A 55807-nucleotide genomic window follows, 5' to 3' on the forward strand; every position below is an offset into this window, starting at 1 on the left:
AGGAATAGGGCCAACAGCCGACTTCAAGGAAGGTAGCGCGGGCCACTGACAACGGCCCGCGCACACGACCACATGGCCCACAGCACCCCTACAAGGTGCGCTCCAGCCGGTCCGCCACCAGCTTCACGAACCGCGCGGGGTCCTTCGGCTGGCCGCCCTCGGCGAGCACCGCCAGCGTGTGCAGCAGTTCGGCGGACTCGGCGAGCTCCGCGCGGTCCTCGCCGGCCTCGTACGCCTGGTGCAGGCCCTTGACCAGCGGGTGGCCGGGGTTGAGCTCCAGGATCCGCTTGGTGCGCGGCACCTCCTGGCCCATGGCCCGGTACATGTTCTCCAGGGCCGGGGTCAGGTCGTGCGCGTCGGAGACGACACAGGCGGGCGAGACGGTGAGCCGGGCCGAGAGGCGGACCTCCTTGATGTCCTCGTCCAGGCGCTCCCGCATCCAGCCGAGCAGACCGGCGTACTCCTCCGCCTGCTTCTCCCGCTCCTCGTCGGCCTTCTCGTCGCCCTTGCCGTCCAGGTCGATCTCGCCCTTGGCGATGGAGCGCAGCTTCTTGCCCTCGTACTCGCCCACGGCGTCGACCCACACCTCGTCGACGCCGTCGGTGAGCAGCAGGACCTCGATGCCCTTGGCCCGGAACGCCTCCATGTGCGGGGAGTTCTCGATGCTCTGCCGGGACTCGCCGGTGATGTAGAAGATGTCGTCCTGGCCGTCCTTCATCCGCTCCACGTACTGCGCGAGAGTGGTCGGCTCGTCGTCGGCGTGCGTGGTCGCGAACGAGGCGACGGCGAGGATCGCGTCGCGGTTCTCGGTGTCGGTGAGCAGTCCCTCCTTCAGGACCGTGCCGAACTCCCGCCAGAAGGTGGCGTAGCGGTCGGCGTCCTTGGCCATGAAGTCCTTGACCGTGGACAGGACCTTCTTGGTCAGCCGGCGCTGCATCATCCGGATGTGCCGGTCCTGCTGGAGGATCTCGCGGGAGACGTTCAGCGAGAGGTCGGCCGCGTCGACGACGCCCTTGACGAAGCGGAGGTACGGCGGGAGCAGGGCCTCGCAGTCGTCCATGATGAAGACGCGCTTCACGTAGAGCTGGACGCCGCGCTTGAAGTCGCGCGTGAACAGGTCGTGCGGGGCGTGCGCGGGCACGAACAGCAGGGCCTGGTACTCGAAGGTGCCCTCGGCCTGGAGCCGGATCGTCTCCAGCGGCTCACGCCAGTCGTGGCTGATGTGCTTGTAGAGCTCGTGGTACTCGTCGTCGGACACCTCGTCGCGCGAGCGCGCCCACAGGGCCTTCATCGAGTTCAGCGTCTCGGGCTCGGGCGTGGTGTCCCCGTCGGCCGGCTCCGGGACCATCCGGATCGGCCAGGTGATGAAGTCCGAGTACCGCTTGACGATCTCCCTGATCTTCCACGGCGAGGTGTAGTCGTGGAGCTGGTTGTCGGGGTCGGCGGGCTTGAGGTGGAGTGTGACCGACGTGCCCTGCGGCGCGTCGGCCACGGTGTCCAGCGTGTACGTGGACTCGCCGCGCGAGGTCCAGCGGGTGCCCTGGCTCTCGCCGGCGCGCCGGGTCACCAGCGTCATCTCGTCCGCCGCCATGAAGCCGGAGTAGAAACCGACGCCGAACTGGCCGATGAGCCCTTCGGCACCGGCCTCGTCCTGGGCCTCGCGCAGCTCCTTCAGGAAGGTGGCCGTGCCCGAGTTGGCGATGGTGCCGATGAGCTGCCCGACCTCGTCGTACGACATCCCGATGCCGTTGTCCCGCACCGTGAGGGTACGGGCCTCCTTGTCGACGTCGATCTCGATGTGGAGGTCTGACACGTCGGCGGCGAGGGAGTCGTCCCGCAGCTTCTCCAGACGCAGCTTGTCGAGCGCGTCGGAGGCGTTGGAGACGAGTTCCCGCAGGAACACCTCCTTGTTCGAGTAGACCGAGTGGATCATCAGCTGGAGCAGCTGACGGGCCTCTACCTGGAACTCAAACGTCTCGGTCGGCATGGTTTGCGACTACCTCACATCAGTCACCGGAACTGGGTCGCAGTCACTGTAAGACACGAGGTCAGCGCGGTGTGCCGCGATATGGGAGAAGGATTCAGACAAGGTGGGCGAAGACCACCAGGTTCGCCGTGTAGTCCCTGACCTGACGGTCGTAGTTCCCCGCGCAGGTGATCAGACGGACCTGGGCCCGGGGCGTGTCGCGGTAGACGCGCTCGCTGGGGAAGTTGTCCTTGTCGAAGGTCTCGGCGCTGTCGACCACGAAGGAAGCCTTGCGGCCGTCGGCGCGGAGCACCTGGAAGCGGTCTCCCTTCTTCAGGTCGCGCAGGCTCGCGAAGACCGCGGCGGACGTCTTGGTGTCGACGTGCCCGGCGATGATCGAGGTGCCCGTCTCCCCGGGGGAGGCGCCCTTGGCGTACCAGCCGACGAGGTTGGTGTCGTCGGCCGGCGGGGGTTCGAGCTGGCCGGTGCTGCCGATGGCCAGGTCGGTGAAGGGGGCGTCGACGGAGATCTTCGGGATGAGCAGCCGGACCGGCCGGGACCGGGGCAGATGCTTGCCGACGGGTCGCGAGGCCTGCGAGGAGGGCTTGGCCGCACGGGGGACGTGCGACTCGACCGCCGGAGCGGCGTACGGTGCGCCGCGGCCATCGGGTGCCTCGTCGTGGCCGCCGGGCAGGGTCACCACCAGGAACACGGCGGCCACCGCGCTCCAGAGCAGCCCTCCCGCCACGCGTCTTATCCGCCTCGAGCGGGCGGACACGGTGTCGGCACGAGCCGGGTCGTGGTCGGGGGACGAGGGACGGCCGGCGGCCATCGGGCACCACCTCACTCGGGCACAGCAGCGAACACGGCAATGGGGGAAACAGGGAGGACCTGGAGAATCGAGGCAACGGGGTGGACGAACATGGCCGCCGCGACGCGCGGCGCACGTGCGGCGGCCACGGCCGCTATGAGGCAGGGCATGGGTCAGGCCACGGATCCGCCGGCCTTCTTGCGGCGCAGCGCGTACCAGCCGGCGCCCGCGACGCCCAGCATGGCGAGCCCACCGCCGGTGACGCCCGGCGTGGCGAGGCCACCGCCGCCGGTGTGCATACCGCCGCGCGGACCGTCGTGGTCACCGCCGCCGCCCCACGAGTCGTTGTCGTGGTCGCCCTTCCACGAGTCGTCGTCTTCCTTCCACGAGCCCCCGTCGTGCCCGTCGCCCTTGCTGCGGTAGCTGTCCGGGTCGTGCTTCGGGTCCTTGGAGCCGCCCCAGTCGCCGTCGTTGTTCACCAGGGCGAGCGCTCCGCCACCCGTGTGCACACCGCCGCGCGGCTTCTCGTGCTTGCCCTCTTCGTCGTACTTGCCCTCGTCCTTGCTCTCCTCGTCGTGCTTGCCTTCCTTGTCCTTGCCCCCCTTGTCGTGCTCCTCGTCCTTGGAACCGCCCCAGTCGTCGGCCACGAGGGCGAGCGCTCCGCCACCCGTGTGCATGCCACCGCGCGGCTTCTCGTGCTTGCCCTCTTCGTCGTACTTGCCCTCTTCCTTGCTCTCCTCGTCGTGCTTGCCTTCCTTGTCCTTGCCCCCCTTGTCGTGCTCCTCGTCCTTGGAGCCACCCCAGTCGTCGTCGGCCACGAGAGTGAGCGCTCCGCCACCCGTGTGCATGCCACCGCGCGGCTTCTCGTGCTTGCCCTCTTCGTCGTACTTGCCCTCGTCCTTGCTCTCCTCGTCGTGCTTGCCTTCCTTGTCCTTGCCCCCCTTGTCGTGCTCCTCGTCCTTGGAGCCGCCCCAGTCGTCGTCCGCCACGAGAGTGAGCGCTCCGCCACCCGTGTGCATGCCGCCACTGGGCTCGTCGTGCTTGCTCTCCTTGTCGTGATCCTTGCTGTAGGACTTGTCGTGGTCCTTGCTGTAGGAGGAGTCCTCCTTGTCCTTGCTGTGCGACGAGTCCTCGTGGTCCCAGTCGCCCGTCGTCAGGGCGTAGGCTGCGGGCGCGATCGCCAGTGCGGCCGTGGCCGTCGCGGTGGCGAGCAGCATGCGGACAGAGCGCATAGTGAGTCCTTCCGTCACGGCCTGGGCGGCTGACGCTTCATCACCACTGGGACCAGGCCTGACGTGATCCACCGTCAGCCATTCCTTGCGGTCGCACCATTCGGAGCGATCACACGGGTTACGTCCACACCCCTACGGCCCTACGGGCGACGCTTGTGCGCAGGTGAGAGGCCGTGTCCGGCGGGGAGGTTTGCCTCGTCCACGAGTGGTGAGACGCGTGGGATGCCGAAGCACAGCGTCACTGCCGTGGACACCGCTCCCACCGCCGCCACTCCGCCGCGACCTGCGTCTTCGAAGCAGCGGGACGCCTTCTTCGACAACGCCAAGTACGCGGCGATCGTCCTGGTGGCGGTCGGCCATGCGTGGGAACCGTTGCGCGACGGCAGCCGTACCGTGGAGGCGCTGTACATGCTCGTCTACGCCTTCCACATGCCGGCGTTCATCGTGATCTCCGGCTACTTCTCCCGTGGCTTCGACGGCCGCCCGGGGCAGCTCAAACGCCTGGTCACGGGCCTCGTGGTCCCGTATGTCGTCTTCGAGACGGCGTACACACTGTTCACCAGATGGACCGACCGGGCGCCGGAGCGCCCCGTCAGCCTGCTGGACCCGCTGTATCTGACGTGGTTCCTGGCGGCCCTGTTCCTGTGGCGGCTGACCACCCCGCTGTGGCGGCGGGTGCGCCTGCCGCTGCCCCTCGCGCTCGCCATGGCGATGCTGGCCACCCTGTCACCGTCCATCGGTAACGACCTCGATCTCCAGCGCGCCCTTCAGTTCCTGCCGTACTTCGTGCTGGGGCTGCTCCTGAAGCCGGAGCACTTCCGGATGGTCCGGCGCGGTGCGGTGCGGATCGCCGCGGTTCCCGTGTTCGCGGGCGCGTTCTTGATGGCCTACTGGGCGGTGCCGCGGATGACCGGCAGCTGGTTCTACCACCGGGACAGCGCCGAGGAGCTGGGGGCGCCCGCCTGGTACGGGGTCGTGATGACGCCGGTTCTGTTCGCCTGCTCGCTGGTCCTGGTGGCCGGTTTCCTCGCCTGGGTGCCCGGGCGGCGGCTGTGGTGCACGGTGCTGGGGACGGGCACGCTGTACGGCTATCTGTTGCACGGTTTCGTCGTGCGGGGCTCGAAGTACTTCGGCTGGTACGACGCCGCCTGGGTGCAGCGGCCGCTCGGCGCGGTCGTCGTCACCGCCGTGGCGGCCGTGGTCGTGACGCTGTTGTGCACGCCGCCCGTCCGGCGGGTGCTGCGCGGTGTGGTGGAGCCGGACCTGCGGTGGCTGTTCCGGCGGGAGGCGGCGGAGCCGGCGGGCGGGCAGGCCGCCGCTCGCGGGTGACCGCCCCCGATCAGGTCTCCTGCACCAGCCCGGCGATGTGCGCGGTGACCGTGTCGAGGACGGCGGTCCAGGCCTCGTCGTCGCCGAGTACGAGGTAGTTGAGGGTCAGGCCGTCGGTCATGGCGGCCAGGTAGCGGGCCAGGACGGGGACGGGGACGCGCAGCCGGAGGCCCATGGTCTGTCGCAGCTGGTCGATGAGCTCGGCGTACGTCTCGGCGTACAGCTCGTACTGGCGGCGTGCCAGGTGCTCGAAGCCGGGCTGGCGCAGCGCGTACTGCGTGAGCTCATAGGTCAGCATGTGCTCGTCGGGGTGGGCGCGGACGTGGTCCCAGTAGGCCCGGAAACCGGCCCGGACGGTCTCATCGAAGGTGGCTCTGGGCCGTATGGCGTCCTTCACGCGCGTCACGGAGTGCTCGGTGAGGGTGGTGATGACGGACTCGACCAGCTCCTGCTTGGAGTCGAAGCAGTAGTGGAAGACGCTCAGCGAAACGCCTGCCTCGGCGGCGATGGACCGGGTCGTCGTCCTGGGGACGCCGTCCCGGCTCATCGCTCTGATCGCCGCCTCGGTGAGCTGTCGCCGCCGCTCGGCGGACGGCAACCGTGCCATGGAACCCCTCTCGTGGGTGTCAGCTGCCGTGGACGCCGACCTCGTAGAGGGAGTAGCCCCAGTCAGTGCCGCGGTCCAGCCCCTGGATGCGTACATACCTGGCCGGTGTGCCGGGGAATCCGGCCGTGTCCAAGCCGCCGTCGCCGGACGTCGTGGACCAGACGGTCTGCCAGTTCACTCCGTCGGTGGAGAGATCGATGCGGTACGCCTTGCCGTAGGCGCGCTCCCAGTCGAGGGTGACCCGCTTGACCAGGTGCGTGGACCCGAGGTCGACCTTGTACCACTGGTCGTCGCTCCAGTCGCTGGCCCAGCGGGTTGAGCCGTCGCCGTCGACGGCCCGGTGGGGCTGGTAGTCGGTGAACAGGCTCCACTCCGACGAACTGGCCGATGTGCTGGAGCCGCTCGCGAGATTGACCCCGGCCTTGTGGTTCTCCGAGGCCCCCCAGGTGTCGAGGTAGGACTCGGCGCCCCGGAAGAGGTCGTCGACCACGTCCTGGCCGCCGACGCGGCGGATGTCCTCGATCCAGTCCGGGACGAGGCCGTAGTGGGCGGCGCCGTCGGTGTTGAGGTCCCAGGTGCGCTGCCCGGTGGCCTGCCGGTCGATGACGGAGCCGCCGTCGACGCTCTTGAACGGGTACGTCACCTTGTTGGGCGCGTCCGCTCCGCGCGGTCCCGGCCAGCCGCCGACGCCGTTCATGTCGGTGCCGTAGCCGTAGCCCACGCCGTACTTGTCGCGCAGGGCCTCGGTGCGCTTCGCCTCCGAGATGAAGCCCTCGGAGCCGTGCATGTACTGGGCGATGAAGCCGCCGAGGCCGTAGACCCGTTCGGTCCAGTCGAGGTCCATCCAGCTGTGCGAGGAGAGGACGCCGGGGTAGGAAGCGGACTCGAAGATGTCGAGCACCCGGCCGGTGGCCTTGACGCTCATGTGGTCGATCTCCAGCATCATCTTGCGTTTCATCATGCCGCGCACGGCGTATTCGCCGAGGTCGGTGAGGCCGCGGACGTTGCACTGGGCGTCAGCGCCGTACGTGGGGACCTCGACGCCCGCCGGGAGCTCGTCCTCGGCCTGGGCCGCCGTTGCGTTGCCGATGGGGTTGTCGTGCTGCGGGCCCTTGCAGGTCTCGGTCTTCCAGAAGGTGCCGGTCGACAGGAACTGGCCGACGTTGATGGCCGTTCCGAGCCCGCCCGAGTCGAAGCGGACGCCGCACAGGGCGTTGTCGAACTTGTGGCACAGGAACATGCTGCGCACGCCCAGCGAGTACAGCTCGTCCAGGCCCTTGTCGATGTCCTCCTTGCTGCACTGCGCGATGTCCAGGATCTGCTTGCAGCCGAAGGGCTCGGAGGTCTCGACGCCGAGGATGACCGCCAGCTTGCCCTGCTCGATGACCTTCCGGGCCTGGGCGCTGTCGGTGACGATCCGGAACCAGCCCTTCCCGGTGCCGCCGTACATCTTGTCGACGAAGGCCTGCATGTCGTACGTCAGCTTGGCCTGGAGCCGGATGGACGTCATCTCGTCGCAGGAGCGGTCCTTGAAGAAGTACACGGAGCAGATCACGCCGTTGGTGACGAGGTCGTTGACCAGGACGCGCTGGCCGCCGCGCCAGGCCCGTTCGATCCAGGCGTAGTAGTTCTGCTGGTGGGTCAGCGAGTCGTGAGCGGGCCAGTCCTTGAAGGTGGGCCAGCCGACGGGGTCGTGCTTGCCGTCGCCGCCGTGGGTGATGAAGTCGAAGATCGCGAGGGAGCCGTCCGGGTAGTGCTCGGGGCAGTCCTTGAGGGCGTCGGCGACACCCGCCTCGGAGAACGGCTTTCCGCAGATCAGACGGCCGCCGAAGGCCTCGTTGGAGAAGATGTGGTCGTGCGCGTCGACGAATCCGCGCACCTCTCCCTCGGCGTTGGTGCCGGTGAAGGGCTCTCCCCTGACGTTGACCTGGGAGTCCGGCGCGGGCCGTGCGGTCGGGTCCCACCAGTCGGTACCGGCCGCCGAGCTCGGGGTGGGCCCGAGCGTGAGGGACAGCACGAGCAGGAGGAGCGACACCACAGTGACGTGCCTGCGGCTGCGGTACGGGCGTCCGGCACTGGTCACAGCCCACGTCCCTCGGTCGGCGGAAGAGCGGGGTCGAGTTGTCATGACCTCGCACAAGGTGCGACGAGGATGGCCACTTCCGCGTGACGAGTCAAGGGTCCGGGACAGATGACCTACTTCGGGGCGGGCATCGACGGCTGACGGAGTGTCGGTTCACTCCGGGTTGGTGACGCGGATCTTGGACTGACCGTGCGGGAGCTTCTCCCAGTCCGTCATGAAGCGGGCCCGCAGGCCGTGTTTCCCGGCCAGGGCCACGAGGGTCTCGGTGCGGTAGTAGAAGTCCTCGTGCAGGACGTGGTGTTCCCGTCCCTCGGTGCGGTCGAAGGTGAAGTCGAACCAGCCGCCGGGGGCGAGTACCCGGCCCACGTTGGCCAGGCATTCGTCGATCACCGGGAGCGGCGAGTGCGAGAAGACGCTGTGGGCGTGCACGACGTCGAAGTGGGCGTCGGGCAGGAACCGCAGCGTCAGGTCGCGTACCGGGGTGAGCGTGGGGAGCCGCTTCTGCAGGCCCATCTCCACGACGGTGTCCTGGGCGGCGAACAGGATGTCGGGCGAGATGTCGACGCCGTGGTAGTGGCCGGGGTCGAGGTGGCGGATGAACCGCCAGCCGCCGCGCAGGTTCCCGCACCCGATCTCCAGCATCCGGTGCTCGGGGCGCAGACCGTGGCCGACGAGGTAGTCGAACTGCATCGCCCCGAGCGCCAGCCACCGCTCCCGGTTGTGACTGCCGACCGCCGCGTCCGGGTCGGCCCGGGTGTCGGAGCGCATCACGGCGCGGTAGTAGGAGACGTGGTCGGGGTGGCGGCGGCGCAGCCACATGTCGCGGGCGGTGCGGGCCAGATGGCGGGGCACGCGGTCGGGGTGGCGCAGGGCGTAGGCGACGCGATGGCCCAGGGCAGCGCGGTTGGCGGTGAGGTTCTTGGCCGGCATGGGTGGGGCCTCCCTGAAGACGCGGTACCACCGAGGATGCGCAAACCGGCGTCATGGCGCCACAGGGGCGGGCAGGCGGATGCGCGGCCGATGACTTCTCGCCGCCCCGGGAGTCGTACCCGCGACGATCACCTCGGCGGGAAGGCCACCGATGAACTCATGGCGAGAGACCTTGCACCGGTATGTCGACGACGGGAGTGTGCCCGGTGCCGTCGGCCTCGTGGCCCGGGGTGACGACGTCGACGTGGTGACCGTCGGCTCGATGGACGTCGACGGCACCGCCCCGATGGCGAGGGACTCGCTGTTCCGGATCGCCTCCATCACCAAACCCGTCACCGCGGCCGCGGTGCTGATGCTGGTGGAGGATGGGCGGCTCCGTCTCGACGCGCCGGTCGAGGAATGGCTGCCGGAGCTGGCGAAGCCGAGCGTGGTGCGCACCCCGGACGCCCCGGTCGACGACGTCGTCCCGGCGGCCCGGCCGGTCACGGTCGAGGACCTGCTCAGCTCCCGCACCGGCTGGGGCTTTCCGTCCGACTTCTCCCTTCCGGCCGTGCAGTCCCTGCTCACGGTGCAGAAGGACGGTCGGGCTCTGCGGGACTGGCCGGACCCGGCCACCTGGCTGGGCCGCCTCGCCCGGGTACCGATGCTGTACCAGCCGGGCCGGGCCTGGCTGTACGGCACCTCCTCCGACCTCCAGGGCATCCTGGTCGCCCGCGCCTCGGGCCGTACCCTCCCCGAGTTCCTCGCGGAACGCGTCTTCGAGCCACTGGGCATGCCGGACACGGCCTTCGAGGTACCCGAGCCGAAACGGCACCGCTTCACCTCGGCGTACGCGCCGGCTCCAGGAGGAACCCTGGAACTGACGGACGCCCCCGACGGTCAGTGGAGCATCCTCCCCCGCTTCCACTCGGGCGGTGGCGGCCTCGTGTCCACCGCCGACGACTGGCTGGCCTTCGCCCGCATGCTGCTGAACGGTGGCGAGTCGAACGGCCGCCGGGTCCTCACACCCGCCTCGGTCAGCCGTATGACCACCGATCACCTCACGGCCGGGCAGCGCGCCGACGGCACGCTTTTCCTGGAGGGCCAGGGCTGGGGCTACGGCGGCGGGGTCGACGTCACCCGCGCCGACCCGTGGAACGTCCCCGGCCGCTACGGCTGGGTGGGTGGCACGGGTACCACCGCGCACGTCGTCCCGGCGACGGGGACGGTCGCGATCCTGCTGACGCAGGTGGCGATGGAGAACCCCACGCCGACGCCGCTGATGCGGGACTTCTGGCGGAGCGTGGCGGGCGGCTGATACCCGTCCGGCGGGTCGACGGCCTGCCGAGGGCCGTCGACGGAGCCGGGACAGGGGATCCTGGAAGCCGGATGCGGATCGTATGCGCTGTCGCCGTGCTCGCCGTCGCGAACCTGCTGAACAACTGGCTCGCGCGGGGCCCCGCCCTGTACGTGGTCGTCTGCGTGACCTCGACGGCGGCTCTGCTGCTGATCGCGCGCTGGGACGGGCTCAGCCTGGCCGGTCTGGGCCTCGACGCGGCGGCCGTGCGCAGGGGCTTGCGGTGGGCGCCCGTCCTGGTCGGGGTCGTTCTGCTGGTGCTGGTGCTGCTCCTCGCCGCTCCTGCCGGGCGCGAGGCCTTCCGGGACGCCCGGGCCGCCGACCTGTCCGTGGCGCGGCTGCTGTGGGTGACGCTGGTGCGGGTGCCGTTCGGGACCGTGCTGCTGGAGGAGACGGCCTTCCGTGGCGTCCTGTGGGCCATGATCCGACGGCGGCACGGCACGGTGTGGGCCACGGCCGGGTCGTCGCTGCTGTTCGGGCTGTGGCATCTGATGCCGGCCCGGGGCATCAACCGCTCCAACGCCGCCGTCGGCTCCGTCTTCGGAGACGGCGCGGCCGGGGTGGCACCGGCGGTGGCCGCGGCGATCGTCGCCACGGCCGCCGCCGGGGTCGTGCTGTGCGAGCTGCGCCGCCGCTCCGACAGTCTGCTGCCGCCCATGGCCCTGCACTGGGCGGTCAACAGCCTTGGTTACGCGTTCGCCTGGGCGGCGGCCCGCTGGTGGCTGGACGGCTGAGCGGCCGAACGGTCAGAAGTTGATCATGTGACCCGCGAGCCCGTGCACCGCCTCCTTGACCGCCTCCCCGAGGGTCGGGTGGGCGTGGACGTTGCGGGCGACCTCGTGCACGGTCAGGTCCCACTGCTGGGCCAGGGTCAGCTCGGGCAGCAGTTCGGTGACGTCCGGGCCGATGAGGTGGGCACCGATGAGTTCGCCGTGGGTGTCGTCGCTGATCAGCTTCACGAAGCCGGTCGCGTCGCCGAGGCCGTGCGACTTGCCGTTCGCCGTGAAGGGGAACTTGGCGACCTTGACGTCGTAGCCGAGTTCGCGGGCCTGGGCCTCGGTGTAGCCGAAGCTGGCCACCTGCGGCTGGCAGTAGGTGGCCCGCGGGATCATCACATAGTCCAGCTCCATCGTCTCGGCGTCCGCGATGGTCTCGGCGGCGATGATGCCCATGGCCTCGGCGGCGTGCGCCAGCATCAGCTTCGCGGTGACGTCGCCGATGGCGAAGATGTGCGGGACCGAGGTGCGGCAGCGGCCGTCGACGTCGATCGCGCCCCGTTCGGTCACGGCCACGCCGGTCTTGTCCAGGCCGTAGCCGTCGATGTTCGGCTGGAAGCCGATCGCCTGGAGCACCTTGTCGGCCTCCAGGACCTGCTGCGAGCCGTCCTTGGCGGTGACGGTGACGCGCACCTGCGGGCCGGACTCGTCGATGGCGTCGACGCGAGTGGAAGTCAGTACGTCGATGCCCAACCGGCGGTACTGCTTGGCGAGTTCGGCGGACACCTCGGCGTCCTCCAGCGGGGCCATCCGGTCCAGGAACTCGACGATGGTGACCTGCACGCCGTAGTTGTGCAGTACGTAGGCGAACTCGACGCCGATCGCGCCGGCGCCCGCGATGACGATCGACTCCGGCAGCTCCTCGGCCAGGATCTGCTCCTCGAACGTCACCACGCGCGCGCTGCGCCGGGTGCCGGGCAGCAGCTTGGGCGTGGCGCCGGTGGCGATGATGCAGTGCTCGAATCCGATGGTGCGGGTCTCGCCGTCGTAGCCGGCCACCTGGAGGGTGTGCGGGTCGAGGAAGGTGCCGCGGCCGTCGATCTCGGTGATCTTGTTCTTCTTCATCAGGTAGTGGACGCCCTTGACCCGGCCGTCCGCGACCTTGCGGCTACGGCGGAACGCCTCACCGAAGTCGAAGGTGACCTGCCCGTCCACCTTGATGCCGAAGGTCTTCGCCTCGCGCGTGAAGATGTGCGCGAGTTCGGCGTTGCGCAGCAGCGCCTTGCTGGGAATGCAGCCCACGTTCAGACAGACGCCGCCCCAGTACTTCTCCTCCACGACCGCCACCCGCTTGCCCAGCTGGGCGGCGCGGATGGCGGCGACATAGCCGCCGGGGCCCGCGCCGAGGACCACGACATCGAAGCGCTCGTCCTGCTCGACCATGGAGAGTTCCTTCCTGAGTACGACGTCCTGCTGCTGGTGCCGGTGCGTCAGCGGTGACGTCCGGCTTCTTCCAGCATGACCGCATCCACGAGGTTGTGTGGCGATGCGGGAGGGTGACGACGATCTCAGGTGGCGGGCGCTCCGATGAGATTGGCGGGGTGGCGGTCAGGCGGCTCGGTCAGCCGAGGCACACGAGGTTGAGCACGCAGAGCTGCGCCGGCGAGGTCGCTTCCGGGGCGGGGCTGGACGGTGACGTGGCGGTGCCGGAGTCGGAGCTGTCGGTCGCCGACGGGGCCGGCGTCTGCTGCTCGGCCGACGTGCCACCGCTGTCGCCGGAGGCGGATTCGGAGCCGCCCGAGTTCGCGGTGCCGTAGTTCGCGCCGCCGGCGGCGGACGAGACGCTCTGCGACTGCGGAGCCGTGGTCGCCGCGGGGCTCGGGGTGGCGGCGACGTCCGGTCGGGTGAACTCCCGGGTGGCGCGCGGTGTCGTGATGGCCTCGCGCGCCGCGTCGGTGGGTGACGTCTTCGAGGGAGTCGTGTGGGCGCGCGGGGCTTCGCGGGTGTCCGCCGGAGTGGACGCCGGGCGGGTGAGCTCGGTCTCCTGCTGCTCGGCCGCCGCGTTCGGACGTTCCGGCGCGGTGGCCGCCTGGGCCTTGTCGCCGCCCTGCCGGTCCAGCGCGGACACGGTCAGTCCGCCGCCGACCAGGGCGACCGCGGTCGCGACCACGGCGCGGCGCTGGTTCTTCTTCCACCGGGCCCGCTGCCGACGGCGCGCCGCACGGCCCAGAGGGGCGGCGGCAGGTGCGCCTTCCGCGCCGCCGAAGCCTTCCACGTTCCCGTCGCCATCCACGTCCACGTCCTCGGACGCGGCAAGGGGCGCGGTTCCGTCCGAGTCGACGGAAGGCGTCGAAGGCGCCGCCGTCTCGTCCCGGAAGTAGCCGTCGTACCAGGTGTCGGCGGCGGGGGGTTCCCACGCGGCCGTGCCGGGCGCCACCGCGGCGGGCGCGGCCGACACCGTCGGGCCCCCGATCGCGGAGGGAGCGATGTCCGGGGCGTAGGCGCCGCACCCGGGGCACACGAGGGCCCCGTTGAGATGCCGTCGGCACGAGGAGCAGTAGTCCATCTGCGGTCTTCCTGGGGTCGCACGGGAGAATCGAACGGCTCGCAACGCTAACGAGGCTTTGGACGGGCTGTGTGCAGTCCGAGTGATACTCCTGCGCAGATACCCCAGGAAGTGTGTGGGGACCATGACCACTCAGAGCTCACAGCACCCCTCACGGCGCATCCGGCGGCTCACCTCCAGCCATTCCCCGGTCGCGCGCCGTGTTGTCGTGGCGTCGAGGGCGTCGACCAGGTCCGACTGCTCGAACAGCACGCCCCCGCGCAGCACCGCCGCCGTACGGACCAGCGCGGCGAAGTCGGTGAACGGGTCGCCGTCCACGACCGTGAGGTCGGCGAGCTTGCCCTCCTGAAGCGTGCCCAGGTCGGCGTCGGCACCGAAGACCCGCGCGGGCAACAGGGTCGCGGTGCGCAGTGCCTCCGCCGGTGACAGGCCGGCGCGGTGCAGGGCACGCAGGGCCAGGTGCAGATGCAGGCCGACCGGGACGAGCGGTTGGTCGGTGCCGAGCGCGACAAGTCCGCCGCCCGCGAGGATCCGCCGGTAGACGTTCATCTCCCTTGCCAGTGTGGCCAGTTGGGCTTCGGTGGGCGGCTGCCCGGCCTGCTGACGGACGAGCGCGGTGTCCCAGGGCGGCATGAGCCTGGTGACGCGCGGGTCGTCTGCGAGAGCGGGGTCGGCGCCTAGCAGGGCCAGCGCGGTGAAGGGTGTGGCGACGAGATGGAAGTCGGTGGCGGTGTAGATCTCCTCGACGTCCTGGTACGCCCGCCCCGTCGCCGATGTCGCGTGCCCGAACTCCAGCCGTTGGGTCGCCTGGAGGTGGGTCGTCAGGTCCTGCCCCAGCTGTACGCCGGGGCTGCACAGATGGCTGCCGCTGCGCACCCCGAGCCGCTCGTGCGCGAAGTCGGCGGCCTCCTTCATCACCCACCCGGGGGCGCGCACGTACGTCTTCACGAAGTCCCAGTCGAGCGCGGCCCCGCGCGCCAGCGAGCGGTGCAGGCCCTCGCGGGTGCGGTGGGCGCGGCCCATGCTGTAGGCGACCCGTGCCCCGTCGAGGAGTTCACCGGTGGCCAGCAGCCGGGGTCCGGCGAGGTCACCGGCGGCGACAGCCTCCCGGATGCGGGCCTGTTCGTAGGCGAAGCCGCCCAGCGAGACGGCCGTCGTGATGCCGTACGCGAGTTGCAGTGCGGTCTGTCGGCCGCCGTACGTGGTCTGCCAGGGGTGGGTGTGCGCGTCCCACAGGCCCGGGAGCACGGTGCGGTCGCTCGCGTCGACGCGGCGTGCGGCGGGGCGACCGGTGCGGTGCGGGGAGACCTCCGCGATCCGGCCGGCCCGGATCACGACGTCGACGTCCTCGCGGACGTCCTCGCCGGTTCCGTCCCAGAGTCGGCCCGCGTGCACGACGGTGTCCGCGGGCCGGGGTCTGCGGTAGTCCAACGGAACGCGGACGGTACGGGTCCCGCCCCCGCGGAGGTCGACGAGGCGCAGGGCGCCCGCGGAGAGGTAGAGCAGGGTGCGGGCGTCGGCGGACCAGGAGGGGTGGTCGGCGGGTTCGGTGGTGAGTCGGCGCGGCTCGCCGTGCGGGGTGCCGTCGGCCCGGACGGGCAGCAGCCACAGTGCGGACTCCGCGACCACGGCCATCCAACGACCGTCCGGGGACCAGACGGGACCGGAGTCGTAGCGGTCGGAGAGGGAGGTGTGCGGGGCGAGGGCGTGCAGGGCTGCTGCCCCGGTGGTCGTGTCGACGACGCGGATGAGGTTGTAGCCCTCGCGGAAACGCTGGTTGAGGCGGTTGCGGTCGCACAGCGCCAGGTGGCGGCCGTCGGGTGACCAGCTGGGGCGGCCGGGCAGCCCGCCCGCGCCGAGCGGTGCGGCGAGGACGCGTTCGGTGCCGTCGGAGAGGTCGCGGACCACGAGGTTGCCGGACATGTCCAGGCAGGCCAGCCGGTTCCCGTCGGGCGAGAGGGCGGGGAAGACGCGGCCGCCCCCGGCGAGTACGGCCTCCTCCCCCGAGTCGAGGATCCGGCGCCGTACGGCGAACAGTCCGTCGCGGTCGTCGGTGTACACGAGCGCCGTGCCGTCGGGCGTCCAGGTCGGCGCCGAGACATAGCGGGTGGCGGGGACTTGGAGCACCTTGCGGGGTGCTCGGCCGCCCGTCGTCCCGGCGGTCCACAGCGCGTTGAGCGCGGCGAAGGCGACGCTGCGGCCGTCCGGTGACAGGGCGGGCAGGTGCAGCGCGCGGACGGGACGGGCGCCGGTGCCCTCGAAGTCGTACGGCTTGGTGCGGTGGCGGGGCCGGTGCACGGGCAGCGTGGCCGTGAACGGGATCTCCTCGCCGTCGTCCGGCGCGTCCGGGTCGACCAGGCGGAAGTGTCCGTCGACCGTGAGGAGGAGCCGCTCGGCGTCCGTCCAGCGGGGCGGCGCGGGGAGGAGGTCGCCCTGCACGGCAACCGGCGTACCGTCCACGACGAGCGTGCATGAGGCGGCGGGGGCGGCCGTGGTGCGCAGGTGGGCCACGCGTCCGGCGGACGATACGGCGGGGGTCATGAGCTGGGCGCCGGAGTCGTCGGTGTACTCGGCGGTGACGGCGCCCGAACCGTCGGCGGCCACGGACGCGACGGTGTCCGCTCTGAGGGTGCCCGTCGCGGTGACGCGGGCCCGCACGAACAGCACCCGCTCACCGTCGGGCGACCATGCCGGATCGAAGTCCTCCCAACCGCCGTTCTGTCCCGGGCCCTGCTGCCCGGGCCGCCCGGTGAGCCGGGTCGTCGCGCCGGTGCGTACGTCCACGACCCAGATGCGGTACGGGGCGCCGGCCACGGTGTCGCCGCCGCGCTCGGAGGCGAACGCGATCCGGGTGCCGTCCGGTGACCAGGCCGGACCTCGGTCGTCCCACGGACCGTCGGTGAGCTGCCGCAGCCCGGTGCCGTCGGGCCGCAGCGTCCAGAGGTGGAAGCCTCCGCCGCGGTAGGCGCAGACGACGAGGCGGCTGCCGTCGGGCGAGAACTGCGGGCGGGTGGGTTCGAGGCCGGGCGCGGTGATCCGGGCCGCGGTGCCGCCGTCCCTCGGAATGGACCAGAGCACGTTCTGGACCTCGGCGATCAGCCGGTCACCGGACGGGGCGAGGGTGGCGGAACCGCCTGTGGCGGCGGTGAAGGAGAGGGAGGTCCCGGTGGCGGCGGCCGTGGCGCGTGTACCGACGCTGGCGGCCGCCGTTGCCGTGGCGGCCGCTGTCGCGGTGGCGGTGACCTGGAGGAATCTGCGGCGGGAGAGCGGGCCGGGACATAGGGCGTCCGAGGCGGCTGACGTGTCGTCGATGTCCAAGAGAGCTCCCAGGGCGCGGAGTTGACGAGCCGGACAGGAGAGACCCCCGAAGCCTGCCCGGTCACCGGCTGTCGATCGCCTCCGAGCGAAAATTTCGCGCAATCCGGCGACTCTTTCCTGGGGGCGGGCGCCTGGCGCATAGTGAGGGCGCTGTTCTTCGACCCCCGAAGGGACGATTCGTCCCGACGAAAGGACGAGATGACGCGGAAGAAGGCCCTGGTGGTCCGCGGCGGATGGGAGGGGCATCAGCCGGTTCGGGCCACCGAGCTGTTCCTGCCCTTCCTGCGGAGCAACGGATACACCGTCCGGATCGAGGAGTCCACCGACGTCTACGCCGACACAGCCGAGATGGCCGCCACCGATCTCGTCGTCCAGTGCGTGACGATGTCGCAGATCGGTGCCGAGCAACTGGCGGGACTGAGCGCGGCCGTCGTGGCCGGCACCGGCTTCACCGGCTGGCACGGCGGCATCGCCGACTCGTTCCGCGCCTCTTCCGACTATCTCCATCTGGTGGGCGGGCAGTTCGCGACCCATCCGGGCAAGGAGCCCTGCGAACGCGTGGGGGGTCAGGAGGACAACTACCTGTCCCACACCGTCAACATCACGGAGCTGGGCCGCGAGCACCCCGTCACGGCGGGCATCGAGGACTTCGAGCTGCACACCGAGCAGTACTGGGTGCTCCACGACGACCTGATCGACGTTCTGGCCACCACCACCCACCCCGCCCGGCCGTGGCAGCCTTGGCACCGGCCGGTCACCTCGCCGGCGATCTGGACCCGGCGGTGGGGTGCCGGACGCGTCGTGGTGACGACACCGGGGCACAGTCTCGACGTCCTGGAGAACCCGACCGTCCGCACCGTCATCGAGAGGGGCATGCTGTGGGCGACGCGCACCGCATCGGCGTCGTAGGGCTCGGCGTCATCTCCCGCGCGTACCTGGACACGCTCGTCGGCCACCCCCGCCTTCGGGTCACCGCGGTCGCCGATCTGGACGCCGCCCGGTCGGCCGCGGTCGCCGCCGAGGTGCCCGGTGTTCGGGCGCTGACCGTCGCGGAGTTGCTGAGCAGCCCGGACGTGGACACGGTGCTGAACCTCACCGTCCCCGCGGCCCACGCCGAGATCGCCCTCGGCGCCGTCGGGCACGGCAAGCACGTCTACGGGGAGAAGCCGCTGGCCGCGAACCTCGCCGACGCGCACGCCGTGGTCGACGCCGCCGCGAAGGCCGGGGTCGGTGTGGGGTGCGCGCCGGACACCGTCCTCGGCACCGGTGTCCAGACGGCACGGGCGGCCGTGGCGGCGGGGCGCATCGGGCGTCCGCAGTTCGCCACGGCCGTGATGGTCACGCCGGGCCACGAACGCTGGCATCCGCACCCCGACTTCTACTACACGGCGGGTGGGGGCCCGCTGCTGGACATGGGGCCGTACTACCTCGCCTCCCTGGTCCACCTGCTCGGCCCGGTGCGGGCCGTGACGGGCGCGGCCGGCCGGTTGCGCGCCGAGCGCGTGATCGGGTCCGGCCCGCGCGCGGGTGAACGGATCCCGGTGGAGGTGGACAGCCATGTCACCGGTGTCCTGGAGCACGTGGACGGCACCCTGACGACGATCACGACGAGCTTCGACGGCGTGGCGACGACCGCCGCGCCGATCGAGGTGCACGGCGAGACGGGAACCCTCGCGGTCCCGGACCCGAACCGCTTCGACGGCGATGTGCGACTCTTCGAACTCGGTGCCGGCGAGTGGCGTACGCTCCCGCCCTCGGCGGGCTACGTCGACGGCGCCCGGGGGGTCGGACTCCTCGACTTCGTCACCGCCGACGAGCGGCGCGCGCCCCGCGCGAACGGCGAACTCGCCCTGCACGTGCTGGAGACGATGAGCGCGTTGCTGCGGTCGTCGTCCGAAGGGCGCCGTATCGAGCTGACGACCTCGGCGCAAGTGCCCGCGCCAGTGCCGTTGACGGCGGCGGAAACCTGGAAGGGACTCAGCGGCGGCTGATCCAGGGCACCGTGAAAGAACCCGGTCCCAAGCCGGTCCACGGGCCAGGCTGGTCCACGACCTCGATCAGTCCACCGGCCACGTGTGCGCGGCCGCGTTGAGGTGCATGTAGTCCATGTACGTCGTGGTCATCCGCCGCAGCGCCTCGTCCCGGTCAAGGACGCCGGCCTTCTCCAGCTGGTGCACGGTCTCCGCCTGCCACAGGGCCCCGTTACGGGCGACGACGCAGCGCTGCTCGACGATGCCCAGCAGGGGTTCGCGCCACGCCGCGTCCAGGCCGGCCAGCTCCAGGCCGCGATGGGCGAGGGGCAGCAGGCGGCGCAACACCAGTTCCGGGACCGGCACTTCGCCCATGCCGGGCCAGTAAAGGCGGGCGTCGATGCCGTCGCGGGCGGCGGTGTGGAGGTTCTCCTCGGCGACCGAGAACGACATCCGCGTCCAGATCGGCCGGTCCTCGTCGACGAGGGCACGGGTGAGGCCGTAGTAGAAGGCGCCGTTGGCGATGATGTCGGCCACGGTGGGCCCGGCGGGCAGGACGCGGTTCTCGATGCGCAGGTGCGGGCCGCTGTCGGTGACGGCGTAAATGGGCCGGTTCCAGCGGTAGATCGTGCCGTTGTGCAGTGTCAGTTCGCCCAGTTGCGGGGCGCCGCCGTCGTCGAGCGCCCGCTGCGGGTCCTCCTCGTCGCACAGGGGCAGCAGGGCCGGGAAGTAGCGCACGTTCTCCTCGAACAGGTCGAAGACGCTGGTGATCCACCGTTCGCCGAACCACACCCGAGGCCGTACGCCCTGGGCCTTGATCTCCTGCGGGCGGGTGTCGGTGGCCTGCTCGAAGAGGGGGATGCGGGTCTCGCGCCACAGCTCCTTGCCGAAGAGGAAGGGCGAGTTCGCCGCGAGGGCGATCTGCACGCCCGCGACGGCCTGGGCCGCGTTCCAGTAGTCGGCGAAGTCCTTCGGTGCGACCTGGAGGTGGAACTGGGTGCTGGTGCAGGCGGCCTCGGGGGTGATGGTGTCGGCGTACGTCGACAGTCGCTCGACGCCGTCCACCATGATCCGCAGGTCCTCGCCGCGGGCCGCGAAGATCTGCTCGTTGAGCAGCCGGTAGCGCGGATCGCCGGACAGGGCCCGCTCGCCGACGTCCGTCTCCCCCAGGGTCGGCAGGATGCCGATCATGATCAGGTGGGCGCCGACGGCCGCGGCGCGGTCCTCGGCGTGGTTGAGCGCGTCCCGGATCGCCTGCTCCCAGGCGCCGGGGCCACCGGTCGTCAGCTCCCGGGGCGGGATGTTGATCTCCAGGTTGAAGCGGCCCAGCTCGCTCGACCAGGAGGGGTCGGCGATGGCCTGGAGGACCTCGGTGTTGCGCATCGCCGGGCGTCCGGCGTCGTCCACCAGGTTGAGCTCGATCTCCAGGCCGACCCGGGGGCGCTCGCTCTCGAAGGTCGACTCGCGCAGCATCTGCGCCAGCACGTCGAGACAGCTGTGCATCTTCTCCCGGTACCGACGGCGGTCCTCCCGTGTGAACACCAGGGCCGGCACATCACGTCCCATCAGTGCCCTCCCGAGTTCCCTCGGCTGACAGCTCTCGTCCCAGCGTCGCACTTCGGGCGGCACCCGGACAGTCGGCCGACGCGGGCGCGGCCCTTGTCGTCTCCCCCGCGCACGCCTAGCCTGACTTTGTGCCGCTAATAAACAAAACCCGATCGCACAGCGCCGTGCCGGGTATCCCTCCCGACCTGACCCACCTCCGCATCGCCCTGACCACCTTCTTCGCCCTCGACGGCTTCGTCTTCGCCGGCTGGGTCGTCCGTATCCCCGCCATCAAGCAGCAGACCGGTGCCTCCGCCGGCGCCCTGGGTCTGGCTCTCCTCGGCGTCTCCGCCGGGGCCGTCGTGACGATGGTGCTCACCGGCCGCCTGTGCCGCCGCTACGGCAGCCACCTCGTCACCGCCGTCTGCGGCGTCCTGCTCTCCCTCAGCGTGGCCCTGCCCCCACTCACCCACTCCGCGGCGGCCCTCGGCGCCGTCCTGCTGGTCTTCGGTGCCGCGTACGGCGGGATCAACGTCGCGTTCAACAGCGCGGCGGTCGACCTGGGCCGGGCCCTGCGGCGGCCCATCATGCCCAGCTTCCACGCCGCCTTCAGCCTCGGCGGCATGGTCGGCGCCGGGCTCGGCGGACTGGTCGCCGGGGCGATGTCGCCCACGCGGCATCTGCTCGGCCTCACCGTGATCGGGCTGGTGGTCACGGCCCTCGCGGGCCGCGTCCTGCTGCGCGTCCCACCGCCGCGGTCCCCCGAGAGCACGCCGAAAGACGAGTCCGCCCCCCGCCGCCTGGACGCCCGGACCCGTCGTCTGGTCATCACCTTCGGCCTGATCGCCCTGTGCACGGCCTACGGCGAGGGAGCCCTGGCCGACTGGAGCGCCCTGCACCTGGAGCAGGACCTGCACGCCTCACCGGGCGCGGCCGCCATCGGCTACTCCTGTTTCGCGCTCGCCATGACCGTCGGCCGGCTCACCGGCGCCTGGCTGCTGGAGCGCCTGGGACAGACCCGTACCCTCGTCCTCGGCGGCGCCACCGCCGCGGCCGGGATGCTGCTCGGCGCGCTCGCCCCCACCCTCTGGGCGGCACTCCTCGGCTTCGTGATCACCGGGCTGGGCCTCGCCAACCTCTTCCCCGTGGCCGTCGAACGCGCCGGCACGCTGGCCGGTCCCGACGGGGTCGCCATCGCGTCCACCCTCGGCTACGGCGGCATGCTGCTGGGCCCACCCGCCATCGGCTTCATGGCGGACTGGCTCTCCCTCCCGCTCGCCCTCACGAGCGTGGCCGCCCTCGCCGCCACGGCGGCGGTCATCGGCTTCGGCACGCGGCGTGCGACGGCACGCTGAACGGCCAACAGGTGTGGCTGTAAAGGCGAGTTGAGGTCCCATGATTCACATGAGGCGCACGGTGGGGAATAACGTGGGTGTCCACGACCGGCGTTGGCCGGTTTCGTGGTCCTGACCACACATATGCGGGAGTGTCCATGACTGAAGAGCCAGAGAACACCGAGCACGCGGCGCTCGCCAAGATCGACACCTCGGTGCCGCAGTCGGCCCGGATCTGGAACTACTGGCTGGGCGGCAAGGACAACTACGAGGTCGACCGGGTGGCGGGTGACGCGTTCCGCGCGATCTTCCCCGGAATCGAGACCGGCGCCCGCGCCGCGCGCTACTTCCTCGCCCGCGCCGTTCGTCATCTGGCCGCCGAGGAGGGCATCCGGCAGTTCCTGGACATCGGCACCGGGCTGCCCAGTGTGGACAACACCCATGAGATCGCCCAGCGGGTGGTCCCCGAGTGCCGGATCGTCTACGTCGACAACGACCCGTTGGTCCTGGCCCACGCCCGCGCGCTGCTCACCAGCACGCCGGAGGGGGTCACCAACTATGTCGACGCCGACCTGCGCGACCCGAGCACCATCGTGCGGGAGGCCGGGAAGACCCTGAACTTCGACCAGCCGGTCGCCCTGATGCTGATGGGCATCCTGGGCCACATCGAGGACTACGACGAGGCGCGCTCGATCGTGCGGCAACTGGTGGACGCGCTGCCCTCCGGCAGCTACCTGGTGCAGTACGACAGCACCGACACCAGCGAGGCCTACGTCCGGGCCATCCAGCAGTACAACGACGGCGGCTCGATCCCGTACATCCTGCGCAGCCCCGAGCAGATCGCGGGCTTCTTCGACGGGCTGGAGCTGCTGGAACCGGGCGTGGCCTCGTGCTCGCGCTGGCGTCCGGACGCGGGCGCCTGGGGTCTGCCGGCGGAGGTGCACCAGTACGGAGGGGTGGCCCTCAAGCGCTGACCGCGCAGGGCTTTCGGCCTGCCGCCCGCCGACCGCCGGTCCACGCCGCGGATCAGGTTTCCTGGAGGATGCGATGGAGAATCGTCGGCGTCTCGTCCGGCGATTCCGCCTCGACCACCAGGCGGTTCATGACATCCCAGTAGCGCTCGATCTCGTCCGGCCTGTCGGGGTAGAGGGCGGTGGCGAGTTGTTCGAGATAGACCATGTCGGGCAGCAGGCCGCCGGGCAGCCGCAGGATGGTCACGGGTCCGCTCTCCGCGGCGTGGCCGCCGGCGAGGAGCGGCAGGATCTGCACGGTGACCTGCGGGAGTCGGCAGAGCTCGATGAGATGCCTGAGCTGGGCGCGCATCACGTCGAGGCCGCCCACCGGGCGGCGCAGCGCCGCCTCGTCGATCACGGCCCAGAACTGCGCCGTCGGCCGGCGGTGCAGGATCCGCTGCCGTGTCGCCCGCAGCATGCACCGCCGGTCGATCTCCCGCGCACCGGCGCCGGGGTGGGCGAGCCGGATGGCGGCACGGGCGTAGTCGGGGGTCTGCAACAGGTGGGGCACACGCTGGACCTCGAAGCAGCGGATGAGGCTCGCCGCCTGTTCGGCGCCGAGGTAGAGCTGCGCCCAGGCGGGCACGACGTCGCTGTAGTACTGCCACCAGGCGGGGGTGTTGGCCTGTTCGGCCAGGGTCAGCAAGGTGGCACGCTCGGCCTCGTCCGTGACGCCGTAGAGGGTGAGCAGATCCTCCACGTCCCGCGGTTTGACCCCGTGGCGGCCGCCCTCCAGCCGACTGATCTTGGACCGTGAGGCCCGGATGACGTGCCCAGCGGCAACGCGCGAGATCCCCCGCTCCTCCCGCAGTCCGCACAGCCGCGCGCCCAGCACCAGCCGCGCCACCACGGGCCCGGCCGACTCCCCGTCCAGGCCCCTGCCGCCGACCGGGGTACGTGCTGCCTCATCAGGGCGCATGGGCGATCTCCCTGCGACGGACGCGACTTGCGCGCGAACAAGCGGTGCGGCCGCCATCCTAGGGGCTGTCGGGTACATGATCTTCAAGTCCCGGGTACGGCCACCCGGAAGTGCGGTGGCGCGCCGGCGCCGCGGTCCGCATCATGACCGGATGGCGCGACTCCACGACATCGTCATCGACTGTGCGCGACCGGCCGCCACGGCCCGCTTCTGGGCCGCCGCCCTCGACGGTTACGCCGTCGCCCCCTACGACGACGCTGAGCTCGCGCGGCTGCGCGCGCAGGGCATCGCCGATCCGGAGGACGACCCGACCGTGCTCGTCGAACCCTCCGGCGGCGGCCCACGCCTGTGGTGTCAACTGGTGCCGGAGGGCAAGCTCGTGAAGAACCGCCTGCATCTGGACCTGGTCTGCGGCGCCCCAGAGGACGAGCTCGGCCGGCTCACCGCCCTCGGCGCGACGGTCCTTGTCCGGTTCGACGACCACTGGGTCCTCGCCGACCCCGAGGGCAACGAGTTCTGCCTCTTCCCCACCGCGCCCTGAACAGCACTTCCCTTCGACCGCACTCCATCCGGCACACTCACCCCCATGGAGACATCCGACTTCGTCCGCACCCTCGACCACGAGGGCCGGCTGCTGGCGGCGGCCGCCGAGTCGGCAGGGACCGACGCGAAGGTGCCGACCTGTCCGGAGTGGCAGGTGCGGGATCTGGTGAGGCACACGGGGATGGTGCACCGCTGGGCGGCGGCGTTCGTGGCCGAGGGACACATGTCCCCCCGCCCCGACGGGGGCCTGCCCGACCTGGACGGCGCCGAGTTGCTCACCTGGTTCCGCGAAGGGCACCGCCACCTGGTCGACACGCTCTCGGCGGCCCCCGCCGACGTGCGGTGCTGGCACTTTCTGCCCGCTCCGTCGCCCCTCGCGTTCTGGGCCCGCAGACAGGCGCACGAGACGACCGTGCACCGCTTCGACGCGGAGGCGGCACGCGGGGGTACGCCGAGCGGGATCGACGCCGGTTTCGCGGCGGACGGCATCGACGAGTTGCTGTGCGCCTTCCACGCCCGGCCGAAAAGCCGGGTCCGCAGCGCCGAGCCGCGGGTGCTGCGGGTGAGGACGACGGACACCGACGGCGCCGTGTGGACCGTACGGCTGTCGCAGGAGCCGCCGGCGGCCGAGCGGGGCGACACCGCTCGGGCCGACTGCGAGATCACCGGACCGGCCGAGCGGGTGTATCTGTCGCTGTGGAACCGGCAGCCCTTCCCGCATGTGACGGGCGACGAGGCCGTCGCCACGCTGTGGCGGGAGAACTCCGCCGTCACCTGGAGCTGAACCCGGGCCCCGAGCAGGTCAGTTGGCCAGCATCCTCGTCAGCACCGCACGCTGCAGGGGCAGTACCGTGCCGTGCAGCGTGCGCCCCTTCGCCGTCAGGCACACCTTGACGCCCCGCCGGTCCTCCGGGCACATACCGCGCTCGACGAGCCCGTCCTTCTCCAGCCGGGCGATCAGCCGCGACAGGGCGCTCTGGCTCAGATGGACGCGCTCGGAGATCTCCTGCACCCGGTACGACGGGCGCTTGGCGTCCGCCAGCACGTCCAGGACCTCGAAGTCGCTTGCGCACAGGCCGTGTCGACCGAGGGCGCGGTCGAGTTCGCACTGGGTGCGCGCGTGCAGCGCCAGGATGTCGTGCCACTGGTCCACGAGTGCCTGCTCGGGCTTCTTCGCCGCCATGGGCGCACCGTAGCAGAGTTCCGCAATTATTGCATCGGAATTAAATGCGCTTGCATCCCATGCATGCGCATGTAATGTCTCCGTCATGACCTCTCCGCTCACCACACCCGCGTCCGTCGGACGCTGGACCCCCCGGCTGTGGGGCACCCTCCTGGTGCTGTGCGCCGCGATGTTCCTGGACGCGCTGGACGTGTCGATGGTCGGCGTCGCCCTGCCGTCCATCGGCGCCGACCTGGGCCTGTCCACCTCGACCCTGCAATGGATCGTCAGCGGCTACATCCTGGGCTACGGCGGCCTGCTGCTCCTCGGCGGACGCACCGCCGACCTGCTGGGCCGACGCCAGGTGTTCCTCGTGGCCCTGGCCGTCTTCGCGCTCGCCTCGCTGCTCGGCGGGCTCGTCGACTCGGGCCCGCTGCTGATCGCCAGCCGGTTCGTCAAGGGCCTCGCCGCCGCGTTCACCGCGCCCGCGGGCCTGTCCATCATCACCACGACGTTCGCCGAGGGCCCGATACGCAACCGCGCGCTGGCGATCTACACGACCTGCGGCGCCACCGGCTACTCGATGGGGCTCGTCTTCTCCGGCCTGCTCACCGAGGCCAGTTGGCGCCTGACCATGCTGCTTCCCGCACCCGTCGCGCTGATCGCCCTGATCGCCGGCCTGAAGCTGCTCCCGCGCACCGAGCGCGAACGGACGAGCGGCGGCTACGACATCCCCGGCGCCATCCTCGGCACCGCCTCGATGCTGCTGCTCGTGTTCACCGTCGTCGAGGCACCGGAGGCCGGCTGGGGCTCGGCCCGCACGATCCTGTCGTTCGTCGCCGTCGTCGTCCTGCTCACGGCCTTCGTCCGCGTCGAGCGACGCAGCCCGAGCCCGCTGATCAGGCTGGGTGTGCTGCGCTCCGGGGCCCAGGTGCGGGCGCAGCTCGGCGCGTTGACGTTCGTCGGCAGCTACATCGGCTTCCAGTTCCTGGTCACGCTGTACATGCAGCAACTGCTCGGCTGGTCGGCGCTGCACACGGCGCTGGCCTTCCTGCCGGCGGGCGCGCTCGTGGCGCTGTCGGCGACGAAGGTCGGTGCGATCATCGACCGGTTCGGCACGGCACGGCTGATCGCCATCGGGTTCGCCGCGCTGGTCGTCGGCTACCTCCTGTTCCTGCGGATCGACCTCGACCCGGTCTACGCCGCGGTCATCCTGCCCACCATGCTGCTGGTGGGCGCGGGCTTCGCGCTGACCTTCCCCTCACTCAACGTCCAGGCCACCAACGGCGTCGACGAGCACGAGCAGGGCATGGTCTCGGGCCTGCTCAACACCTCGGTCCAGGTGGGCGGCGCGCTGTTCCTCGCCGTCGTGACCGCGGTCCTGACCGCGAACAGCCCCGAGGAACCCGCGTCCCCCCAAGCGGTCCTCGACAGCTACCTGCCCGCCCTGGTCGTGACCACGGTGATCGCGGTCGCGGGCCTCCTGATCGCCCTCACCGGACTGCGTACGCGCCGCGAGCAGCGGACCGTCGTGGTCACCAGGTCCACCGCGAAGGAGGCGGAAGCGGAGCCCGTTGCGGTCCGCGACTAGGGGGACCGCCTCCCGGGGGCGCCCGGCGGAGCCGCTTGCTCCGCCGGGCGCCCCCTGTTTGACTCCAGGTATGGAGAACTACGGGGGACGGCGCCGTCAGGCCGAGCGGGACGCGATGACCGTCGAGATCGGATACGCGCTGTTCAGTGCCGCGTTCGCGGCGGCGGTGCTGTTCGGGGCGATCGTCGGGCCGGCGTTCGTCTTCGACGTGTCGGACGCTGCGCGCGACGCCCTCGCCGGCGTGGGCGCCGCGGTCGCGGTCGTGCTGTTCCTCGCCCGGGTCGTCAGCGTGCTGACCCGGTTCCGGCAGGAGTCTCAGCCCAGCCAGCCCGGCCGTACCAACCCCGACTCGTAGGCCAACACCACGAGTTGGGCCCGGTCCCGGGCGCCGAGCTTCACCATGGTGCGGCTGACGTGGGTCTTCGCGGTGAGCGGGCTGACCACCAGGCGCCGGGCGATCTCCTCGTTGGACAGGCCGATGCCGACCAGCGCCATCACCTCCCGTTCCCGCTCGGTGAGTTCGGCCAGGGCGCCCGCGGCGGCCGGCTCCTTGGAGCGGGCGGCGAACTCGGCGATGAGCCGCCGGGTCACGCCCGGCGACAGCAGTGCGTCGCCCTCGACCACCGCCCGTACGGCACGCAGCAGTTCCTCCGGCTCGGTGTCCTTGACCAGGAAGCCGGAGGCACCCGCGCGGATGGCCTCGAAGACGTACTCGTCGAGTTCGAAGGTGGTCAGCATGACCACCCTGACGTCCTTCAGTTCCACGTCCTCGGTGATCCGGCGGGTCGCGGCGAGACCGTCCATGACCGGCATGCGGATGTCCATCAGGACGACGTCGGGCCGCAGTTCGCGCACCTTGCGCAGCGCCTCCTCGCCGTCGGAGGCCTCCGCGGCCACCTCGATGTCGGGCTGAGCGTCCAGCAGCGCCCGGAAGCCGGCCCGCACCAGTGACTGGTCGTCGGCGAGCAGTACGCGGATCACCGGTCCTCCTTGTCATGAGCGTTCTTCAACGGCAGTACGGCGAGCACCCGGAACCCTCCGTCGGCACGCGGGCCCGCCTCGATCGTGCCACCGAGCGCGGCCGCCCGCTCCCGCATTCCGGCGAGTCCGTTGCCGCTGCCGCCCGCGTCGGCGCCGGTCGCGGGACCGTCGTCGTCGATACGCAGCCGCAGCGTCGTCCGGTCGTCGTGTTCGAGGCGCACGCGCGCGTGCCGCGATCCCGAGTGGCGTACGACGTTGGTGAGGGCCTCCTGGACGATCCGGAAGGCGGCGAGGTCGGTGCCGGGCGCCAGGCGGGGCGGCTCGCCCTCGACCTCGACGGTGAGGCCGGCGCTCGCGGCCTGCTCCACCAGTTCTGGCAGCCGGTCCAGGCCGGGCGCCGGGGTGCGCGGGGCGTCGCCGGGGGTGCGCAGGGTGTCGAGGACCTGGCGGACCTCGCCGAGCGCCTCCTTGCTCTTGGCCTTGATGGTGGTGAGTGCGGTGCGGGCCTGTTCGGGGTCGGTGTCGAGGAGGGCGAGGCCCACGCCCGCCTGCACATTGATCACGCTGATGCTGTGCGCGAGGACGTCGTGCAGCTCGCGGGCGATCCGCAGCCGCTCCTCGTCGGCCCTGCGCCGCGCCGCCTGCGCCCGCTCGGCCCGCTCCTTCGCCCACTGCTCGCGCCGGGTCCTGGCCAGTTCCGACACCGCCACGATCGCCGCCACCCACGCGGCGATCACGCCCTCCTGCCCCCAGGGCGCGGCCGAGTCACCGGACGGCGGCAGCCACTGGTAGAGCCAGTGCGCCACCAGGGCATGCCCCACCCAGAACACCCCGACCGCCGCCCAGGCGGCCTTGCGGTGCCCCAGGACGATGGCGTTGAAGCAGGCCAGCGCGACGGCCACGAAGACCGGCCCGTACGGGTATCCGGCGCCCAGGTAGACCGTGGCGGCCGTCGCCGTGCCGAACGCGACGGCCACCGGGTACCGCTTGCGCCACAGCAGCAGGGCCGACGCCACGAACAGCAGCGCTCGGGCGAAGGGGTCGAGCGGCGCCCGGTCGTCGAGCTGGCCCTGGGCCGCGAAGTTCGAGCCGGCCATCACGAAGAAGGTGACCAGCAAGGTGGAGCGCCAGGGCCAGCGAGGAGCGCGCCCCTCGTCGGCCCACCGGTTCCACCCCGGCGGCCCGTGCCGCCACCACGTCCGCGGACCGCCGCCCCGGCGCGCCTGCTGCTCGTCCATGTCCGCCACGCTAGACGCGATGACGGCCGGGCGGCGTCACCCGCGCGTGGTGATCACACGTACTCCCCGCGAAGTACGTCCGCCGCCTCGGGCCCTCTGATCCACAGCCGCGCAGCCACCGCGGCACCCACCGGTTCGCGCGCCCGGCGAGCGGCATCGTGATCAGGAGACCGGCACTGTTGGCGGCAGCAGTGCCGGGTCCTGGCGCACGACTCGCGCGGGTCTACCCCTGTCCGTCCACCAGGCCGACCCCGTGCGCGAGCCGGATCACCGCATGCCGGAAGAACCCCTCCCGGTCCTCCACGACCCGGTTGAACTGCCCGAACAGCTCGAACCCGACGAGCCCGAAGAGCTCGGCCCAGGAGGCGACGAGGGCCGCGACGTTGACCGACGGGAGGTCGGGGGCCAGGTCGGCGGTCATGCGCTCGGCCTCGGGGCGGAGTTCGGCGGGCAGGGGTGCCGGTTCGGTGAGGCCGGAGGTCACGTGGGCCTCGCGCAGGATGCCGATGAAGACGAGGCCGACGCGGGAGGCGGGCGGGACCGTGGTGTCGGGCGCGGTGTACCCGGGCACGGGCGAGCCGTAGATCAGCGCGTACTCGTGCGGATGGCGCAGCGCCCAGTCCCGTACGGCCTGGGCCACCGCGGTCCACCGCTGGACGGGTCCGGCGTCGACGGCCTTGGCGTGCGCGGCCTCGGCGCTCTCGCCGAGGGAGTCGTAGGCGTCGATGATGAGGGCGGTCAGCAGGTCGTCGCGGCTGGGGAAGTAGCGGTAGAGCGCGGAGGAGACCATGCCGAGCTCGCGGGCCACGGCACGCAGGGAGAGCTTGGCGGCGCCCTCGGCCGCGAGCTGTCTGCGGGCCTCGTCCTTGATGGCCGCGGTGACTTCCATCCTGGCGCGGGCGCGTACGCCCTTTGCGGTGCTGCTCATGTGGGCCAGTCTTCCAGAAGAACAGAGCGGTGCACACATTCGAGAGCACTGCTCTTGCTTTGGATCACCGTTCGCGTGCACACTGCTCTCAAGCGAGAGCAGCGCTCTCTGAACACAAGGAGTCTCCATGTCGTCGCCGTACTACCTCAAGGGCAGCCCGCTCAACGTCCGCCTCAACAGCGTGATCGGCTGGCTGGCCCGGCACGGGCTCAGCATCGCGGGCACGGCGGAGATGTCCGTGCGCGGACGCAAGAGCGGCAGGATGCAGCGCATCCCGGTCAACCCGCACAGCCACAACGGCGCGCAGTACCTCGTCTCGGCCCGCGGCCACTCCCAGTGGGTGCGCAACATGCGCGCCGCCGGCGGTGGGGAACTTCGCGTGGGACGCAAGGTCCGCGAGTTCTCCGCGGTGGAGCTTCCCGACGAGGAGAAGCTCCCGATCCTGCGGACCTATCTGGAGAAGTGGGGCTGGGAGGTCAACCAGTACTTCAACGGGGTCACCGCGAAGTCCTCCGACGAGGAGATCGTCGCGGCGGCCGAGGACCACCCGGTCTTCCAGATCACCGTCAAGAAGTGACGTCGTCGGCCACGGGCTCCGCACGGCGGTCCATCGCGGTGAGCGCGCGGTGGGCCATCGGGTGGGTACGGACGATCTCGGCCAGTGACGTCGAGCCGCGGGTGATGTCCACGAACGCCTTCCAGGCCGGCCGGAAACCGGTCAGCGTGGCGTGGAAGAGGCCGGGACGGCGCTCGAACACGGTCAGCAGCCGCTTGCCGACGCTCATCTCGACGCCGAGTCCCGCCTTGATCGCGAAGGCGTAGTTCAGGGCCTGGCGCCGGGTGTCCACCGCGTCGTGCGCCTCGGCGATCCTGACCGCCCACTCCCCCGCGAGCCGTCCCGACCGCAGCGCGAACGAGATGCCCTCGCGGGTCCACGGCTCCAGCAGTCCCGCCGCGTCCCCGCACACCAGCACGCGCCCGCGTGACAGCGGCGAGTCGTCGGCACGGCAGCGGGTCAGGTGCCCAGAGGAGATGCTCGGTTCGAACCCGGCGAGGCCGAGCCGCCCGATGAACTCCTCCAAGTACCGCTTGGTGGCGGCCCCTTCACCGCGCGCCGAGATCACGCCCACCGTCAGGGTGTCCCCCTTGGGGAACACCCAGCCGTAACTGCCGGGAATCGGCCCCCAGTCGATGAGCACCCGCCCCTTCCAGTCCTCGGCGACCGTCTCCGGCACCGGGATCTCCGCCTCCAGGCCCAGATCCACCTGGTCGAGCTTGACCCCGACATGGGCTCCTATCCGGCTGGCGCTGCCGTCCGCGCCGACGACGGCCCGCGCGAGCAACGTCTCCCCGCCCTGGAGGACCACGGCGACGCTGCGCCGGTCCGGCACCGCCGAGCCGTGCTGCTCGACGCGCTGCACGGTGACACCCGTGCGCAGCTCGGCGCCCGCCTTCTGTGCGTGCTCGACGAGCTGATGGTCGAACTCGGGCCGGTTGATCAGCCCGAAGAGCATCTGCTTGGAGCGCCGGGTCCGGGTGAAGCGGCCGTTGTTGGAGAAGGTGACCGCGTGCACGCGGTCGCGGAAGGGCAGCTCGAAGCCGGGCGGGAGCGAGTCGCGCGAGGGGCCGATGATGCCGCCGCCGCATGTCTTGTAGCGCGGCAGTTCCGCTTTCTCCAGCAACAGCACGCGCCGCCCGGCGACGGCCGCCGCGTACGCGGCCGAGGCCCCCGCGGGTCCCGCGCCCACCACGACGACGTCCCACACCTGCCGCACGTCGTCCGCCGAAGAGTTCTCGCTGCTCACGATGGTCTACTGCTCCCGATCAAGCCGCCGCCTGCTGCTGTCCCCCGCATCCTACGGCGGGCATCGTCGCAGGCCGCTGTGGGAGGATCACAGCACTCACAGGTACAACGTCGCACCCACAAGGAGCGTGCCCATGTCGTCGAATCCGCTCGCCGAGACCGTCGCCTCGCTGATGCCCAGGGCGAAGGCGGAGCTCACCGAACTGGTGGCGTTCAGGTCGGTGGCGGACTTCGACCAGTTCCCTAGGAGCGAGAGCGAGGGCGCCGCCCGCTGGGTCGCCGACGCACTCGGCGCCGAGGGCTTCCAGGACGTGGCCCTGCTCGACACCCCGGACGGCACGCAGTCGGTGTACGGCTACCTGCCGGGGCCCGAGGGCGCGAAGACGGTCCTGCTGTACGCCCACTACGACGTGCAGCCCCCGCTGGACGAGGCCGCCTGGAGCACGCCGCCCTTCGAGCTGACCGAGCGCGACGGCCGCTGGTACGGGCGCGGGTCCGCCGACTGCAAGGGCGGCGTGATCATGCATCTGCTCGCCCTGCGCGCGCTGAAGGCGAACGGCGGCATACCGGTCCACGTCAAGGTGATCGCCGAGGGCTCGGAGGAGATGGGCACGGGCGGTCTGGAGCGGTACGCCGAGCAGCACCCGGACCTGCTGGAGGCCGACACCATCGTGATCGGCGACGCGGGCAACTTCCGCGTCGGCCTGCCGACGGTCACCTCCACCCTGCGCGGCATGACCCTGCTCCGCGTGCAGATCGACACCCTCCAAGGCAACCTGCACTCCGGCCAGTTCGGCGGGGCCGCGCCCGACGCGCTCGGCGCGCTGATCCGCGTGCTGGACTCACTGCGCGCCGAGGACGGTTCCACGACGGTGGACGGGCTGACCGGCGAGACGTCGTGGGAGGGGCTCCAGTACGCGGACGAACAGTTCCGCCAGGACGCCAAGGTCCTCGACGGCGTCGAGCTGATCGGCTCCGGCACGGTCGCCGACCGTATCTGGGCGCGCCCCGCCGTCACGGTCCTCGGCATCGACTGCCCGCCGGTCGTGGGCGCCACCCCGTCCGTGCAGGCGAGCGCGCGTGCGCTGATCAGCCTGCGGGTGCCGCCGGGCGTGGACGCGGCCGAGGCGACCAAGCTGCTCCAGGCGCACGTCGAGGCGCACACGCCGTGGGGCGCCCGGGTGCGCACCGAGCAGATCGGCCAGGGCCAGGCGTTCCGCGCCGACACCGGCAGCCCGGCGTACCAGGCCATGGCGGACGCGATGGCGGTCGCCTACCCGGGCCAGGAGATGCAGTACGCCGGCCAGGGCGGCTCGATCCCGCTGTGCAACACCCTCGCCGCGCTCTACCCGCGCGCGGAGATCCTCCTCATCGGCCTGAGCGAGCCGGAGGCCCAGATCCACGCCGTGAACGAGAGCGTGTCCCCGCAGGAGCTGGAGCGGCTGTCGGTGGCCGAGGCGCTGTTCCTGCGTAATTACGCGGCGAGTTGAGGAGCCGCGCGCTGGAATCGGGTCCATGACCCACACCGCGCGGCACGCCGCCCACACCGATGTCGCCATGTCCCTCGCGCTCCTCTCCGACCACGATCTCGCGGCTCTCGTGGCGGAGGGGAGGCCGATGGGGACCGGGATCGGCGGACGGGCGACGCTGGTCGAGGTCGACGGCGTCCAGGTCTTCGTGAAACGCGTACCGCTCACGGACGCCGAGCGGCTTCCCGAGCACGTCCGCTCCACCGCGAACCTCTTCGGGATGCCGCCCCACTGCCACTACGGCATCGGCAGGATCCCCAGCCCCGGCTTCGGCGCCTGGCGGGAACTCGCCGTGCACACGATGACCACGAAGTGGGTGCTGTCGGACGCGTTCCCCGGCTTTCCGCTGATGTACCACTGGCGGGTCCTGCCCGAGCCCGTGCGACCGCTCCCGGGCGAACTGGCCGACGTGGAGGCGGTCGTGCGCTACTGGGGCGGCGCCCCGGGGCTGCGTGAGCATGTCGAGGCCCGGCGGGCCGCATCCGCGTGCGTGGCCCTGTTCCTGGAGTACGTCCCGCACACCGTGCACGACTGGCTCCGCGCCCGGCTCGCGGTGGGCGACGCGCAGGCCGCCTGCCGGCTGGTGGAGCGGGGCCTCGATGCCACCACCTCCTTCCTTCGCTCACGGCAACTCCTGCACATGGACGCCCACTTCGGGAACTTCCTCACCGACGGCCACCGGCTCTACCTGGCCGACTACGGCCTGGCCCTCTCCCCGCGCTTCCGCCTGGCACCGGACGAGCGCGACTTCCTGGACCGGCACCGTGACTACGACCGCGCCTACACCTCCCTGTACCTGGTGCTCTGGCTCGTCACCGAGTTGTACGGGCACCGAGGGGAGGAACGGTCCGCGTTCATCCGCGCATGCGCCGACGGCGCCCGACCGGAGGGCATCCCGGAGGCCGCCGCCGCGGTGATCTCCCGGCACGCGCGGACGGCGGCCGCGATGGACGACTTCAGCCGACGGTTTCAGGAACGGGTCACGACGTGGGAACACCCGCCTCCAGATACAACGCCGCCCCGCGTTCCCGGGCCCTGAGCGCCCACCGCAGCCGCTCATAACGCACCGGCGGCAGCAGATCGGCTGCCTCCTGCTCGGTGACGAACCGGCAATCGCGCAGTTCGGGGCCGGGCAGCAGGAGGCGTTCGGCCTCCGTGGAGTCCAGGCGCCCGCCGTCGAAGAGGAGGCGCAGACCTCCGTATCCCGGGGGCGAGGGCCGCTCCCAGTCGACCACGAGGAGCCGCGGTACGTCGTCGAGCCGTATCCCCGTCTCCTCCGCGACCTCCCGGATGCCCGCCCGCGCGGGCGCCTCACCCCGTTCGACGACCCCGCCGGGGAACTCCCAGCCCGCCTTGTAGGTGGGGTCGACGAGCAGCACCCGGTCCTCCTCGTCGAAGAGCAGGACGCCCGAGGCGACCGTCTCGGCGGTGGGCTCGGGCGTCTGCACGATGTCGCAGACCGGGACCGCACCGCTGCCGACCGCCTCGGCGATGCGGACCGCGGTTTGGTACGGGGTCAGCAGGCCGTTGTCGACGGGATACGCGTCGGCGGTGAGCCAGGCGGCGAGTGCGGTGCGATACGGCTCTATGTGGTCGTACGACCACTGCCGGACCCGTATCTCGCCGTCGGGCAGCTCGGGCGGGATCTCCCGTCCGGCTATCCGCTCGCGCAGGATCGTTTCCGCCGGGGCGAGGAGCACATGCCTCACGGTGATGCGGCGGGCTGCAAGGCCGCCGAAGATCTCGTCCCGGTACTCCTGGCGCAGCAATGTCATCGGGACCACGAGGGTCCCGCCGAGCTCGGCGAGCAGCGCGGCCGCCGTGTCGATCACGAGACGCCGCCAGATCGGCAGGTCCTGGAAGTCACCGACCTCGGTGAGGTGTTTGGGCGGGAGCAGGTGGGTGAGTGCTCCGCCGATGACCTCGGGGTCGAAGAGCGTGCTGTTCGGGATCAGCTCGATCAGTTCGCGTGCGGTGGTGGTCTTCCCCGCACCGAACGCGCCGTTGATCCAGACGATCACGTTTCCCCCTCTTCTGTTGGCCCCCTGTGGCTTGCCCGCTCCACCCTGCCACGGAAACCAGCTCCCGTAGAGAGCGCATGACAGCGGCGCCGGGCCCCCTCGGATGCGGGGGTACGGCGCCGAGGTCGAGTCGGGGGGCTCGTCAGCCCTTCTTTGCCTTCTTCCCGTGCGGGGCGTCGTTCACAGCCCGCTCCGTCTCACGGTTGATGGCCCGGCCGACGGTGTCCAGGGCCTTGTCGACGCTCACACCGCCGAGCTTGGTCTCGGCGCCGGCCGGCAGCCCGGCGTCAGGGGTCCCGGTGGCGGGGGAGCCGGTGACCGGGAGCTCGATGGCGTGGGACGGGGTGACCGCCGCGACGACGAATCCGGTGGCCAGGGAGGCGATGGCGAGCATGCTGCGCTTCTTCATGACCGTTTCAACTGTGAAACGGAGGCGGGAGTCACGCTCCACCCCGGGGCGATCGGGACGGCGACGCGATTTCGGCCCCCGGCCGCGCCTTCTTGAGCCGACGCCGCACGCGCCGTACGAGATCGTCCGCCGCCTCCGGCCACCGGGCGTACTCGAAGTCGAACCCCTCGTCGAGCAGCCGGCCGGGCGTGACACGGCGGCTCTTCAGCAGGAGTTCGGTGTCCGAGCGCAGCGCGAACGCGCCGATCTCGGCCATCCACTTCGTCGCGGGCAGGCCCACGGGGACGCCCCACGCGGAGCGCAGTGCCCGCATGAAGGCACGGTGCGGCAGGGGTTCGGGAGCGGCGAGGTTCACCGGACCGGTGAGATCCGGCCGATCCACCAGGAACTCGACCGCGCGGACGAAGTCCCGGTCATGGATCCAGGAGACGTACTGTCCGCCGCCCGCCACGGGCCCTCCGAGTCCCAGCCGCGCCAGTCGCAGCAGGACGTCGAACACGCCACCGCGATCGGGGCTCATCACCATGGCGGAACGCAGGGCGACCTTCCGGGTGTGCGGTGTGTCGGCCTCCTCCTGCGCCCGCTCCCAGGCCTTGGCGATCTCGACGCTGTACGCCCAGTAGTCCGGCACATCCGGTTCGCCGCCGCCGATGACGCCTGTCGCCTCGTCGTGAGGCGCGTCGAACCGGTGGGCGTAGATGGTGGCCGTGCTCATCTGGAGCCAGACCCGCGGCGGCCGGGCGGCGCGGTTGATCGCCTCTCCCACGGCCCGGGTGGAGTGCACGCGCGAATCCATCATCGCCCGCAGATTGGGCGCGGTGTAGCGGCAGCTGACACTGCGCCCGGCCAGGTTGATCACGATGTCGCTGCCGTCGATCGCGGCGGCCCAGGGACCCAGCGTCTCCCCGTCCCAGTGCAGTTCACCCTTGTGCGAGGGCCGCCTCGTCAGGACGACGACCTCGTGTCCCGCGCCGCCCAGCGCGCGGTTCAGCACCGTCCCCACCTGCCCGGTTCCCCCAGGGATCACTATCTTCATCGACTCCCCCTCGTGTGTGGGAACGAGCTTAGCGCAGATTCTTGAACATGTTCAAAACCATGACTCAAAACCATACACAGGACCCCGCACACCGCCCGACGACTTCCAACACGCTTCCAACACACTCCGACAGGTTCTACCGTGAGCTCCACCATGACGCGTACATGACGTCATCCCGATCTCGCAGGTACGGAGGAACGTAACGATGCGTCACCTTCACACCCGCACAACCCGTCGCAGAGCGGTCGGAGCACTCGCCGCGGGCCTGCTCTGCGCGGCGGGACTCGCCACCCCCGCCGCCGCGGCCCCGTCCCCGGCGGCTCCTGTCGCGCCCGCCGTGGACGACGGTCTGGCCCTCACCCCGCCCATGGGCTTCAACAACTGGAACTCCACCCACTGCCGCGCCGAGTTCAACGAGTCCATGGTCAAGGGGATCGCGGACATCTTCGTCGAGAAGGGCCTGAAGGACGCCGGATACCAGTACGTCAACCTCGACGACTGCTGGGCCCTGCCGTCCAGGGACGCGAACGGGAAGCTGGTACCCGACCCGGTCCGCTTCCCAGGCGGGATCAAAGCGGTCGCCGACTACGTCCACGCCAGGGGGCTGAAGCTCGGCATCTACACCAGCGCGGGCACCAAGACCTGCAACACGGCGGGCTTTCCGGGCGCCCTCGGTCATGAGTACAGCGACGCCCGGCAGTTCGCGGACTGGGGCGTGGACTACCTGAAGTACGACAACTGCAACAACCAGGGCGTGGACGCCAAGCAGCGCTACACGACCATGCGCGACGCCCTGAAGGCCACCGGCCGGCCCATCGTCTACAGCATCTGCGAGTGGGGCGAGAACAAGCCGTGGGAGTGGGCGGCCGACGTCGGTCATCTCTGGCGCACGACCGGTGACATCAGCGACAACTGGGGCTCGATGCTGTCGATCCTCAAGCGCAACCTGCCGCTCGCGCCGTACGCGGGCCCCGGCCGCTGGAACGACCCCGACATGCTGGAGGTCGGCAACGGCGGTATGACGGACACCGAGTACCGCTCGCACTTCTCGATGTGGGCGATGATGGCCGCGCCCCTGCTCATCGGCTCCGATCTGCGGTCGGTCTCCGAGGAGACCTTCGAGATCCTCGGCAACCGCGAGGTCATCGCCGTCGACCAGGACCCGCTGGGCGAGCAGGGCGCGGTGATCTCGTCCGAAGGCGGGCGCTGGGTCGTCGCCAAGGAGATGCGGGACGGCAGCCGCGCGGTGGCCCTCTTCAACGAGTCCAGCTCGGCCCAGCGCATCGCCACGACCGCCGACGCGGTCGGCCTGGCCGACGCCGAGGCGTACACGCTGCGCGACCTGTGGCAGCACCGCAGCTACAACACGGCGGGCACGATCTCCGCGACCGTCCCCGCCCACGGCACGGTCCTCCTCCGGGTCGCCGCCGACCCCAGGTGGGCCCAGCACCCGCCCGCCGTCGAACTCGGCCTGGACGGCGACTCACTGGTCGAGGCGGGCGGAACGACCACGTGGACGTCGACGGTCACCGACCTCGGGCGTACGGCGGCCAGGCGCGTGTCCGTCGCCCTGACCGGGCCGGACGGGTGGACCGTGAAGGCGACGTCACCGGCCGCCTCGCCCGCACTGCCGCCGGGCCGTACCCTGCGCACCACATGGACCGTCACCGCGCCCGAGGGCACGCCGACCGGGTCGTACGACCTCACCCTCAGGACCAGTTACCGGTCACCGTCCGGCGTCCGCGTCGACAACGCGCTCCCCTTGACCGCGACCGTGGTGACGCCGCCGCCCTCGGGGACCTCCGGGCTCGGTGACCTCGCGTGGCTGTCGGCCGCCAACGGCTGGGGACCGGTGGAGCGCAACACCAGCAACGGCGAGAGCGCCGCGGGCGACGGGAATCCGATCACCGTCGGGGGTGTCGTGTACGGCACGGGGCTCGGTGTCCACGCCGAGAGTGCCGTCGAGTACTACGCCGGCGGCGCATGCGAGACGGTGACCGCCGACGTCGGTGTCGACGACGAGAAGGGCGCGAACGGCACGGTCGCCTTCGAGATCTGGGCCGACGACACCAGGGCCGCCGCCACCGACGTGCTCACCAACGCGACGCCGGCCCAGCCGCTCACGGCCGACGTGACCGGCGCCCGGGTGGTCCGGCTGGTCGTCACCGACGGCGGTGACGGCATCGATTCGGATCACGCGGACTGGGCGGCGGCGCGGATGAGTTGTTGACATTTGTCACTGCCCTCGGCCCGCCGACTCACCCGAACCTGGGGGGAGTTGATGCCGGAGCGAGGGAACAGGAGCAAGGGTGACGGCGACAGAGCGGGTACCGGGGTCCGTGACCGCCGGGCCGACCAGGTTCGGTGTCGTAGGCGTCTGGGCCAGGTCCCTGACGGCGGTGCTGGTGCGGCGTGGGCCGGTGCCCGGGCTGCGGCACTCGGCCGGGGTGCGGCAGCTGGTGCTGCCCCTGGTGGCGATGGAGATCGTGGTGGCCTTCTTGCTGTCGTCGATGCTGCCGCCCGCGGCCCGGCCGGTACACGCGGCGTTCGAGGCGCTGCTGGTGCTGGCCGGGCTCGGGCTGGTGGCGGTGGTGCTCCGGCATCCGCACGAGGTGGACGCCGAGCGGGTGGTCCTGCGGACCGGCTTCCTCGGAGAGGTGACGTTGCCGCGCTCGGCGGTCCGCTCCGTTTCGTCGGTGGTCCGCACGGTTCCGGGCCGGGGGCCACGGCCCGTGCCGGGCGAACCGGGCGCGGTGGCCTGCTCCGTGGGCAGCTCACTGAACGCGGCCCTGCGCCTGGACCCGCCCGTCCGCCTCGACCTGGGCACGACAGGACTGGTGGACGCGGCGACGGTGTACTTGTCGGCGGACTCCCTGCCGGACCTGTCGGCCGCGCTCGGAACGACCTCGCCGCGCCAGCGACGCCGGCATGCTCCAGACGACAAGGCCTAGGAACCGGCCGCACGGTCCGGGCCCGTCACGTCCCGGCCAGTTCCGTCACTCCCGTCCAGTTCCGCTCCGTTCCGTTCCGTTCCGTTCCGGCGAGTGAACGTTCCTGCCTCGCCGCGCCCCGACACCCGGCAGGCCCTCACACCCCCGCCGTGGTCGCCCCGGCCCTCCCCGCGAGCGCGGCCGCCGCGGCCCCCACCAGCCCGGCGTCCGTGCCCATCTGGGCCGCTGTGACGGTCAGGCGCTGGACGAAGGACAGGGTGGCGTAGTCGCTCAGCGCCTTGCGGAGGGGCGTGAAGAGGACATCACCCGCCTTGCCCACTCCCCCGCCGATCACGGCGATGTCGATCTCGACGAGGGTCGCGGTGGCCGCGATCCCGGCGGCAAGGGCCTGCGCGGCGCGCTCGAAGGAGGCCACGGCGACCGGGTCGCCCTCCCGGGCGGCGGCGGCCACCGCGGCGGCGGAGGTGTCGCCGTCCGGGCCGGGCTGCCAGCCGTTCTCGATCGCCCGTCGCGCGATGTTGGGGCCGCTCGCGATGCGCTCCACGCAGCCGCGCGAACCGCAGGGGCACGGGTCGCCGTCCAGTTCGACGCTGATGTGGCCGATGTGCCCGGCGTTGCCGGTGGGGCCGGGGTGCAGTCGGCCGTTCAGCACCAGACCGCCGCCGACGCCCGTGGAGACAACCATGCAGAGCGCGTTGTCGTGCCCCCGTGCGGCCCCCTGCCAGTGCTCGGCCGCCGTGATGGCCACACCGTCGCCGATCAGCTCGACGGGGAGGCCGCCGGCCGCCTCCCGGGCCCGCCGGACCAGCGGATAGTCGCGCCAGCCGGGCACGTTCACCGGGCTCACGGTGCCCGCGGAGGCGTCCACCGGTCCCGCGCTGCCGATGCCGAGGGCCGTGGCGCGGTCCCACAGGGGCGACGCGGTGAGCTCGCCGACGACCTCCTCGACGGCCCGCATCACCGTCTCGCCGTCCTCCCGCGCCGGCGTCGCGCGCTGAGCCCGGGCAACGATCGTGCCGTGGCCGTCCACCAGCGCTCCGGCAATCTTGGTGCCGCCGATGTCGAGCGCAGCCACGAGGTCGGTGTGCATCAGTGTCAGTTCTCCCCGTCAACCATTCGGATCTCCCCGTCAACCACGGGAACTGGGCGAGCCGGTCTCGCGGTGGGGGCGCAGGCCGGAGATTGCGGTGGACAGTGTCCCCTGGATCTGACAACGTTGTCCAGGCTCTATGCTCGACGCCACATCCTCATACAAACCCATGGACCGACGCATCCCCGTGGACCGACGCTTCCCGTGGACGACAGGACAGGACGCCGCATCGTGCCCGAGACCATCCGCCGATCCGACCGCGCACCCGAGCACCGCTACGGCAACCGTCCGACCATGAAGGACGTCGCGGCGCGGGCCGGAGTCGGTCTGAAGACCGTCTCGCGCGTGGTCAACGGCGAGCCCGGGGTCACCCCGGAGACGGAGCGGCGCGTCCAGGAGGCCATCGACGCCCTGGGTTTTCGCCGCAACGACAGCGCCCGGGTGCTGCGCAAGGGCCGTACGGCGAGCATCGGCCTGGTCCTGGAGGATCTCGCGGACCCCTTCTACGGGCCGCTGAGCCGTGCGGTCGAGGAGGTCGCCCGAGCGCACGGCGCCCTGCTCATCAACGGCTCCAGCGCCGAGGACCCGGACCGCGAGCAGGAGCTGGCGCTGGCACTGTGCGCGCGGCGCGTGGACGGGCTGGTGATCATTCCGGCCGGTGACGACCACCGGTACATGGAACCCGAGCTCAAGGCGGGCGTCGCCACGGTGTTCGTGGACCGGCCGGCCGGGAGGATCGACGCCGACTGCGTGCTGTCCGACAACTTCGGCGGTGCCCGCGACGGCGTCGCCCACCTCATCGCGCACGGGCACCGCAGGATCGGCTTCGTCGGCGACATGCCCCGCATCCACACGGCGGCCGAGCGGCTGCGCGGCTATCGGGCCGCCATGGAGGACGCGGGGATACCGGTGGAGGACTCCTGGATGTCCCTGGGTGTCACCGACCCCGAGCGGGTGCGCCGGGCGGCCGAGGAGATGCTCTCCGGTCCCTCCCCCGTCACCGCGATCTTCGCGGGCAACAACCGGGTGACGGTCACCGTGATCCGGGTCCTCGCCGATCAGAGCCGCCCCGTCGCCCTGGTCGGCTTCGACGACATCGAGCTCGCCGACCTGCTCCAGCCGGGCGTCACGGTCGTCGCCCAGGACGCCGCGGCCCTCGGCCGTACCGCTGCCGAACGCCTCTTCCGCCAGCTCGACGGCACACTGGTCACCCCCGAACGCATCGAGCTGCCGACACGGCTGATCACCCGTGGCTCGGGTGAACTGCCGCCGGCGGACTGAGCGGCCCATGGAGGACCTCACGACCGGCACGTCGCGCCACTCGACCCCGCACAGCCGCACGCTGGAGGCGCTCGGCCTGGCCGACGCACCACGTGACCAACCGCTCCTCTACCCGGGCGCCTGGCCCGCGGACTCCGGGCTGCTCGACGGGGACCAGTTGCTGCCCCTGGACCGGCTGGTGCACGACGACCGCGTGCCCGTCCTCGCGGTCGGCTCCAACGCCTGTCCCGGCCAACTGCGGCACAAGATGGACGCGTTCGGGATCACCTCCCCCATCCCGATGGTGAAGGTCCAGGTCACCGGCATCGACGTCGGCGTCTCCGCACACGTGAGCCGCCTCGGATACGTCTCCGCGTCGCCCTTCGAAGCCCCCGGCCACGTACAGGAGTTGTTCATCACCTGGCTCGACGCCGAGCAGCTGGAGGTGATCGACGCGAGCGAGGGCGTGCCGGTGCCGCACGGCAATTACGACCGGGTCTGGCTGCCGGCGCCCGACGTGCGGATCGACCTGGCCGACGGTGGCACCCTCCCGGGCACCTTCGTGTACGTCAACCGCCACGGCGTCCTGCACGGCGGCACCGGCGCGCCGCGCACCCACCCCGGTCAGCGGGCGCTGATCACCGAACTCCTCACGGGCTCGGCCCGGTTGCGGGAGCTGTTCGGTGACACCCCTGAGGAGTTCTGCGCGCGAGCGCGGGCCGACGCCCGGCTGTGCGAGCGCGGGACCCGGCTGTTCGCGCAGGAGCGGATGGTGACGGCCTCCGGGCTGGAGAAGTACGTCGAGGTGCGGCGGAGCTGAGGGTCAGCAGACGGGGAGTCCGGGCACCGGCTCGTCGTTGTTGCCGCCCTGGATGTACACGTCGCTGATGAAGACGCCGGTGTTGCCGCGGTCGTCGTCCGTCTTGGCCCACCAGACGTTGGTCCACTGCCCGGACGTCTCGCGTCGGCCCAGGTTCTGCTGGCAGTAGAAATAGTTGGTGCCGGCGTTGAGGACGCCCACCTCGGTGCCGGAGGCGGTGTACGACTTGGCCTGCGTCCAGACCTGGCAGTTGTACTTGCCGCCGCCGATCGACTGGCAGGCGTCGGGCTGGGTGGTGCTGCCACCCCCGCCCGTGGTTCCGCCGCCGCCTGTGGTTCCTCCCCCACCGGTGCCGCCGCCGCTGCCGGAACCGCCGCCCGTGGTGCCTCCGTCGGTGCCGCCACCGCCCGAGGTCTTGGTCGGGGACGCGGCGGTGGGCTCGTCGGTGGCGTCGGCCTTCGCCGTGCCGCTGGGGGACTTGGTCGCGTCAGGGGACTTCTTGTCGTCGTCCGTGTCGGTCAGGCCGGCCTCGCCCGAGGGGCGGGAGTCGGGGCTGCCGGTCGCCTGGGCAAGGGCGCCGGTGGAGGTGGTGGCCGAGGTGTTCTGCGCCTCGGTCTTGGACTCGCCCTCGTTGTTGACCAGGGCGGCCGTGACGCCGGCCGCCGCGAGGACGACGGTGACGGCCACGGCGGCGAGCAGGGCGCGGCCCTTGCGGCGGGCCGGGGTGGCGGAGGACGTGACCATCGGGCCCGTGGCGTCCGGGTCGTGCGGCTGCGGGGGCGGGCCGCCGTACGGAGACACGGCCGGGTGCGCCGGGGCGCCGTATCCGTGTCCCTGGCCCGTCTGTCCCGCCGAGCCGGGACCGGCGACGCCGAAGCCCTGGACGGGCGGTGTTCGGTGTCCGGGGGTCCCGGGTTGCTGGGCCGCCGACGCGCCCTGTGCCGCGCCCCCGAAACGCGGAGCACCTGGCAGGTCGGAGGCGGGTACGCCTTGCTGCCCGACGGGGTTCGCACCCGCCGTGGGCCCGAAGCCCGGCGGTGGCGAGGGGACGCTGCGCTCCGTCTCATCAGGGACGGGCCCGGCGCCGACCGGCCCCCGCAGCGCGGCGGTCGCCGTGTCCGTGCCGCCCGACTCCGCCACGGTCCGGAGGAGTTCGCATGCCTGGTCGGCCTCGGGACGGGACTCGGGCCGCTTGTCCATCAGCCGTTGCAGAACGGGGCCGAGGGCTCCGGCGTTGCGGGGCTCCGGCAGGGGCTCGCTGACGATCGCGGTGAGCGTGGAGAAGGTCGACGTGCGGCGGAAAGGTGCGGAGCCCTCCACCGCCGCGTAGAGCGTGGCGCCCAGCGCCCAGACGTCCGAGGAGGGGCCCGGGTCGGCGCCCTGGGCGCGCTCGGGGGCCATGTAGTCCAGGGAGCCGACGAGGTGGCCGGTGCGGGTCAGATGGGTGGCCGAGCCGTCGGCCGGGTCTTCCATGGTGGCGATGCCGAAGTCGGTCAGGACGACGCGGCCGGAGCGTTCGAGCAGGATGTTGCCCGGCTTGACGTCGCGATGCAGGACGCCGGCCCGGTGGGCGGCCGCCAGCGCGTCCATGACCTTGGCGCCGATGCCGGCGGCCTCCCGCGGGTCGAGGGTGCCGCGCTCGCGCAGCAGCGCCTCCAGGGAGGGGCCGTCGACGAGCTCCATGACGATCAGCGGGCGGCCGTCGACCTCGGCGACGTCGTGCACGGCCACCACGCCGGGATGCTTGACCCGGGCCGCCGCGCGGGCCTCGCGCTGCATCCGCAGCCGCAAATCGGCGAGTTCGGGACCGTCGGCGTCCGAGTAGGTCCGCAGCTCCTTGACGGCGACCTCGCGGCCCAGCACCTCGTCGACGGCCCGCCAGACCACGCCCATGCCGCCGCGTCCGAGCTGCGCCAGTACGCGATAACGCCCGGCCAGCAGCCGACCGGTCTCGTCCGCCTGTCCGTTCTCCCCCGATGACACCGCTGCCCCGTTCCTGTGACACCACTGACACGTCGATGCGTGGCGTACAGACTACGGGGCGGCGGTGACAACACCAGCCGGTGGTTGCGAAAGTGACAGGTCCGCTACTTCGCGGAAGCCGTCAAATCGCCCCTCCTGGGCGCCGCGAAGCCCTCCAGATCGGCGCGGGTCAGACCCGTGAGCCGGGCGACCTCGCCGATGTCGAGAGCGCCGCAGTCCAAGCCGCGCAGCAGGTAGCCGCTGAGGGCCTTGGCGGTGGCGGGCTCGTCCATGACGTCACCGCCGGCCCGGTTGGCGTATCGGGCGAGACGGGCCGCGGCCTGCTCGAAACCTTCACGGTAGAAGGCGAAGACGGCCGCGTACCGGGTGGGGATGTGGCCGGGGTGCATGTCCCAGCCCTGGTAGTAGGCGCGGGCCAGGGCGCGGCGGGTGAGGCCGTAGTGCAGTCGCCAGGCGTCGTGGACCTTGGCGGTCGTACCGACCGGCAGGACGTTCGTCGAGCCGTCCGACACGCGTACGCCGGTGCCGGCCGCCGCGACCTGCATGATCGCCTTGGCGTGGTCGGCGGCGGGGTGGTCGCTCGCCTGGTAGGCGGCGGAGACGCCGAGGCAGGCGCTGTAGTCGAAGGTGCCGTAGTGCAGGCCGGTGGCGCGGCCCTCGGCGGCCTGGATCATCCGGGCGACGGTGGCGGTGCCGTCGGTGGCGAGGATGGACTGGCTGGTCTCGATCTGGATCTCGAAACCGATCCGGCCGGGCTCCAGCCCGCGCGCCTTCTCGAACTCCTCCAGGAGCCGCACCATGGCGGTGACCTGCTCGGGGTACGTCACCTTGGGCAGGGTGAGGACGAGGCCGTCGGGCAGGCCGCCGGCCTCCATCAGGCCGGTGAGGAAGATGTCCAGGGTGCGGATGCCCCGGTCGCGTACGGGCGCCTCCATGCACTTCATGCGGATGCCCATGTACGGGGCCGACGTGCCGTTGTCGTAGGCCTCGGCGATCAGCCGTGCCGCGCGGGCGGCCGACTCGTCCTCCTCGGCGTCGGGGCGCGGGCCGTAGCCGTCCTCGAAGTCGACGCGCAGGTCCTCGATGGGCTCGCGCTCCAGCTTGGCGCGCACGCGCGCGTGGACGGGCTCGGCGAGTTCGTCGGAGAGGCCGAGGACAGCGGCGAAGGAGGCGGCGTCCGGGGCGTGTTCGTCGAGCAAGGCGAGGGCCTGGTCGCCCCAGGAGCGGATGGTGTCGGCGGCGAAGACGTCGCCGGGCACGTAGACGGTGTGGACGGGCTGGCGGCCACCCGGGTCCCCGGGGTAGCGGCGCTCCAGCTCGGCGTCGACCGGCGCGAGGGAGGCGCTGATCTCCTCGCTGACGGCGCCCGCGAGGCTCGTCGCCACCTTCTCCTGCTGGCCCTGACCCATCCCACACCCTCCTATTTTCCGCTATACGGAATCAACAATCCGTAGAATGAAGTTATCTGGGGACCTTCCGACTGGTCAACACCATGTCCACGGGGAGCCACTCCACCATCTCGCCATGTTCACGCTCATCTCAGGACGCGGTATCACACTTCCATACGCACGCCCCCGCACGACTCGTCCGGCCGTTCCCACCGAAGGAGCCCCCGTGCCGAACCACAGCCGAGTCACGCGCCGTCTGGGCCTGAAGGCCGTGCTGGCCGCCGCCGTCACCGCACCCCTCTCCAGTACAGCACTGCCCACGTCGTCCGCCTCGGCGGGCGAGCCCGCCCCCCGTGGCCATCTCCGGACCATGTCCTTCAACCTGCGCTTCGCCAGCACCGCCGAGCCCAACAGCTGGGCCGCCCGCAGACCGGTCATGCGCGAGCTGCTGCGCCGCGAGGCCCCCCATGTCATCGGCACCCAGGAAGGCGTCTTCGCGCAGCTGCTGGACATCGACTCCGACCTCGGCCCGCACTACGACTGGCTGGGCACCGGCAGGCTGCACGGCAGCCGCGACGAGGCCATGGCGGTCTACTACGACACCCGGCGACTGCGCCCGACCGAGTACGACCACTTCTGGCTCTCCGACACCCCGGACGTGATCGGCTCCAACACCTGGGGCGCGGCCTTCGCCCGCATGGTCACCTGGGTCCGCTTCCGCGATCTCGCCGACGCCGGAGGGCAGTTCTACGTCCTCAACACCCACTTCGACCATGTCAGCCAGTACGCGCGCGAGCGCAGCGCAGCACTCGTCGCCGCCCGGATCACCGGGTTCGACCGCTCGCTGCCGGTCGTGGTGACCGGGGACTTCAATGTCGCCGCCCACAGGAACACGGTGTACGACACCCTGCTCGGCGCCGGTCTCGTCGACACCTGGGACACCGCGCGCGAGCGCAGCGCGCTGTACGCGACCTTCCACGGCTACAAGCCGCTGACGCCGAACGGCGACCGCATCGACTGGGTCCTGACCACACCCGGGGTCACCGCGCACCGGGCGGCGATCAACACGTTCTCCGCCGACGGTCAGTTCCCGAGCGACCATCTGCCCGTGCAGGCGTTCCTGAGCCTGGGATGACACGAGGCCCCCGTGACCGCCGGACGGTCACGGGGGCCTCGATGTGCCCGATGGGGATCAGCCCTTGCGGGTCTTGATCTCCTCGGTCAGCGCCGGGACGACGTCGAAGAGGTCGCCGACCACGCCGTAGTCGACCAGCTCGAAGATCGGAGCCTCGGCGTCCTTGTTGATCGCCACGATCGTCTTCGAGGTCTGCATGCCCGCGCGGTGCTGGATCGCGCCGGAGATACCGGAGGCGATGTACAGCTGCGGCGAGACCGACTTGCCGGTCTGGCCAACCTGGTTGGTGTGCGGGTACCAGCCCGCGTCCACCGCGGCACGCGAGGCACCGACGGCCGCGCCGAGGGAGTCGGCGAGCGCCTCGATGATCGCGAAGTTCTCCGCGCCGTTGACGCCACGGCCACCGGAGACCACGATCGCGGCCTCGGTCAGCTCCGGACGCCCGGTCGACTCACGCGGCGTGCGCGCGGTCACCTTCGTGCCGGTGGCCTGGGCGGAGAACGTGACGGACAGGGCCTCGACCGCGCCCGCGGCCGGGGCGGCCTCCACGGTGGCCGAGTTCGGCTTGACCGTGATGACCGGGGTGCCCTTGGAGACACGGGACTTGGTGGTGAACGACGCGGCGAACACCGACTGGGTGGCCACCGGGCCCTCGTCGCCGGCCTCCAGGTCGACGGCGTCGGTGATGATGCCCGAACCGATGCGCAGCGCCAGACGCGCGGCGATCTCCTTGCCCTCGGCGGAGGAGGGGACCAGCACGGCGGCCGGGGAGACGGCCTCGACGGCGGCCTGCAGCGCGTCGACCTTCGGGACGACCAGGTAGTCGGCGTACTCGGACGCGTCGTGGGTGAGGACCTTGACCGCGCCGTGCTCGGCGAGCGCGGCGGCGGTGTCGGCGGCGCCGTTGCCCAGGGCGACGGCGACGGGCTCGCCGACGCGGCGGGCCAGGGTCAGCAGCTCCAGGGTGGGCTTGCGGACGGCGCCGTCCACGTGGTCGACGTAGACGAGAACTTCAGCCATGGGATTGCTCTCCTGCGGAATGCGAAGTCTTGAAGGGCGGAAGGGGGTTGAGCCTCAAGCGGGCCAGAGACCCTTAGATGAACTTCTGGCTCGCGAGGAACTCGGCGAGCTGCTTGCCGCCCTCGCCCTCGTCCTTGACGATCGTGCCGGCGGTACGGGCCGGACGCTCGGTCGCGGCGTCCACGACGGTGTACGCACCCTCCAGGCCGACCTCCTCGGCCTCGATGTCGAGGTCGGACAGGTCCCAGGACTGAACCGGCTTCTTCTTGGCGGCCATGATGCCCTTGAAGGACGGGTAGCGCGCCTCGCCCGACTGGTCGGTGACCGACACGACGGCCGGCAGGGAGGCCTCCAGCTGCTCCGAGGCGGCGTCGCCGTCCCGGCGGCCCTTGACCGTGCCGTCCTCGACGGAGACCTCGGACAGCAGGGTGACCTGCGGGACGCCCAGGCGCTCGGCCAGCAGGGCCGGTACGACACCCATGGTGCCGTCGGTGGAGGCCATGCCGGAGATCACCAGGTCGTAGCCGGCCTTCTCGATCGCCTTGGCCAGCACCAGCGAGGTGCCCAGCGCGTCGGTGCCGTGCAGGTCGTCGTCCTCGACGTGGATCGCCTTGTCGGCGCCCATGGACAGCGCCTTGCGCAGCGCGTCCTTGGCGTCCTCCGGGCCCACCGTCAAAACGGTGATCTCCACGTCGTCGTCGGAGTTCTCGGAGATCTGCAGCGCCTGCTCGACCGCGTACTCGTCCAGTTCGGAGAGCAGACCGTCCACGTCGTCCCGGTCGACGGTCAGGTCATCGGCGAAGTGCCGGTCGCCAGTGGCGTCGGGCACGTACTTCACGGTGACAACGATCCTCAAGCTCACGCCGGCTCTCCTACTGCGTCGACATTTCTCTGCTGCCTACTTGCAGGCAGCATAGGCGCCCCAAGCGGCCGATCCCGATCGGGGCGACCTGCGCTCCGAGCGAAATATTACTCGTCAGTACACCCAGTTCATGCCCGCTAAGCAAGCGCTTTGAACTGTGACCTTTGCAACGCAGCGTAATCGGAAACCGACGGCTCCGCAGAACAGCGGGCGGCCGTTTCCGTCACACAGGTCCGGTGAGCTCAGTCACGCAGGCCGTTGAACCGGCCCTGGTGGTACAGCAGCGGGCGCCCCGGTCCGGTGGAGTCACCGAGGAGGACCTCGGCCAGCACGATGCGGTGATCGCCGGCGGGCACGCGCCCGATGACCCGGCACACCATCCAGGCGAGAACCTCGTCGAGGACGGGGACGCCTTCGGGGCCCTCGCTCCAGAGCGTGGGCGGGCCGAAGCGGTCGGCGCCGCTGCGGGCGAAGGTGGCGGCCAGGTCCTGTTGGTGCTCGCCGAGTATGTGGACGCCGACGTGGTCCGTCGCGGCGATCGCCGGCCAGCTGGAGGCGCCCGTGCCGATGCCGAAGGAGAGCATCGGGGGCTCGGCGGAGACGGAGCTGAGGGAGGTGGCGGTGAAGCCGACCGGGCCCGTCGCGCCGCGGGCGGTGATCACGGCCACACCGGCGGCATGCCGCCGGAAGACGGAGCGGAGCAGATCGGGGGAGGCGAGCCTTGATGTGCCGAGGCCGGACGTGGCCGTCATGGAGTTGTCCTTCTGCGCGGGGATACGTGCGGGCCGGTGGCTGTTCAACAGCCCGGACAGCGCGCGCTCGCGGTGCGGGCCAGATCGACGTGGGCCCGTCCGAAGAGAAGGAGTTCCTCAGGCATTAGGTCAGGCTGACGATAGGTGGCGCACACAGTCAAGTGTGTTCCGGCATGTGGGAGATGACTCACCCTCGGCATCACGGCCCTTCAGACCGCTTCGCCCAGTGCCGCGATCACATCCGCCTTGCGCGGCTGCCCGGTGGCCCGCCGTACGACGTTCCCGTCGGCGTCGAGGACCAGCACGGTCGGCGTCTTGAGGATGTCGAGGCGGCGTACGAGGTCCAGGTTGTCCTCGGCGTCGAGCTCGACGTGGGTCACGCCGGGGATCATGCCGGCCACCTCGCCGAGCACCCGTCGGGTGGCCCGGCAGGGCGCGCAGAAGGCGCTGGAGAACTGCACGAGGGTGGCGCGTGCGCCCAGTTCGCCGCCCAACTCGGCCGCCGCGAGCCGCTTTCCGTCGTCCCGCCCACGCACCCTTACTCTCCCGCTCCGCCGCCGTTGCAGCACTCCGTAGGCGCTCGCCACCGCGAGCACCACCGCGCACACCACCAGTCCGGTCATCACCGTCCTCAACCCTTCACGAGACTGCAAAGATTCCCGACGCCCTGAATCCTGTCCGTTACGGAATGCTTGATTCATGGACATCGATGTGAGGGGGCCGCGCTTCGGGGCGGCCGTGACGACCGCGGTGCTGGCGGTCGTTCTGGTCACCGGGAGCGCCTGGCTGCTGGCCTGGCAGACGCTGGCGTTCGCGCTGGGCGCCGCGGGCGGGGTGAGCCGTTCGCCGTACGGCTGGGTGTTCCGCACGGCCGTACGGCCGCGGATCGAGCCGCCGACCGAGTTCGAGGCGCCGGAGCCGCCGCGGTTCGCGCAGGCGGTGGGCCTGGTCTTCGCGGGCCTCGGGCTGATCGGCTACACGCTCGGCCCGGACTGGCTGGGGCTCGCCGCCACCGGGGCGGCCCTCGCGGCCGCCTTCCTGAACGCCGTCTTCGGGTACTGCCTGGGGTGCGAGATGTACCTGCTCGTGCGGCGGATGACGGTGCGCGCCGGGTAAAGGGCGCACAAAAGACCAAGGTGGATCACGGGGCGACGTGACGAGGATCTCGCGGTTCCCCGGCACTTAGGCTTGGCCGTCGGCCGTTCTTGGGGCACGATCTGCGGCATGCCGTAAACCTACGGCTGCGTAACTTTTCCACTGGGAACCCCCTTCCCAGGCAGAGAAGGAAGGGTCCACCCCGTCCATGGCAGAGCTTGTCTACCGTCCCGTCGTAGGTTTCGCCCAGGCGTTGTTCAAGGCGTGGGACCTCAAGATCGACTGCAAGGGATCGGAGAACATTCCACGCTCGGGCGGCGCCGTGCTGGTCAGCAACCACATCAGCTACCTGGACTTCGTCTTCAACGGGCTGGCGGCCCTCCCGCAGAAGCGTCTCGTGCGCTTCATGGCGAAGGAGTCGGTCTTCCGGCACCGGATCTCCGGCCCGCTGATGCGGGGCATGAAGCACATCCCCGTGGACCGCAAGCAGGGTGAGGCGGCCTACGCCCACGCGCTGGACTCGCTGCGCTCCGGCGAGATCGTCGGGGTCTTCCCGGAGGCGACGATCTCGCAGTCGTTCACGCTGAAGAGCTTCAAGTCGGGCGCCGCCCGGCTGGCCCAGGAGGCCGGCGTGCCGCTGATCCCGATGGCCGTGTGGGGCACGCAGCGGCTGTGGACCAAGGGCCACCCGCGCAACTTCAAGCGCAGCCACACCCCGATCACCATCCGGGTCGGCGAGGCGATCGAGGCCTCCAAGGACAAGTACGCGGGTGCGATCACCCGGCAGCTGCGCGAGCGCGTCCAGGAGCTCCTGGAGGCCGCGCAGCGCGCCTATCCCGTCCGCCCCAAGGACGCGCACGACACCTGGTGGATGCCGGCCCACCTCGGCGGCACGGCGCCCACGCCGGAGCAGGTGCGCGCGGCGGAGAGCTCCGCTTGACAGTGCCGGGACGGCTTGGTGGTCGAGTGCGGCGCCGCCGGCGCTGGTCGCGCCCGCGCGGCAGGGCCGCAGATCGATACAGCCCCGCGCCCCTGAGGTAGGTTCCCGAACCGCCTCTATCGACGGACTGCGATCTGGGCTCCCGGGCTGAACTTCTCCAGGAGTTCGGCCAGTTCGGCGGCCGCCTGTTCGGCCTCGGCCGGCGGCATCGGGGACAGGGTCTCCAGCAGGAAGATGCCGGAGACGGTCTGCTCGGTGAGCCGGGTGCGCGGGCCCTGGCGCCAGTTCCAGCGGCGGCAGGTGATGCCCGCCTCGTCGCGCCATACGACCTCGCCCGCGTCGGGGTGTTCGACGACCTCCTCACCACCGGCGACGGTCACGAAGTCCTCCTCGCCGGTGGCCCGCACCAGGCGCATCCCGCCCTCGATGCGGTCGATGTCCTCGCCGCCGACGGGGACGAGGTGGGCGACGCTGATCGCGTTGTAGACGTCCACCAGCAGATTGATCCGGGGCAGCCCCGCCTCCGTCAGGGCCCGCTTGGCCAGCGCCTCCGCGGAGTTGCGGGTCCTGGAGGGCTTCGATCCGAACGCCGTGTAGACCTCACGCCAGGCCGCGATGTGCGCGTCCTGGTGCGGAGCGCGCCCTTCCAGACGTACGGCGAGTCGACGCGCCGCGTCGTCGAGGAGCGCGGAACTCTCCTCGGTGCTCGGCCCGTTGACCAGGCCGTGCGCCTCGACGGCCACGTGGGTGAAGCCGGGCGCCAGGGCGCGCACCTCGTCGGAGACGGTCAGTGAGAGGGCCATGGTCCACCTTGCGTCGAGGATCAGATCGTGGTGCAGCATACAGGACTGCAGAGTTCATCTCATTGGACGCCGGATCGGGTGACGGGTGAGATGGAACGGCTGAACATCGCCGCAACCCTGTAGCCGGTCTACAACCCCTCCCCGGTCCCGCGGGTCTCGGCCACCGACCGCTCATCGACAAGGGGGAACCATGAAACATCGCCTGCTCGCGGCCGCGCTCGCCGGCTGCGCCCTGACCACGGTCGGGGCCGGGCCCGCGCGCGCCGCGTCCGACCAGCTGTGGATCAGCGCCCCGTCCGAGACGGTGCTGCCCGTGCCGGCCGCCGGCGGTGAGGCGTCCGAGCGGACCCTCGATGTGCGGGTCACCCACGACAACACCGAGAACGGGGTACCGGCCGGGCGACTGACCGTGGACGTCGACGGGATCGCCACCTTCGCGCAGGTGTCGTGGCCCGCGAACTGCGCGCCCGAGTCGGCGGTCCGGGCGGTCTGCGACTTCGCCGGGATGCCCGCCGGGACGGACAGCACGGCGGCCGCCCTGCTGGGACTGCGCGCACTGCCGGACGCGGAGCCCGGCGCGTCCGGGTACGTGCGGTACTCGGCCGTCGCCGGGGAGCTGACGGCCTACCCGGCGGAGACCATGGTCAGCCTGGGCGACGGCCCGGACCTCGGGCTCAGCCAGGCCGAGAACCAGCGCGGCCTCAGGCCCGGCACGAACACCCGGGTGCGGGCGACGGTCGCCAACAGCGGCAGCCGCGCCGTGGACCGCACGCTGGTGTCGCTCTTCGCGTCCTACGGCCTGCGGTTCCAGGAGCGGAACTCCAACTGCGAGTACCGCGACCACGCCATCGGTACGTTCGCGCTGTGCGTGCTGGACGAGACGGTGGCTCCGGGCGAGCGGTACGAGTTGTCCAGCCCGCTGCGCGTGGGGCGCCAGGCGCTGTACGAGCGGTTCGACCACTCCGTACTGCCGTATTCGGACGCGGCGCTGGAAGAGGCTCGCGGCGGGGAGACGTGGACCCCGGGCACGGGTCCCGAGCTGGATCTGCGTCCCCTGGCCTCGCGGCAAGCCGCCGCCGGGGGCGAGGACCTCGATCTGTCGGACAACTACGGGTCAGTCATCCTCGACGCCCGCAACACCGCCGATCTGAAGGTCACCGGCAGCAAGGTGCGCGGGGCCGCCGGGGACACCGTGACCGCGCGGGTCACCGTGACCAACCGGGGCCCGGCGTGGGTGGCGTCGCTGGGTGCGGGCGCGGCCGTCGCCACGCTGCGGTTCCAGGCGCCCAAGGGCACGACGGTCGTCGGCTGGCCGGAGGAGGAGTGCGCGGAGGAGTTGCCGTCCGAGGAGGGGCCGGCCGTCGCGACCTACTTCTGCCGGACGCCGATCCACCTGCGCGAGAAGGCGTCGCACAGCTTCGACGTGCGGCTGCGGATCGACGAGGTGGTGCGCGGGGCACGCACCACCGTCGAGACCCTGAACGACGATCCGGAGCTGTCCATCAGGAAGTTCGACCCGAATCTGCGCAACAACAGGGCGTGGATCGCCGTCAACTGACGAACCGCTTCCGCTAGCGCGCCATCTCCTCCTTCAGCGCCGCCACGAACGCGTCCACGTCGTCCTCGGTCGTGTCGAAGGCGCACATCCAGCGCACGACTCCGGCCGCCTCGTCCCAGAAGTAGAACCGGAACCTCTTCTGGAGGCGCTCGCTCACGTCGTGCGGGAGCTTGGCGAAGACGCCGTTGGCCTGCACGGGGTAGAGGATCTCCACCCCGTGCACGGCGCGTACGCCCTCGGCGAGGCGCTGGGCCATCTCGTTGGCGTGGCGGGCGTTGCGCAGCCACAGGTCCTTGGCGAGCAGGGCCTCCAACTGCACCGACACGAAGCGCATCTTGGATGCCAGCTGCATGGACAGCTTGCGCAGGTGCTTCATGTGGCTGACGGCGTCCTGGTCGATGACGACGACCGCCTCGCCGAACAGGGCGCCGTTCTTGGTGCCGCCGAGGGAGAGGATGTCGACGCCGACCGCGTTGGTGAACGTCCGCATGGGCACGTTCAGGGAGGCGGCGGCGTTGGCTATCCGGGAGCCGTCCAGGTGCACCTTCATGCCGTGCGCGTGGGCGTGGTCACAGATCGCGCGGATCTCGTCCGGCGTGTAGAGCGTGCCGAGCTCGGTGCTCTGGGTGATCGAGACGACCTGGGGCATCGCCCGGTGCTCGTCGTCCCAGCCGTACGCCTGCCGGTCGATCAGCTCGGGGGTGAGCTTGCCGTCGGGGGTGGGCACGGTGAGCAGTTTCAGGCCGCCCATGCGTTCCGGGGCGCCGCCCTCGTCGACGTGGATGTGCGCGCTCTCGGCGCAGATCACCGCGCCCCAGCGGTCGGTGACCGCCTGGAGCGCGACGACGTTGGCGCCGGTGCCGTTGAAGACCGGGAACGCCTCGGCGGTGGCGCCGAAGTGGCTGCGGACGATCCGCTGGAGGTTCTCGGTGTAGTCGTCCTCGCCGTACGCCACCTGGTGCCCGCCGTTGGCCAGGGCCAGGGCGGCGAGCACCTCCGGGTGGGCGCCGGCGTAGTTGTCACTGGCGAAGCCGCGGACGTCCGGGTCGTGGTGGCGCCGGGCGTCGGTCTTCGGAGGGTTCACGGCTTCTCGGTCAGCCACAGACGGTTTCCGTTCACTTCGGCGGCGGGCTTGTCCCAGACGTCGACGATGGCCTCGGCCAGGTCCTTGACGTCCGTGAACCCCGCGAACTTCGCGTTGGGGCGGTCGGCGCGCATCGCGTCGTGCACCAG

At 71.2% G+C, this 55807-nt stretch carries 51 protein-coding genes (1 of these 51 cut by a window edge); 22 read left to right on the plus strand and 29 right to left on the minus strand.

Annotation, left to right across the window (positions count from 1 at the left end; translation table 11 throughout):
• Positions 1-88: 88 nt before the first annotated feature.
• From htpG to ACZ4UU_RS36145, 3 genes are all read right to left on the minus strand, one after another.
• A complete protein-coding gene (htpG, locus tag ACZ4UU_RS36135; protein WP_471907628.1) occupies positions 89-1987 on the minus strand; it encodes a molecular chaperone HtpG in 1899 nt (632 codons plus the stop codon).
• Positions 1988-2081: 94 nt separating this feature from the next.
• The gene (locus ACZ4UU_RS36140; protein WP_471907629.1) at positions 2082-2798 is read right to left on the minus strand and encodes a class F sortase; all 717 of its coding nucleotides are present in this window, start codon (positions 2796-2798) and stop codon (positions 2082-2084) included.
• A gap of 152 nt (positions 2799-2950) precedes the next feature.
• Positions 2951-4009 carry a hypothetical protein gene (locus tag ACZ4UU_RS36145; protein WP_471907630.1) on the minus strand — a complete coding sequence of 353 codons (1059 nt, stop codon included), beginning with the start codon at positions 4007-4009 and terminating at the stop codon, positions 2951-2953.
• A 222-nt stretch (positions 4010-4231) separates the two neighbouring features.
• Here ACZ4UU_RS36145 and ACZ4UU_RS36150 point away from each other — a divergent pair, with 222 nt between their 5' ends.
• Complete coding sequence (locus ACZ4UU_RS36150; protein WP_471907631.1) at positions 4232-5338, plus strand: acyltransferase family protein; 1107 nt, start codon at positions 4232-4234, stop codon at positions 5336-5338.
• A gap of 10 nt (positions 5339-5348) precedes the next feature.
• Here the strand turns inward: ACZ4UU_RS36150 and ACZ4UU_RS36155 are convergent, their stop codons facing one another.
• From ACZ4UU_RS36155 to ACZ4UU_RS36165, 3 genes are all read right to left on the minus strand, one after another.
• On the minus strand, positions 5349-5945 hold the full coding sequence (locus ACZ4UU_RS36155) for a TetR/AcrR family transcriptional regulator (RefSeq protein ID WP_471907632.1): 597 nt from the start codon (positions 5943-5945) through the stop codon (positions 5349-5351).
• A gap of 19 nt (positions 5946-5964) precedes the next feature.
• Complete coding sequence (locus ACZ4UU_RS36160; RefSeq protein WP_471907633.1) at positions 5965-8028, minus strand: galactose-binding domain-containing protein; 2064 nt, start codon at positions 8026-8028, stop codon at positions 5965-5967.
• 153 nt (positions 8029-8181) lie between these two features.
• Positions 8182-8958, minus strand: a complete 777-nt coding sequence (locus tag ACZ4UU_RS36165) for a class I SAM-dependent methyltransferase (RefSeq protein ID WP_471907634.1) — start codon at positions 8956-8958, stop codon at positions 8182-8184.
• Positions 8959-9109: 151 nt separating this feature from the next.
• Here ACZ4UU_RS36165 and ACZ4UU_RS36170 point away from each other — a divergent pair, with 151 nt between their 5' ends.
• Together ACZ4UU_RS36170 and ACZ4UU_RS36175 are read left to right on the plus strand one after the other, a co-directional pair.
• On the plus strand, positions 9110-10255 hold the full coding sequence (locus tag ACZ4UU_RS36170; RefSeq protein WP_471907635.1) for a serine hydrolase domain-containing protein: 1146 nt from the start codon (positions 9110-9112) through the stop codon (positions 10253-10255).
• 71 nt (positions 10256-10326) lie between these two features.
• A complete protein-coding gene (locus tag ACZ4UU_RS36175) occupies positions 10327-11028 on the plus strand; it encodes a lysostaphin resistance A-like protein (protein WP_471907636.1) in 702 nt (233 codons plus the stop codon).
• Positions 11029-11040: 12 nt separating this feature from the next.
• Here the strand turns inward: ACZ4UU_RS36175 and lpdA are convergent, their stop codons facing one another.
• The 3 genes from lpdA to ACZ4UU_RS36190 form a co-directional block, all read right to left on the minus strand.
• Positions 11041-12453, minus strand: a complete 1413-nt coding sequence (gene lpdA / locus ACZ4UU_RS36180; RefSeq protein ID WP_471907637.1) for a dihydrolipoyl dehydrogenase — start codon at positions 12451-12453, stop codon at positions 11041-11043.
• A gap of 178 nt (positions 12454-12631) precedes the next feature.
• Complete coding sequence (locus tag ACZ4UU_RS36185) at positions 12632-13576, minus strand: SCO2400 family protein (protein WP_471907638.1); 945 nt, start codon at positions 13574-13576, stop codon at positions 12632-12634.
• Positions 13577-13708: 132 nt separating this feature from the next.
• A complete protein-coding gene (locus tag ACZ4UU_RS36190) occupies positions 13709-16894 on the minus strand; it encodes an amidohydrolase family protein (RefSeq protein WP_471907639.1) in 3186 nt (1061 codons plus the stop codon).
• Positions 16895-17092: 198 nt separating this feature from the next.
• On the opposite strand from ACZ4UU_RS36190, the gene ACZ4UU_RS36195 reads away from it, so the two are divergent.
• Together ACZ4UU_RS36195 and ACZ4UU_RS36200 are read left to right on the plus strand one after the other, a co-directional pair.
• Positions 17093-17803 (plus strand): ThuA domain-containing protein, encoded by a 711-nt coding sequence (locus ACZ4UU_RS36195; RefSeq protein WP_471907640.1) that lies wholly within the window; start codon positions 17093-17095, stop codon positions 17801-17803.
• Complete coding sequence (locus ACZ4UU_RS36200; protein ID WP_471907641.1) at positions 17773-18885, plus strand: Gfo/Idh/MocA family protein; 1113 nt, start codon at positions 17773-17775, stop codon at positions 18883-18885. Before ACZ4UU_RS36195 ends, ACZ4UU_RS36200 begins: the two co-directional genes overlap by 31 nt.
• A gap of 66 nt (positions 18886-18951) precedes the next feature.
• On the opposite strand, the gene ACZ4UU_RS36205 is transcribed toward ACZ4UU_RS36200, so the two are convergent.
• A complete protein-coding gene (locus ACZ4UU_RS36205) occupies positions 18952-20430 on the minus strand; it encodes a glutamate-cysteine ligase family protein (RefSeq protein ID WP_471907642.1) in 1479 nt (492 codons plus the stop codon).
• Between the two features lie 164 nt (positions 20431-20594).
• On the opposite strand from ACZ4UU_RS36205, the gene ACZ4UU_RS36210 reads away from it, so the two are divergent.
• Together ACZ4UU_RS36210 and ACZ4UU_RS36215 are read left to right on the plus strand one after the other, a co-directional pair.
• Entirely contained in the window at positions 20595-21764 is a 1170-nt protein-coding gene (locus ACZ4UU_RS36210) for an MFS transporter (RefSeq protein ID WP_471907643.1), read from the plus strand.
• Positions 21765-21901: 137 nt separating this feature from the next.
• Entirely contained in the window at positions 21902-22717 is an 816-nt protein-coding gene (locus ACZ4UU_RS36215) for an SAM-dependent methyltransferase (protein ID WP_471907644.1), read from the plus strand.
• Between the two features lie 52 nt (positions 22718-22769).
• On the opposite strand, the gene ACZ4UU_RS36220 is transcribed toward ACZ4UU_RS36215, so the two are convergent.
• A complete protein-coding gene (locus tag ACZ4UU_RS36220) occupies positions 22770-23675 on the minus strand; it encodes a helix-turn-helix domain-containing protein (RefSeq protein WP_471907645.1) in 906 nt (301 codons plus the stop codon).
• Positions 23676-23826: 151 nt separating this feature from the next.
• Between ACZ4UU_RS36220 and ACZ4UU_RS36225 the strand changes: the two genes are divergently transcribed.
• Positions 23827-24216 carry a VOC family protein gene (locus ACZ4UU_RS36225; protein WP_471907646.1) on the plus strand — a complete coding sequence of 130 codons (390 nt, stop codon included), beginning with the start codon at positions 23827-23829 and terminating at the stop codon, positions 24214-24216.
• A gap of 45 nt (positions 24217-24261) precedes the next feature.
• Positions 24262-25002 carry a maleylpyruvate isomerase family mycothiol-dependent enzyme gene (locus ACZ4UU_RS36230; protein ID WP_471907647.1) on the plus strand — a complete coding sequence of 247 codons (741 nt, stop codon included), beginning with the start codon at positions 24262-24264 and terminating at the stop codon, positions 25000-25002.
• Positions 25003-25020: 18 nt separating this feature from the next.
• Here ACZ4UU_RS36230 and ACZ4UU_RS36235 read toward each other — a convergent pair whose 3' ends face one another.
• Positions 25021-25401: a MarR family winged helix-turn-helix transcriptional regulator gene (locus ACZ4UU_RS36235; RefSeq protein ID WP_471907648.1), complete on the minus strand. Its 381-nt coding sequence runs from the start codon at positions 25399-25401 to the stop codon at positions 25021-25023.
• Between the two features lie 85 nt (positions 25402-25486).
• Here ACZ4UU_RS36235 and ACZ4UU_RS36240 point away from each other — a divergent pair, with 85 nt between their 5' ends.
• The gene (locus ACZ4UU_RS36240; protein WP_471907649.1) at positions 25487-26971 is read left to right on the plus strand and encodes an MFS transporter; all 1485 of its coding nucleotides are present in this window, start codon (positions 25487-25489) and stop codon (positions 26969-26971) included.
• A gap of 70 nt (positions 26972-27041) precedes the next feature.
• The gene (locus ACZ4UU_RS36245; RefSeq protein WP_471907650.1) at positions 27042-27326 is read left to right on the plus strand and encodes a DUF6332 family protein; all 285 of its coding nucleotides are present in this window, start codon (positions 27042-27044) and stop codon (positions 27324-27326) included.
• Here ACZ4UU_RS36245 and ACZ4UU_RS36250 read toward each other — a convergent pair.
• The 3 genes from ACZ4UU_RS36250 to ACZ4UU_RS36260 form a co-directional block, all read right to left on the minus strand.
• Entirely contained in the window at positions 27287-27952 is a 666-nt protein-coding gene (locus ACZ4UU_RS36250) for a response regulator (RefSeq protein WP_471907651.1), read from the minus strand. The two genes, ACZ4UU_RS36245 and ACZ4UU_RS36250, sit on opposite strands and share 40 nt — an antisense overlap.
• Entirely contained in the window at positions 27949-29190 is a 1242-nt protein-coding gene (locus tag ACZ4UU_RS36255) for a sensor histidine kinase (protein ID WP_471907652.1), read from the minus strand. The genes ACZ4UU_RS36250 and ACZ4UU_RS36255 overlap by 4 nt, the downstream gene beginning before the upstream one ends.
• A 223-nt stretch (positions 29191-29413) precedes the next feature.
• Positions 29414-30118, minus strand: coding sequence for a TetR/AcrR family transcriptional regulator (locus ACZ4UU_RS36260; protein ID WP_471907653.1), 705 nt, complete (start codon positions 30116-30118; stop codon positions 29414-29416).
• A 127-nt stretch (positions 30119-30245) separates the two neighbouring features.
• Here ACZ4UU_RS36260 and ACZ4UU_RS36265 point away from each other — a divergent pair, with 127 nt between their 5' ends.
• Positions 30246-30695, plus strand: coding sequence for a nitroreductase family deazaflavin-dependent oxidoreductase (locus ACZ4UU_RS36265; RefSeq protein ID WP_471907654.1), 450 nt, complete (start codon positions 30246-30248; stop codon positions 30693-30695).
• Here the strand turns inward: ACZ4UU_RS36265 and ACZ4UU_RS36270 are convergent.
• Positions 30685-31923: a geranylgeranyl reductase family protein gene (locus ACZ4UU_RS36270; RefSeq protein ID WP_471907655.1), complete on the minus strand. Its 1239-nt coding sequence runs from the start codon at positions 31921-31923 to the stop codon at positions 30685-30687. The genes ACZ4UU_RS36265 and ACZ4UU_RS36270 overlap by 11 nt on opposite strands.
• Positions 31924-32056: 133 nt before the next feature.
• Between ACZ4UU_RS36270 and ACZ4UU_RS36275 the strand changes: the two genes are divergently transcribed.
• On the plus strand, positions 32057-33412 hold the full coding sequence (locus ACZ4UU_RS36275; RefSeq protein ID WP_471907656.1) for a M20/M25/M40 family metallo-hydrolase: 1356 nt from the start codon (positions 32057-32059) through the stop codon (positions 33410-33412).
• A 25-nt stretch (positions 33413-33437) separates the two neighbouring features.
• Positions 33438-34490 carry a protein kinase family protein gene (locus ACZ4UU_RS36280; protein WP_471907657.1) on the plus strand — a complete coding sequence of 351 codons (1053 nt, stop codon included), beginning with the start codon at positions 33438-33440 and terminating at the stop codon, positions 34488-34490.
• On the opposite strand, the gene ACZ4UU_RS36285 is transcribed toward ACZ4UU_RS36280, so the two are convergent.
• The 3 genes from ACZ4UU_RS36285 to ACZ4UU_RS36295 form a co-directional block, all read right to left on the minus strand.
• Positions 34432-35472 carry an NUDIX hydrolase gene (locus tag ACZ4UU_RS36285; protein ID WP_471907658.1) on the minus strand — a complete coding sequence of 347 codons (1041 nt, stop codon included), beginning with the start codon at positions 35470-35472 and terminating at the stop codon, positions 34432-34434. The genes ACZ4UU_RS36280 and ACZ4UU_RS36285 overlap by 59 nt on opposite strands.
• Positions 35473-35614: 142 nt before the next feature.
• On the minus strand, positions 35615-35881 hold the full coding sequence (locus ACZ4UU_RS36290) for a hypothetical protein (RefSeq protein ID WP_383448925.1): 267 nt from the start codon (positions 35879-35881) through the stop codon (positions 35615-35617).
• 31 nt (positions 35882-35912) lie between these two features.
• Positions 35913-36917: a TIGR01777 family oxidoreductase gene (locus ACZ4UU_RS36295; RefSeq protein ID WP_471907659.1), complete on the minus strand. Its 1005-nt coding sequence runs from the start codon at positions 36915-36917 to the stop codon at positions 35913-35915.
• A 205-nt stretch (positions 36918-37122) separates the two neighbouring features.
• Here ACZ4UU_RS36295 and ACZ4UU_RS36300 point away from each other — a divergent pair, with 205 nt between their 5' ends.
• Entirely contained in the window at positions 37123-39147 is a 2025-nt protein-coding gene (locus tag ACZ4UU_RS36300) for an NPCBM/NEW2 domain-containing protein (RefSeq protein WP_471907660.1), read from the plus strand.
• A gap of 79 nt (positions 39148-39226) precedes the next feature.
• The gene (locus tag ACZ4UU_RS36305) at positions 39227-39868 is read left to right on the plus strand and encodes a hypothetical protein (RefSeq protein WP_471907661.1); all 642 of its coding nucleotides are present in this window, start codon (positions 39227-39229) and stop codon (positions 39866-39868) included.
• Positions 39869-40004: 136 nt separating this feature from the next.
• Here the strand turns inward: ACZ4UU_RS36305 and ACZ4UU_RS36310 are convergent, their stop codons facing one another.
• The gene (locus ACZ4UU_RS36310) at positions 40005-40958 is read right to left on the minus strand and encodes an ROK family protein (protein ID WP_471907662.1); all 954 of its coding nucleotides are present in this window, start codon (positions 40956-40958) and stop codon (positions 40005-40007) included.
• 231 nt (positions 40959-41189) lie between these two features.
• Between ACZ4UU_RS36310 and ACZ4UU_RS36315 the strand changes: the two genes are divergently transcribed.
• Complete coding sequence (locus ACZ4UU_RS36315; protein ID WP_471907663.1) at positions 41190-42239, plus strand: LacI family DNA-binding transcriptional regulator; 1050 nt, start codon at positions 41190-41192, stop codon at positions 42237-42239.
• A 7-nt stretch (positions 42240-42246) separates the two neighbouring features.
• A complete protein-coding gene (locus ACZ4UU_RS36320) occupies positions 42247-43038 on the plus strand; it encodes a hypothetical protein (RefSeq protein WP_471907664.1) in 792 nt (263 codons plus the stop codon).
• Between the two features lie 3 nt (positions 43039-43041).
• Here the strand turns inward: ACZ4UU_RS36320 and ACZ4UU_RS36325 are convergent, their stop codons facing one another.
• Both ACZ4UU_RS36325 and ACZ4UU_RS36330 read right to left on the minus strand, forming a co-directional pair.
• Entirely contained in the window at positions 43042-45021 is a 1980-nt protein-coding gene (locus tag ACZ4UU_RS36325; protein ID WP_471907665.1) for a serine/threonine-protein kinase, read from the minus strand.
• A gap of 104 nt (positions 45022-45125) precedes the next feature.
• On the minus strand, positions 45126-46430 hold the full coding sequence (locus tag ACZ4UU_RS36330; RefSeq protein WP_471907666.1) for a DUF6986 family protein: 1305 nt from the start codon (positions 46428-46430) through the stop codon (positions 45126-45128).
• A gap of 205 nt (positions 46431-46635) precedes the next feature.
• Here ACZ4UU_RS36330 and ACZ4UU_RS36335 point away from each other — a divergent pair, with 205 nt between their 5' ends.
• Positions 46636-47544 (plus strand): endonuclease/exonuclease/phosphatase family protein, encoded by a 909-nt coding sequence (locus ACZ4UU_RS36335; RefSeq protein ID WP_471907667.1) that lies wholly within the window; start codon positions 46636-46638, stop codon positions 47542-47544.
• A 57-nt stretch (positions 47545-47601) separates the two neighbouring features.
• Here the strand turns inward: ACZ4UU_RS36335 and ACZ4UU_RS36340 are convergent, their stop codons facing one another.
• From ACZ4UU_RS36340 to ACZ4UU_RS36355, 4 genes are all read right to left on the minus strand, one after another.
• Positions 47602-48564 (minus strand): electron transfer flavoprotein subunit alpha/FixB family protein, encoded by a 963-nt coding sequence (locus tag ACZ4UU_RS36340; RefSeq protein WP_471907668.1) that lies wholly within the window; start codon positions 48562-48564, stop codon positions 47602-47604.
• A 73-nt stretch (positions 48565-48637) separates the two neighbouring features.
• Complete coding sequence (locus ACZ4UU_RS36345) at positions 48638-49426, minus strand: electron transfer flavoprotein subunit beta/FixA family protein (RefSeq protein WP_471907669.1); 789 nt, start codon at positions 49424-49426, stop codon at positions 48638-48640.
• Positions 49427-49668: 242 nt separating this feature from the next.
• A complete protein-coding gene (locus ACZ4UU_RS36350; RefSeq protein WP_471907670.1) occupies positions 49669-50178 on the minus strand; it encodes a flavin reductase family protein in 510 nt (169 codons plus the stop codon).
• A gap of 209 nt (positions 50179-50387) precedes the next feature.
• Complete coding sequence (locus ACZ4UU_RS36355; protein ID WP_471907671.1) at positions 50388-50801, minus strand: TlpA family protein disulfide reductase; 414 nt, start codon at positions 50799-50801, stop codon at positions 50388-50390.
• A gap of 76 nt (positions 50802-50877) precedes the next feature.
• Between ACZ4UU_RS36355 and ACZ4UU_RS36360 the strand changes: the two genes are divergently transcribed.
• The gene (locus ACZ4UU_RS36360; protein ID WP_471907672.1) at positions 50878-51294 is read left to right on the plus strand and encodes a DUF4395 domain-containing protein; all 417 of its coding nucleotides are present in this window, start codon (positions 50878-50880) and stop codon (positions 51292-51294) included.
• A 187-nt stretch (positions 51295-51481) separates the two neighbouring features.
• Complete coding sequence (locus tag ACZ4UU_RS36365; RefSeq protein ID WP_471907673.1) at positions 51482-52213, plus strand: lysophospholipid acyltransferase family protein; 732 nt, start codon at positions 51482-51484, stop codon at positions 52211-52213.
• A 116-nt stretch (positions 52214-52329) separates the two neighbouring features.
• On the opposite strand, the gene ACZ4UU_RS36370 is transcribed toward ACZ4UU_RS36365, so the two are convergent.
• On the minus strand, positions 52330-53016 hold the full coding sequence (locus ACZ4UU_RS36370) for a B3/B4 domain-containing protein (RefSeq protein WP_471907674.1): 687 nt from the start codon (positions 53014-53016) through the stop codon (positions 52330-52332).
• A gap of 190 nt (positions 53017-53206) precedes the next feature.
• Between ACZ4UU_RS36370 and ACZ4UU_RS36375 the strand changes: the two genes are divergently transcribed.
• The gene (locus tag ACZ4UU_RS36375; protein WP_471907675.1) at positions 53207-54574 is read left to right on the plus strand and encodes a hypothetical protein; all 1368 of its coding nucleotides are present in this window, start codon (positions 53207-53209) and stop codon (positions 54572-54574) included.
• 13 nt (positions 54575-54587) lie between these two features.
• Here ACZ4UU_RS36375 and ACZ4UU_RS36380 read toward each other — a convergent pair whose 3' ends face one another.
• Both ACZ4UU_RS36380 and ACZ4UU_RS36385 read right to left on the minus strand, forming a co-directional pair.
• Positions 54588-55658 carry a threonine aldolase family protein gene (locus ACZ4UU_RS36380; RefSeq protein ID WP_471907676.1) on the minus strand — a complete coding sequence of 357 codons (1071 nt, stop codon included), beginning with the start codon at positions 55656-55658 and terminating at the stop codon, positions 54588-54590.
• A protein-coding gene (locus ACZ4UU_RS36385) for an SDR family NAD(P)-dependent oxidoreductase (protein WP_471907747.1) crosses the window boundary here: on the minus strand, positions 55655-55807 show its 3' end. It continues 597 nt past the right edge of the window; only the last 153 of its 750 coding nucleotides appear in the window; its start codon lies beyond the right edge, outside the window; it ends in the stop codon at positions 55655-55657. The genes ACZ4UU_RS36380 and ACZ4UU_RS36385 overlap by 4 nt, the downstream gene beginning before the upstream one ends.

The sequence above is a fragment of the Streptomyces sp. NPDC028907 genome (genome assembly GCF_055564995.1).

Bases quoted from the DNA above. Each gene is read 5' to 3' on its own strand.
- ACZ4UU_RS36240 (WP_471907649.1), top strand. From the start codon at position 25,487: ATGACCTCTCCGCTCACCACACCCGCGTCCGTCGGACGCTGGACCCCC.
- ACZ4UU_RS36235 (WP_471907648.1), bottom strand. From the start codon at position 25,401: ATGGCGGCGAAGAAGCCCGAGCAGGCACTCGTGGACCAGTGGCACGAC.
- ACZ4UU_RS36265 (WP_471907654.1), top strand. From the start codon at position 30,246: ATGTCGTCGCCGTACTACCTCAAGGGCAGCCCGCTCAACGTCCGCCTC.
- ACZ4UU_RS36275 (WP_471907656.1), top strand. From the start codon at position 32,057: ATGTCGTCGAATCCGCTCGCCGAGACCGTCGCCTCGCTGATGCCCAGG.
- ACZ4UU_RS36170 (WP_471907635.1), top strand. From the start codon at position 9,110: ATGAACTCATGGCGAGAGACCTTGCACCGGTATGTCGACGACGGGAGT.
- ACZ4UU_RS36220 (WP_471907645.1), bottom strand. From the start codon at position 23,675: ATGCGCCCTGATGAGGCAGCACGTACCCCGGTCGGCGGCAGGGGCCTG.
- ACZ4UU_RS36230 (WP_471907647.1), top strand. From the start codon at position 24,262: ATGGAGACATCCGACTTCGTCCGCACCCTCGACCACGAGGGCCGGCTG.
- ACZ4UU_RS36350 (WP_471907670.1), bottom strand. From the start codon at position 50,178: ATGACGGCCACGTCCGGCCTCGGCACATCAAGGCTCGCCTCCCCCGAT.
- ACZ4UU_RS36295 (WP_471907659.1), bottom strand. From the start codon at position 36,917: ATGAAGATAGTGATCCCTGGGGGAACCGGGCAGGTGGGGACGGTGCTG.
- ACZ4UU_RS36330 (WP_471907666.1), bottom strand. From the start codon at position 46,430: ATGGGTCAGGGCCAGCAGGAGAAGGTGGCGACGAGCCTCGCGGGCGCC.
- ACZ4UU_RS36360 (WP_471907672.1), top strand. From the start codon at position 50,878: ATGGACATCGATGTGAGGGGGCCGCGCTTCGGGGCGGCCGTGACGACC.
- ACZ4UU_RS36140 (WP_471907629.1), bottom strand. From the start codon at position 2,798: ATGGCCGCCGGCCGTCCCTCGTCCCCCGACCACGACCCGGCTCGTGCC.
- ACZ4UU_RS36175 (WP_471907636.1), top strand. From the start codon at position 10,327: ATGCGGATCGTATGCGCTGTCGCCGTGCTCGCCGTCGCGAACCTGCTG.
- ACZ4UU_RS36355 (WP_471907671.1), bottom strand. From the start codon at position 50,801: ATGACCGGACTGGTGGTGTGCGCGGTGGTGCTCGCGGTGGCGAGCGCC.
- ACZ4UU_RS36375 (WP_471907675.1), top strand. From the start codon at position 53,207: ATGAAACATCGCCTGCTCGCGGCCGCGCTCGCCGGCTGCGCCCTGACC.
- ACZ4UU_RS36365 (WP_471907673.1), top strand. From the start codon at position 51,482: ATGGCAGAGCTTGTCTACCGTCCCGTCGTAGGTTTCGCCCAGGCGTTG.
- ACZ4UU_RS36370 (WP_471907674.1), bottom strand. From the start codon at position 53,016: ATGGCCCTCTCACTGACCGTCTCCGACGAGGTGCGCGCCCTGGCGCCC.
- lpdA (WP_471907637.1), bottom strand. From the start codon at position 12,453: ATGGTCGAGCAGGACGAGCGCTTCGATGTCGTGGTCCTCGGCGCGGGC.
- ACZ4UU_RS36300 (WP_471907660.1), top strand. From the start codon at position 37,123: ATGCGTCACCTTCACACCCGCACAACCCGTCGCAGAGCGGTCGGAGCA.
- ACZ4UU_RS36255 (WP_471907652.1), bottom strand. From the start codon at position 29,190: ATGGACGAGCAGCAGGCGCGCCGGGGCGGCGGTCCGCGGACGTGGTGG.
- ACZ4UU_RS36245 (WP_471907650.1), top strand. From the start codon at position 27,042: ATGGAGAACTACGGGGGACGGCGCCGTCAGGCCGAGCGGGACGCGATG.
- ACZ4UU_RS36155 (WP_471907632.1), bottom strand. From the start codon at position 5,945: ATGGCACGGTTGCCGTCCGCCGAGCGGCGGCGACAGCTCACCGAGGCG.
- ACZ4UU_RS36320 (WP_471907664.1), top strand. From the start codon at position 42,247: ATGGAGGACCTCACGACCGGCACGTCGCGCCACTCGACCCCGCACAGC.
- ACZ4UU_RS36165 (WP_471907634.1), bottom strand. From the start codon at position 8,958: ATGCCGGCCAAGAACCTCACCGCCAACCGCGCTGCCCTGGGCCATCGC.
- ACZ4UU_RS36280 (WP_471907657.1), top strand. From the start codon at position 33,438: ATGACCCACACCGCGCGGCACGCCGCCCACACCGATGTCGCCATGTCC.
- ACZ4UU_RS36260 (WP_471907653.1), bottom strand. From the start codon at position 30,118: ATGAGCAGCACCGCAAAGGGCGTACGCGCCCGCGCCAGGATGGAAGTC.
- htpG (WP_471907628.1), bottom strand. From the start codon at position 1,987: ATGCCGACCGAGACGTTTGAGTTCCAGGTAGAGGCCCGTCAGCTGCTC.
- ACZ4UU_RS36195 (WP_471907640.1), top strand. From the start codon at position 17,093: ATGACGCGGAAGAAGGCCCTGGTGGTCCGCGGCGGATGGGAGGGGCAT.
- ACZ4UU_RS36185 (WP_471907638.1), bottom strand. From the start codon at position 13,576: ATGGACTACTGCTCCTCGTGCCGACGGCATCTCAACGGGGCCCTCGTG.
- ACZ4UU_RS36150 (WP_471907631.1), top strand. From the start codon at position 4,232: ATGCCGAAGCACAGCGTCACTGCCGTGGACACCGCTCCCACCGCCGCC.
- ACZ4UU_RS36215 (WP_471907644.1), top strand. From the start codon at position 21,902: ATGACTGAAGAGCCAGAGAACACCGAGCACGCGGCGCTCGCCAAGATC.
- ACZ4UU_RS36145 (WP_471907630.1), bottom strand. From the start codon at position 4,009: ATGCGCTCTGTCCGCATGCTGCTCGCCACCGCGACGGCCACGGCCGCA.
- ACZ4UU_RS36310 (WP_471907662.1), bottom strand. From the start codon at position 40,958: ATGCACACCGACCTCGTGGCTGCGCTCGACATCGGCGGCACCAAGATT.
- ACZ4UU_RS36225 (WP_471907646.1), top strand. From the start codon at position 23,827: ATGGCGCGACTCCACGACATCGTCATCGACTGTGCGCGACCGGCCGCC.
- ACZ4UU_RS36205 (WP_471907642.1), bottom strand. From the start codon at position 20,430: ATGGGACGTGATGTGCCGGCCCTGGTGTTCACACGGGAGGACCGCCGT.
- ACZ4UU_RS36290 (WP_383448925.1), bottom strand. From the start codon at position 35,881: ATGAAGAAGCGCAGCATGCTCGCCATCGCCTCCCTGGCCACCGGATTC.
- ACZ4UU_RS36340 (WP_471907668.1), bottom strand. From the start codon at position 48,564: ATGGCTGAAGTTCTCGTCTACGTCGACCACGTGGACGGCGCCGTCCGC.